At 42.4% G+C, this 55,112-nt stretch carries 53 protein-coding genes and 1 riboswitch (1 of these 54 running past the window's edge); of the genes, 13 read left to right on the top strand and 40 right to left on the bottom strand.

Annotation, left to right across the window (positions count from 1 at the left end):
* The 3 genes from chrA to ACGTNI_RS12835 form a co-directional block, all read right to left on the bottom strand.
* On the bottom strand, nucleotides 1-546 hold the 5' portion of the coding sequence (chrA, locus tag ACGTNI_RS12825; RefSeq protein ID WP_394463096.1) for a chromate efflux transporter. It extends 627 nt beyond the left edge of the window; 546 of the gene's 1,173 nt are visible here — the first part of the coding sequence; the start codon lies at nucleotides 544-546; the stop codon falls past the left edge of the window.
* A gap of 23 nt (nucleotides 547-569) precedes the next feature.
* Nucleotides 570-875 carry a PadR family transcriptional regulator gene (locus tag ACGTNI_RS12830; protein WP_394462986.1) on the bottom strand — a complete coding sequence of 102 codons (306 nt, stop codon included), beginning with the start codon at nucleotides 873-875 and terminating at the stop codon, nucleotides 570-572.
* Nucleotides 876-1,009: 134 nt separating this feature from the next.
* Nucleotides 1,010-2,212 carry an MFS transporter gene (locus tag ACGTNI_RS12835; protein WP_394462988.1) on the bottom strand — a complete coding sequence of 401 codons (1,203 nt, stop codon included), beginning with the start codon at nucleotides 2,210-2,212 and terminating at the stop codon, nucleotides 1,010-1,012.
* A 148-nt stretch (nucleotides 2,213-2,360) separates the two neighbouring features.
* On the opposite strand from ACGTNI_RS12835, the gene ACGTNI_RS12840 reads away from it, so the two are divergent.
* Nucleotides 2,361-2,744: a RidA family protein gene (locus ACGTNI_RS12840; protein WP_394462990.1), complete on the top strand. Its 384-nt coding sequence runs from the start codon at nucleotides 2,361-2,363 to the stop codon at nucleotides 2,742-2,744.
* A 134-nt stretch (nucleotides 2,745-2,878) separates the two neighbouring features.
* On the opposite strand, the gene ACGTNI_RS12845 is transcribed toward ACGTNI_RS12840, so the two are convergent.
* On the bottom strand, nucleotides 2,879-3,475 hold the full coding sequence (locus ACGTNI_RS12845) for a YpjP family protein (protein ID WP_394462992.1): 597 nt from the start codon (nucleotides 3,473-3,475) through the stop codon (nucleotides 2,879-2,881).
* A gap of 156 nt (nucleotides 3,476-3,631) precedes the next feature.
* The gene (locus ACGTNI_RS12850; protein WP_394462994.1) at nucleotides 3,632-4,021 is read right to left on the bottom strand and encodes a YuzC family spore coat inner layer protein; all 390 of its coding nucleotides are present in this window, start codon (nucleotides 4,019-4,021) and stop codon (nucleotides 3,632-3,634) included.
* 152 nt (nucleotides 4,022-4,173) lie between these two features.
* Here ACGTNI_RS12850 and ACGTNI_RS12855 point away from each other — a divergent pair, with 152 nt between their 5' ends.
* Together ACGTNI_RS12855 and ACGTNI_RS12860 are read left to right on the top strand one after the other, a co-directional pair.
* Nucleotides 4,174-4,662 carry a DUF2243 domain-containing protein gene (locus ACGTNI_RS12855; RefSeq protein WP_394462996.1) on the top strand — a complete coding sequence of 163 codons (489 nt, stop codon included), beginning with the start codon at nucleotides 4,174-4,176 and terminating at the stop codon, nucleotides 4,660-4,662.
* Nucleotides 4,655-5,431, top strand: a complete 777-nt coding sequence (locus ACGTNI_RS12860; RefSeq protein WP_394462998.1) for a cytochrome c oxidase assembly protein — start codon at nucleotides 4,655-4,657, stop codon at nucleotides 5,429-5,431. Before ACGTNI_RS12855 ends, ACGTNI_RS12860 begins: the two co-directional genes overlap by 8 nt.
* Nucleotides 5,432-5,481: 50 nt before the next feature.
* Here ACGTNI_RS12860 and ACGTNI_RS12865 read toward each other — a convergent pair whose 3' ends face one another.
* Complete coding sequence (locus ACGTNI_RS12865; RefSeq protein WP_394463000.1) at nucleotides 5,482-6,867, bottom strand: NADP-dependent glyceraldehyde-3-phosphate dehydrogenase; 1,386 nt, start codon at nucleotides 6,865-6,867, stop codon at nucleotides 5,482-5,484.
* Nucleotides 6,868-7,103: 236 nt separating this feature from the next.
* The gene (locus ACGTNI_RS12870; protein WP_394463002.1) at nucleotides 7,104-7,334 is read right to left on the bottom strand and encodes an excisionase family DNA-binding protein; all 231 of its coding nucleotides are present in this window, start codon (nucleotides 7,332-7,334) and stop codon (nucleotides 7,104-7,106) included.
* Between the two features lie 155 nt (nucleotides 7,335-7,489).
* Between ACGTNI_RS12870 and ACGTNI_RS12875 the strand changes: the two genes are divergently transcribed.
* Nucleotides 7,490-7,744: a hypothetical protein gene (locus ACGTNI_RS12875; RefSeq protein ID WP_394463004.1), complete on the top strand. Its 255-nt coding sequence runs from the start codon at nucleotides 7,490-7,492 to the stop codon at nucleotides 7,742-7,744.
* Nucleotides 7,745-7,766: 22 nt separating this feature from the next.
* On the opposite strand, the gene ACGTNI_RS12880 is transcribed toward ACGTNI_RS12875, so the two are convergent.
* The 4 genes from ACGTNI_RS12880 to ACGTNI_RS12895 all read right to left on the bottom strand — a co-directional run bounded on the left by ACGTNI_RS12880 (nucleotide 7,767) and on the right by ACGTNI_RS12895 (nucleotide 10,283).
* Nucleotides 7,767-8,267, bottom strand: a complete 501-nt coding sequence (locus ACGTNI_RS12880; protein WP_394463006.1) for a hypothetical protein — start codon at nucleotides 8,265-8,267, stop codon at nucleotides 7,767-7,769.
* Nucleotides 8,268-8,343: 76 nt separating this feature from the next.
* The gene (locus tag ACGTNI_RS12885) at nucleotides 8,344-8,643 is read right to left on the bottom strand and encodes a TIGR04104 family putative zinc finger protein (protein ID WP_394463008.1); all 300 of its coding nucleotides are present in this window, start codon (nucleotides 8,641-8,643) and stop codon (nucleotides 8,344-8,346) included.
* Between the two features lie 26 nt (nucleotides 8,644-8,669).
* On the bottom strand, nucleotides 8,670-9,203 hold the full coding sequence (locus ACGTNI_RS12890; protein WP_394463010.1) for a GNAT family N-acetyltransferase: 534 nt from the start codon (nucleotides 9,201-9,203) through the stop codon (nucleotides 8,670-8,672).
* A gap of 306 nt (nucleotides 9,204-9,509) precedes the next feature.
* The gene (locus tag ACGTNI_RS12895; protein WP_394463012.1) at nucleotides 9,510-10,283 is read right to left on the bottom strand and encodes a class I SAM-dependent methyltransferase; all 774 of its coding nucleotides are present in this window, start codon (nucleotides 10,281-10,283) and stop codon (nucleotides 9,510-9,512) included.
* A gap of 241 nt (nucleotides 10,284-10,524) precedes the next feature.
* Between ACGTNI_RS12895 and ACGTNI_RS12900 the strand changes: the two genes are divergently transcribed.
* Both ACGTNI_RS12900 and ACGTNI_RS12905 read left to right on the top strand, forming a co-directional pair.
* The gene (locus ACGTNI_RS12900; RefSeq protein ID WP_394463014.1) at nucleotides 10,525-11,355 is read left to right on the top strand and encodes an ABC transporter ATP-binding protein; all 831 of its coding nucleotides are present in this window, start codon (nucleotides 10,525-10,527) and stop codon (nucleotides 11,353-11,355) included.
* 51 nt (nucleotides 11,356-11,406) lie between these two features.
* On the top strand, nucleotides 11,407-12,138 hold the full coding sequence (locus ACGTNI_RS12905) for a MerR family transcriptional regulator (protein ID WP_394463016.1): 732 nt from the start codon (nucleotides 11,407-11,409) through the stop codon (nucleotides 12,136-12,138).
* Nucleotides 12,139-12,210: 72 nt separating this feature from the next.
* Here the strand turns inward: ACGTNI_RS12905 and purU are convergent, their stop codons facing one another.
* Together purU and ACGTNI_RS12915 are read right to left on the bottom strand one after the other, a co-directional pair.
* Nucleotides 12,211-13,113 carry a formyltetrahydrofolate deformylase gene (gene purU / locus ACGTNI_RS12910; RefSeq protein ID WP_394463018.1) on the bottom strand — a complete coding sequence of 301 codons (903 nt, stop codon included), beginning with the start codon at nucleotides 13,111-13,113 and terminating at the stop codon, nucleotides 12,211-12,213.
* Nucleotides 13,114-13,325: 212 nt separating this feature from the next.
* Nucleotides 13,326-13,799, bottom strand: coding sequence for a YkvA family protein (locus tag ACGTNI_RS12915; RefSeq protein WP_394463020.1), 474 nt, complete (start codon nucleotides 13,797-13,799; stop codon nucleotides 13,326-13,328).
* A gap of 172 nt (nucleotides 13,800-13,971) precedes the next feature.
* Nucleotides 13,972-14,083: riboswitch (SAM riboswitch) on the top strand.
* Nucleotides 14,084-14,170: 87 nt separating this feature from the next.
* Between ACGTNI_RS12915 and metC the strand changes: the two genes are divergently transcribed.
* Genes metC through metH form a run of 3 tightly spaced genes read left to right on the top strand, consistent with a single transcriptional unit; the run spans nucleotide 14,171 to nucleotide 20,648 of the window.
* Entirely contained in the window at nucleotides 14,171-15,352 is a 1,182-nt protein-coding gene (metC, locus tag ACGTNI_RS12920) for a cystathionine beta-lyase (protein WP_394463022.1), read from the top strand.
* Between the two features lie 3 nt (nucleotides 15,353-15,355).
* Nucleotides 15,356-17,215, top strand: a complete 1,860-nt coding sequence (locus tag ACGTNI_RS12925) for a bifunctional homocysteine S-methyltransferase/methylenetetrahydrofolate reductase (RefSeq protein WP_394463024.1) — start codon at nucleotides 15,356-15,358, stop codon at nucleotides 17,213-17,215.
* Nucleotides 17,196-20,648 carry a methionine synthase gene (gene metH / locus ACGTNI_RS12930; protein WP_394463027.1) on the top strand — a complete coding sequence of 1,151 codons (3,453 nt, stop codon included), beginning with the start codon at nucleotides 17,196-17,198 and terminating at the stop codon, nucleotides 20,646-20,648. The genes ACGTNI_RS12925 and metH overlap by 20 nt, the downstream gene beginning before the upstream one ends.
* 263 nt (nucleotides 20,649-20,911) lie before the next feature.
* Here metH and ACGTNI_RS12935 read toward each other — a convergent pair whose 3' ends face one another.
* From ACGTNI_RS12935 to ACGTNI_RS12980, 10 genes are all read right to left on the bottom strand, one after another.
* Entirely contained in the window at nucleotides 20,912-22,831 is a 1,920-nt protein-coding gene (locus ACGTNI_RS12935) for a glycoside hydrolase family 13 protein (protein ID WP_394463030.1), read from the bottom strand.
* Between the two features lie 24 nt (nucleotides 22,832-22,855).
* Entirely contained in the window at nucleotides 22,856-25,294 is a 2,439-nt protein-coding gene (locus ACGTNI_RS12940) for a glycogen/starch/alpha-glucan phosphorylase (protein ID WP_394463032.1), read from the bottom strand.
* Nucleotides 25,295-25,320: 26 nt separating this feature from the next.
* The gene (glgA, locus tag ACGTNI_RS12945) at nucleotides 25,321-26,751 is read right to left on the bottom strand and encodes a glycogen synthase GlgA (protein ID WP_394463034.1); all 1,431 of its coding nucleotides are present in this window, start codon (nucleotides 26,749-26,751) and stop codon (nucleotides 25,321-25,323) included.
* A gap of 74 nt (nucleotides 26,752-26,825) precedes the next feature.
* On the bottom strand, nucleotides 26,826-27,932 hold the full coding sequence (gene glgD / locus ACGTNI_RS12950) for a glucose-1-phosphate adenylyltransferase subunit GlgD (RefSeq protein WP_394463036.1): 1,107 nt from the start codon (nucleotides 27,930-27,932) through the stop codon (nucleotides 26,826-26,828).
* A gap of 14 nt (nucleotides 27,933-27,946) precedes the next feature.
* Nucleotides 27,947-29,113 (bottom strand): glucose-1-phosphate adenylyltransferase, encoded by a 1,167-nt coding sequence (locus ACGTNI_RS12955; protein ID WP_394463038.1) that lies wholly within the window; start codon nucleotides 29,111-29,113, stop codon nucleotides 27,947-27,949.
* A gap of 3 nt (nucleotides 29,114-29,116) precedes the next feature.
* Nucleotides 29,117-31,024 (bottom strand): 1,4-alpha-glucan branching protein GlgB, encoded by a 1,908-nt coding sequence (glgB, locus tag ACGTNI_RS12960; RefSeq protein ID WP_394463040.1) that lies wholly within the window; start codon nucleotides 31,022-31,024, stop codon nucleotides 29,117-29,119.
* Nucleotides 31,025-31,321: 297 nt separating this feature from the next.
* On the bottom strand, nucleotides 31,322-31,555 hold the full coding sequence (locus tag ACGTNI_RS12965; RefSeq protein WP_394463042.1) for a ferredoxin: 234 nt from the start codon (nucleotides 31,553-31,555) through the stop codon (nucleotides 31,322-31,324).
* Between the two features lie 38 nt (nucleotides 31,556-31,593).
* Nucleotides 31,594-32,622: an NAD(P)/FAD-dependent oxidoreductase gene (locus ACGTNI_RS12970; RefSeq protein WP_394463044.1), complete on the bottom strand. Its 1,029-nt coding sequence runs from the start codon at nucleotides 32,620-32,622 to the stop codon at nucleotides 31,594-31,596.
* Between the two features lie 46 nt (nucleotides 32,623-32,668).
* Nucleotides 32,669-33,142, bottom strand: a complete 474-nt coding sequence (locus tag ACGTNI_RS12975) for a RidA family protein (RefSeq protein ID WP_394463046.1) — start codon at nucleotides 33,140-33,142, stop codon at nucleotides 32,669-32,671.
* Between the two features lie 312 nt (nucleotides 33,143-33,454).
* Nucleotides 33,455-33,808 (bottom strand): 2Fe-2S iron-sulfur cluster-binding protein, encoded by a 354-nt coding sequence (locus tag ACGTNI_RS12980; protein ID WP_394463048.1) that lies wholly within the window; start codon nucleotides 33,806-33,808, stop codon nucleotides 33,455-33,457.
* Between the two features lie 180 nt (nucleotides 33,809-33,988).
* On the opposite strand from ACGTNI_RS12980, the gene ACGTNI_RS12985 reads away from it, so the two are divergent.
* A complete protein-coding gene (locus tag ACGTNI_RS12985; RefSeq protein ID WP_394463050.1) occupies nucleotides 33,989-34,795 on the top strand; it encodes an aspartate dehydrogenase in 807 nt (268 codons plus the stop codon).
* Between the two features lie 136 nt (nucleotides 34,796-34,931).
* On the opposite strand, the gene ACGTNI_RS12990 is transcribed toward ACGTNI_RS12985, so the two are convergent.
* The 9 genes from ACGTNI_RS12990 to ACGTNI_RS13030 all read right to left on the bottom strand — a co-directional run bounded on the left by ACGTNI_RS12990 (nucleotide 34,932) and on the right by ACGTNI_RS13030 (nucleotide 42,736).
* Complete coding sequence (locus ACGTNI_RS12990; protein ID WP_394463052.1) at nucleotides 34,932-35,615, bottom strand: GntR family transcriptional regulator; 684 nt, start codon at nucleotides 35,613-35,615, stop codon at nucleotides 34,932-34,934.
* 181 nt (nucleotides 35,616-35,796) lie between these two features.
* Nucleotides 35,797-36,327 carry a chromate transporter gene (locus ACGTNI_RS12995; RefSeq protein WP_394463054.1) on the bottom strand — a complete coding sequence of 177 codons (531 nt, stop codon included), beginning with the start codon at nucleotides 36,325-36,327 and terminating at the stop codon, nucleotides 35,797-35,799.
* On the bottom strand, nucleotides 36,324-36,914 hold the full coding sequence (locus tag ACGTNI_RS13000) for a chromate transporter (protein ID WP_394463056.1): 591 nt from the start codon (nucleotides 36,912-36,914) through the stop codon (nucleotides 36,324-36,326). The genes ACGTNI_RS12995 and ACGTNI_RS13000 overlap by 4 nt, the downstream gene beginning before the upstream one ends.
* 55 nt (nucleotides 36,915-36,969) lie before the next feature.
* On the bottom strand, nucleotides 36,970-37,449 hold the full coding sequence (locus ACGTNI_RS13005) for a GlcG/HbpS family heme-binding protein (protein ID WP_394463058.1): 480 nt from the start codon (nucleotides 37,447-37,449) through the stop codon (nucleotides 36,970-36,972).
* A gap of 29 nt (nucleotides 37,450-37,478) precedes the next feature.
* On the bottom strand, nucleotides 37,479-38,942 hold the full coding sequence (locus ACGTNI_RS13010) for an aldehyde dehydrogenase family protein (protein ID WP_394463060.1): 1,464 nt from the start codon (nucleotides 38,940-38,942) through the stop codon (nucleotides 37,479-37,481).
* A 106-nt stretch (nucleotides 38,943-39,048) separates the two neighbouring features.
* A complete protein-coding gene (locus tag ACGTNI_RS13015; RefSeq protein WP_394463062.1) occupies nucleotides 39,049-39,777 on the bottom strand; it encodes an iron-containing redox enzyme family protein in 729 nt (242 codons plus the stop codon).
* Nucleotides 39,778-40,039: 262 nt separating this feature from the next.
* On the bottom strand, nucleotides 40,040-41,503 hold the full coding sequence (locus ACGTNI_RS13020) for a hypothetical protein (RefSeq protein ID WP_394463064.1): 1,464 nt from the start codon (nucleotides 41,501-41,503) through the stop codon (nucleotides 40,040-40,042).
* Nucleotides 41,504-41,571: 68 nt separating this feature from the next.
* Complete coding sequence (locus tag ACGTNI_RS13025; RefSeq protein WP_394463066.1) at nucleotides 41,572-42,342, bottom strand: creatininase family protein; 771 nt, start codon at nucleotides 42,340-42,342, stop codon at nucleotides 41,572-41,574.
* A 55-nt stretch (nucleotides 42,343-42,397) separates the two neighbouring features.
* The gene (locus tag ACGTNI_RS13030) at nucleotides 42,398-42,736 is read right to left on the bottom strand and encodes a 2Fe-2S iron-sulfur cluster-binding protein (RefSeq protein ID WP_394463068.1); all 339 of its coding nucleotides are present in this window, start codon (nucleotides 42,734-42,736) and stop codon (nucleotides 42,398-42,400) included.
* Nucleotides 42,737-43,063: 327 nt separating this feature from the next.
* On the opposite strand from ACGTNI_RS13030, the gene ACGTNI_RS13035 reads away from it, so the two are divergent.
* Nucleotides 43,064-43,399 (top strand): hypothetical protein, encoded by a 336-nt coding sequence (locus ACGTNI_RS13035; RefSeq protein WP_394463070.1) that lies wholly within the window; start codon nucleotides 43,064-43,066, stop codon nucleotides 43,397-43,399.
* Between the two features lie 171 nt (nucleotides 43,400-43,570).
* Here ACGTNI_RS13035 and ACGTNI_RS13040 read toward each other — a convergent pair whose 3' ends face one another.
* The 5 genes from ACGTNI_RS13040 to ACGTNI_RS13060 all read right to left on the bottom strand — a co-directional run bounded on the left by ACGTNI_RS13040 (nucleotide 43,571) and on the right by ACGTNI_RS13060 (nucleotide 50,158).
* Entirely contained in the window at nucleotides 43,571-44,962 is a 1,392-nt protein-coding gene (locus ACGTNI_RS13040) for a hypothetical protein (protein ID WP_394463072.1), read from the bottom strand.
* 602 nt (nucleotides 44,963-45,564) lie between these two features.
* Nucleotides 45,565-46,494 carry a CBASS cGAMP-activated phospholipase gene (locus ACGTNI_RS13045; RefSeq protein ID WP_394463074.1) on the bottom strand — a complete coding sequence of 310 codons (930 nt, stop codon included), beginning with the start codon at nucleotides 46,492-46,494 and terminating at the stop codon, nucleotides 45,565-45,567.
* Complete coding sequence (locus ACGTNI_RS13050) at nucleotides 46,494-47,576, bottom strand: Ger(x)C family spore germination protein (RefSeq protein ID WP_394463076.1); 1,083 nt, start codon at nucleotides 47,574-47,576, stop codon at nucleotides 46,494-46,496. The genes ACGTNI_RS13045 and ACGTNI_RS13050 overlap by 1 nt, the downstream gene beginning before the upstream one ends.
* Nucleotides 47,566-48,672, bottom strand: coding sequence for a GerAB/ArcD/ProY family transporter (locus tag ACGTNI_RS13055; RefSeq protein ID WP_394463078.1), 1,107 nt, complete (start codon nucleotides 48,670-48,672; stop codon nucleotides 47,566-47,568). Before ACGTNI_RS13055 ends, ACGTNI_RS13050 begins: the two co-directional genes overlap by 11 nt.
* Nucleotides 48,665-50,158 carry a spore germination protein gene (locus ACGTNI_RS13060; RefSeq protein ID WP_394463080.1) on the bottom strand — a complete coding sequence of 498 codons (1,494 nt, stop codon included), beginning with the start codon at nucleotides 50,156-50,158 and terminating at the stop codon, nucleotides 48,665-48,667. Before ACGTNI_RS13060 ends, ACGTNI_RS13055 begins: the two co-directional genes overlap by 8 nt.
* Nucleotides 50,159-50,283: 125 nt before the next feature.
* Between ACGTNI_RS13060 and ACGTNI_RS13065 the strand changes: the two genes are divergently transcribed.
* Nucleotides 50,284-50,454: a hypothetical protein gene (locus tag ACGTNI_RS13065; RefSeq protein WP_394463082.1), complete on the top strand. Its 171-nt coding sequence runs from the start codon at nucleotides 50,284-50,286 to the stop codon at nucleotides 50,452-50,454.
* A gap of 48 nt (nucleotides 50,455-50,502) precedes the next feature.
* Here the strand turns inward: ACGTNI_RS13065 and ACGTNI_RS13070 are convergent, their stop codons facing one another.
* Entirely contained in the window at nucleotides 50,503-51,429 is a 927-nt protein-coding gene (locus tag ACGTNI_RS13070) for a DMT family transporter (RefSeq protein ID WP_394463084.1), read from the bottom strand.
* Between the two features lie 257 nt (nucleotides 51,430-51,686).
* Nucleotides 51,687-53,036, bottom strand: coding sequence for an MDR family MFS transporter (locus tag ACGTNI_RS13075; RefSeq protein ID WP_394463098.1), 1,350 nt, complete (start codon nucleotides 53,034-53,036; stop codon nucleotides 51,687-51,689).
* A gap of 248 nt (nucleotides 53,037-53,284) precedes the next feature.
* Between ACGTNI_RS13075 and ACGTNI_RS13080 the strand changes: the two genes are divergently transcribed.
* On the top strand, nucleotides 53,285-54,895 hold the full coding sequence (locus tag ACGTNI_RS13080) for a BCCT family transporter (RefSeq protein ID WP_394463086.1): 1,611 nt from the start codon (nucleotides 53,285-53,287) through the stop codon (nucleotides 54,893-54,895).
* Here the strand turns inward: ACGTNI_RS13080 and ACGTNI_RS13085 are convergent.
* Nucleotides 54,865-55,112 (bottom strand): hypothetical protein (locus ACGTNI_RS13085; RefSeq protein WP_394463088.1); only part of this gene is annotated, 248 nt, incomplete at its 5' end. The genes ACGTNI_RS13080 and ACGTNI_RS13085 overlap by 31 nt on opposite strands.

The raw sequence follows: 55,112 nt of genomic DNA on the forward strand, positions 1-55,112 counted from the left end.
CTGCACTTTAGGTTCTGCTTTGTCTTTGAACAGCCTAACCCCGAGTAATCCAGCTGCTACGATTATTAAGATCTGCATCCATGCGGATGGATATAATAACATGACCGCCGCTGCCACAAGGGCGATTGCTATTCGGGTTTTATCTGGAGTCAGCTTTTTCCCTAATCCGATCAACGCATGAAGCACTACTGCTGCTGCCACCACTTTCAAACTGTGAATGAAACCGGCATCTCCCAGTGCAAATGTCTGATACATCATGGCAAAAATAATTAATACTATAATTGAAGGCACCGTGAAACCAAACCAGGAGACGACGCCCCCTAAAATGCCTCCCCGTAACATGCCGATGGCGATACCTACTTGTGAGCTTGCCGGCCCCGGCAGAAACTGACACAAGGCAATGATGTCGGCATATGTTTTATCGTCGAGCCATTTCCTGCGGTCGATATATTCATCCTTGAAGTAAGCCAGATGGGCTACTGGCCCCCCAAAGGAAGTGAGGCCAAGTTTAGTTGAAACTGCTAAGATTTCCAGAAGTCTTTTCATCATCCTTTGTCTCCCTCCTAATATCACTTGATTTCTTTAAACAATTCATACGCCTTTGCACGGGCCTCTTCGAGAATAGTTTCTCCATGTGTAGTGATTCGGTAATATTTTCTAATTTTACCCTTCACATTTTTCTCTTCTTTATCTAACAGACCATCGACTTCCATATGATGAAGAATCGGATACAACGTCCCTGGACTGATATCATAACCATGCTCCCGAAGTTCTTCCAGTATCCATGAGCCGTAAATGGCTTCTTCTTTGGCATGATGCAGGATATGAATATGAATGAATCCTAAAAATAATTTCCTCAAAACTTTATTATCCATTTGGTTATCCCTCCCAATATCGTATTTCAATAACGAAATTCGATATCAATTATATATAGTAGGAGCTATCTGGTCAATACAAAAATGCTCAGGCTTACTACCTGAGCATTTAAACTAGATGTTATATTAAAAATTCAAACGGTACGTAAGTAGGTCTGCCTCCCCCACAACACTCCTGGGATCAGCAGCACGGCCAGCGCTATAACTCCGATCCAGCCAATTGCTCCCCAGAGAAATCCAGTCAATGTTCCGCCTGTTGCCACCCCGATATAATAGCTTACGAGATAAATACTGGAGGCGCCGCCCTTGTGATGGGTTGCGGTCTGATTGACAGATGCTGCTACCATGGAATGAACCACGAAGAAGCCGAGACACATTAGACCGACTCCTAGATAAATAAGCGCTACTACCGGCATCGCAGTTAAGAGAATCCCTGTCAGCATAACGAAAACGCTCGTTATTACTATCTTACCCATCCCGAACGAAAGCGAGAGTTTACTGGCAACCGGTGAGCTGACGAGTCCTAGCCCATATGCGAAATAAGCAAATGTAATGGTACCGATCGACAAGTAGAACGGTGCGTCACTTAAGTAGAAAGGAAGATATGTCCAGACACCAGTGAAAGTCAACTGGATGACAATCCCCATATAGAATGCGGGAATCAGATTTTTATTTTTCAAATGGATGAACATGCCCGCCAGGTCATCCTTGATAGGAAGTTCACTCGTATGAAAATTCCGCGATGCTGGAAGCATTATTAGAAACGCTATAAAAAATAACGCCTCTAACACGAACAGCAGCCATAAAGACATCTGCCAGGAAGCATATTCCGATATATAACCCACGAATACTCTGCCGAACATGCCGCCGACAGCGTTGCTCGCGATATAAAAGGAAATCCCGATTCGTACGCTGCGCTGTTCAAATTCTTCTCCGATATAGGCAATTGCAGCAGCCGGCAATCCAGCAACAAAAAACCCCTGAATGAACCGTAACACCAAAAGCAGCACGAAAGACTCGAGGAAAGGCATGATGAATAATGGGATGATCGATAGAAACATCGTGATTTTCATCAATTTCACCCTGCCCCAGCGATCCGACATCAAACCGAACACAAGCAGCCCGATAATTAAGGAAACGATTGTCAGAGAGATTAATAGACTGGATGCTGTCGGCGAGACATCAAATTCCCTGGTGAATATCGGCAGGATTGGCTGCAGCATATAAATGTTCGAAAATGTCATAATTGAGGCTGCCGCAAGTGCGATGAGCGCCATCCAAAACGGTTTATCTTTTGAAGTGTAGCCATTATTATATGTACGTTTTTCTTCTGTCACACCATCACTTCCTAACACACTATTGTATATGAAAATATCATTTCGTTCTTCCTGCTACAAGAGTTTAAAGGACCAAAGTCAATCGATTCCGAATTTTCATTACTCGTGTTAGGATAGAAATAATCATACATAGAAGGAGTGACAATTCATGTTCAAACCAATCGCTACAGATAAAGCCCCCGCCGCTATCGGCCCATACTCGCAGGCAGTCGATGTCGGGGAGGTCATCTATATTTCAGGTCAGATCCCACTCGACCCATCTACGCAGGAATTCGTCTCAGATAATGTGAAAGAGCAGGCGGAGCAGGTAATGAAAAATCTAGGAGGCATCCTGGAAGAAACAGGACTCGATTACAGTCATATCGCAAAAGCGAACATCTACCTGGATTCGATGGATGATTTTGCAATTGTAAATGACGTATATGCCAGCTTTTTGAGTGAGCCTTATCCTGCCCGTGCAGCAGTGGAAGTAAGCAAACTGCCTAAAGGCGCGAAGGTAGAAATTGAAGCGATTGCCGTGAAAGAAAAATAATGAAGCCGAGCCTATGAGCTCGGCTTTTCATTTGCTTATTCGTTGGTATTAGGCGATAAATACTTTTATTAAACGATTTATATAGAAATCATATCCTCGGGTTAATAAAAAAACACCCTCTAAAAAGAAGGTGTTCAGGCCATCCATTTTGGCGGTGTATTTTTATCCCAATAAAGCTCACCAATCTCATGATGTTTCTCAAATCCGTCCTTACTTAAATGATAGTGAAAATTAAACCAGTATCCTTCACCTGGACGTTTTTCCCGGCGTACATCAAATCTGGCAATCTCTTCTTTGGTCCGGTAATCAGAAAGATGGAAAATCTTCTCTCCATATCCTGCCGCCGGCTGCTCTGATATTTCATAATATGGTACTTCCTCTTCTGCTTCTTCTAAAAGGCTTGTTATCACTTCTTCAATTCCAGGCAGGATAACTGCAGCAAATTCATCTTCCACTTTAGTTGCGATTTTAGGTCCAAGCTTTGTAACCGCCTGCTCCTTGGCACGCTCAGTCAAAACATCGATCAAGTAATCATTTGACGTTGGCTCAAGGGATATTTCTTCCTCAGGAATGACTGCTTCAGTCGATATGTAGGTATCTTCTTTTTCTTTCGGAGATGCTACCTCTTTTTTCGCAGGAGTCTCCGCATCCGCATATGTCGGCGGTATATATAAACCAAGGGTAAGAATTGCAACTAATACGACAGAGACTTTTCTAAGCCAGAGCTTCATATGAATTACTCCCTTATATGTACTCTATTAAATTCTACCATGTTACAAATGCTTGTCCATATGTTATACGAGTTTCCTGGAGAAAAGTTTCAAATTTTTCTAATAGATTTTATCAAGCTTAGAGGAACCAGCCGTACAACCTGGCCCCTCTCTGAGTCAAACCCTCCACCTGAGTGCAATCGTCAAATGACAGCACTCAATTCCTTCTACTGCAGAGGAAAGCTGCAGATTGATACCATCGGGATTCACTTTCGTTTCAACACCGGAATGGATGCCCGTCGATTTCAAAAGAGCATCGACTTTTTCCATATCATTAACCTGGGCAGCCTCCATCACGTCATGAGCGAATGTTTCGGATTCCGCAAGACGATGCAGGACAAGGCTGGCCTCATCCAGTAATTTTTCCATAGCTGCAGCAGAATCAGAAAACATAGTGGAATCCACTGGTGGATAGGCCGGTTCCTCCGGATATCTTCTCGGAATATAAGGAAAATAACCATAACCCGCCTGATAGTATGGGGCATATGGATAATAGATCGGATACATTTTACTGTCTCCTCCCCCTTCAACTTCAATCTCCTAACAGCATATGCACACTACAGATATCCGGAAGTTGTCATGCATTCTCTCGGGGAATTGTTTCATCTTTTCATTATTAGGATATAAACCATTACAAATATCTTTAGAAGGAGGATTGTATGGCTAACGGTGCTCGAAATCCATATTATGCTCGCAATCTATGGTCAGGTTTTTTATTTGGACTTGGGCTGGTCGCTTTCTTTGACGAAGCTGTTTTCCACCAGCTCCTGAATTGGCACCATTTTTATGATAAATCAACTACCCAAATGGGGCTTGTATCGGATGGTTTTTTTCATGCATTCAGCTGGTTTGCAACGATTGGCGGGCTATTCATGTATGCCGATCTCCGTCGCCGGCAGGCGCTATGGAAAACAAGGTGGTTGGGAGGTGTATTGCTAGGAATGGGCGTCTTCCAATTGTATGATGGGACTGTCCAGCACAAACTTATGCAGCTCCACCAAATCCGTTACAATGTTAACATTCTGCCTTATGACCTGGTGTGGAATATTACAGCGGTACTTATGGTCATTGCCGGTTCTATTATTTTGTTAAAGACCCGGCGGAAGGCAGGTACGGGAGGAGTGACTAACCCACTTTCCAATGAATAATACAATTGCAGCTTTCCTATTAGGTGTTCCCTTTGTATTGTTGCTGGGACTTTACATGCTGGCAGTTTTTCTTTCCAACCGCCGCCACAGACGTTGGCCATTTTATCGAAGCATTCTATGGGGGATTGGAACGTCTTTTGCCATCCTCTCTGTGGCAGGACCTCTAGCAGAGCGTGCACATGTTGACTTCACCGCACACATGCTTGGTCACCTTTTTTTAGGAATGCTGGCACCTTTATTAATGGCCCTGGCCGCTCCCATGACTTTACTACTGAGAACGTTGCCAGTAAAAACCGCTCGGCGACTGACAAAATTGCTCCGCAGCAAGCCGCTCCGTATTCTTAGCGACCCTATAACAGCAACGATACTAAACATCGGCGGTCTATGGTTGTTATACACGACGGATTTATATATGCTGATGCATCACAGCTTGCTATTATATGTCTTCATACACATTCATGTGTTTTTAGCAGGATATTTATTTACCATTTCGATGCTCTATTTCGATCCGACTCCGCACCGGCACAGCTACCTTTACCGAGGGATAGTGCTGGTTATTGCTCTCGCAGTCCATGGGATATTATCAAAGTATATTTATGCCAATCCCCCTGCAGGAGTAGCAGCTGACCAGGCGCAGGCAGGCGGAAAGCTAATGTATTACGGTGGTGATATGATCGATGTCGTCATCATTTTCCTGCTTTGCCTCCATTGGTATCAGGCGGCGCGACCGCGGAAAAGAGCTGGACAGGTTACATGGCAGAATCGTTAAACAAAGTAAAAAACGCCAGCCGTGAGGTTACCACGGTTGGCGTTTTCACTTTACATATTGAGCACAAATAACTTATCGCGGGTCATGGATTCAATGCTCCGACGGATGCCCTGTGCACCTAGTCCGGAGTTTTTGGCTCCGATGAACGGGAAATGATCCGGGCCACGCTCGGTTTTTGCATTTAACTGAACAGAACCAACATGCAGCTTTCTTCCGATTTCCATTGCTTTTTGGACATCGGCTGTGAAAATACTCGCCTGCAAGCCATATTGAGATTCATTGGCAAGGGTTACGAAATCTTTTTCATCCGTGATTCGGATGATCGGAAGTACTGGCCCGAATGGCTCTTCCCAGGCAATGTCCATATCGGAAGTAACATCATCAATTAGTGTCGGGTGAATCAATTTGCCTTCCCGCTTGTTACCTGTTACTAATGTCGCACCTTTTTCAAGGGCGTCATCAATCAAGCCCTGGACAAAGTCCGCTGCCTTGTCATCAATCAGCGGAGTGACAGCCGCGTCGTCTTCCGGGTTTCCCACGGTCAGTCCCTCCACTTTCTGTTTAACTTTCTCAGAAAGCTGATCGGCGACAGCATCAGCAACCAGAACGCGCTTGATGGCTGTACAGCGCTGACCGGAGTAGGAATAAGCACCGCTGACGATTTGGTCGGCAGCCAGATCAAGATCAGCGTCCTCCAACACGATTGCTGGATCTTTACCACCTAATTCGAGAACCACTGGAATCATTTTTGCTTTTTCAGAGATAGATTGACCGACCTCTGTGCTTCCTGTAAAGCTGATCATGCTTATTTCTGGATGAGTGACAATAAAGTCTCCAATTTCAGAGCCCTTCCCTGTGACCAGTTGGACAATGCCTTCAGGAATTTCCGTTTCGAGTAAAGCATCAATCATAAGACGGCCACTTAACGCACCTTGGGATGCTGGTTTGAAGACCACTGCATTTCCAGAAATCAATGCTGGGGCAATTTTTGATGCGGCTAAGTTAACTGGGTAGTTAAAAGGGGATATGGCTAAAACTACACCAAGAGGCTCGCGGTCCGCCATCGCTATTTTATTAGAGCTCCCACCTCGGAATGAATCTCCACGGAGCATGTCGCCATGGATACGGCAGCCTTCCTCGGCAGTATAGCGAATCAAATCGGCCGTACGCTTGACTTCTTTCATGGCAGAAGCTTTGTTTTTGCCAACTTCCTTGTAAATCATTGTACCGATTTTTTCTTGTTGTTCGAGTAAACGATCGGCCCATTTATGTAAAATGTCCGCTCGTTTATATACCTCTGTCTCGGCCCAGGCCTTTTGAGCACCGCTGGCCTCATTTATTGCCTGATCTACTTCTTCTTGAGACATTAAGGAAAATGAACCGATTGCTTCTTCTTCTGCTACAGAATAAACTACTTTTTCTTTTTCGACTGTCATGCTGATAATGTACCACTCCTTTAAATTTGATTATTCTGATTATTAAGGATGTAAGATTATTTCTCAAACGGCAATAAAGCGGTAACATTTCTGCTATAACCTCTTCTACGTTAAATAGCATGGCGTATGCTTGCTTATCCTTAGTTTTTCACGTTAATGTGATAAAGTTCCAATTTAAAGCGAGAATTGGGAGTGGTTCATGGCAAGTAAAAAGCAGAGCACAGTGGCTCTGCTTTTCAGTCTTCATCTTTAATATCCGGATCAGGTGGAAGCGGGTCGCTCAAATATTCCTGAAGCGTAGCACGGTACTTCTCCACTTGCTCAAAATAATTTGAAAACTGGTCCTTATTAATCAATACCTGCTGTCCGTCATCAATCGTTTTTATTTTGTTTTCCAGTACCATTTTGTGAATATAAGATACTGGGATATCCAGGTATTCAGCAGTTTCCTGTATCGTCAAATACATCTGACCACCTGCCCTGCTTAAATTTTTATTCCAATCTATCCAATATTGTTTCGAAAATAAGCAACCACTTCATCCTATTATATCACTTTATCATTTTGGTATAATTATTTTATAGAAACATGCGTATGTAGCAAACCATAGAGAGTGGTGAAAAAATGACAGACGATCGCAAAAAAGCTAAGTGGGAAAAAACAAGACAAGCGGGTAAAGGAAAATACATAGCACTTTATGGATTACTTGGATTCGGGGGCGTATTTGTACTTGTTTCTCTTCTGTTCCAGGCATTTCGGGAAGACAGCATTACATTCGATTATGTCGTACAGCGGATTGTCATCGGTCTGATTGCCGGAGCTTTATACGGCTGGGTCAGCTGGCGTTCCAACGAAAAAAGATACCACGACCTCACATGATGTGTTAGAGCGGAGCTGCATATTACTGTGCTCCGCTTTTTATAGTGGAAACCATGATTCCCTCAAGAACTTCCTCATCATATGCGAATTCTATATTCTGATTCCGCCGTTTATCAAAGTAACCAATAACGGTAGCTCCTGTATCTGACCGTTCATAATAATTTTTTCCATAGGTTTCAATAACGTCTTCTTTTGTGTCACCTATGGTTACATTTCGGGCAGTAGCATAGCGCTCGTGAGTAAGTATGTAGCCACTTATACTCCCCTCTTCCAACTGGAATTCTATATTCTCATAAATAAAGTGGCGGCTTGGTGGATTATCTACCGTCTCTACTTCCTTAGGAGTACCGAAAGTTTCCAGCAGTTTTTGTTCCGGGAACCCTAATGAAATCTCTTGGATATTTTCTTCAGATAAATTACTGCTATTTGTTTTATCATAAAAGTCCATTTTATTATTGTGAGCGCAACCAGCAAGCAACAGACCTATAGTGAGAAACAAAGCCAACGAAAATGTGACTTTCACTTGTTTTCCTCCTGACCGATGAAGCTCTTTCTACTTATACAGCTTCACTTAAATTCAACGGTTTATATAAATATAATTACCACAATGATTCTTCTTTGCTGCTAAGCTCGTAATAAAATGGGGATAGTCCCATGACAATAAAGAATACGATCAACCCAAATAAAATATAAAACAACATGGAGAAATCAAATAATGATACGACAAACATCGGTATTATGACAGATAACACCATAATGCCTCCCCGCTTCCGTGTCTTCGCAGATGCATACTGTTTTTCTCCACAGTAAGGACATGGTGCACTACTGCTCAGCATCAACTTACTGAAAACCGTCTCTTTCCATGTCCATTTCTTCTTACAATGATCACAAACCGGCATGCTGATAACCCCCATATCCAGATTTTCTAGTTAATGCGAGCCGACCACTCGTCTTCAAGCAGGCTCATCTCCCACAGGCTCCAATATTCATCTCCGACTTTCCTGTAATCACGAAGCAGTCCCTCTTTCTTAAAACCTGCCTTTTGATAACATGATATAGCTGCGGAATTGAAGTCAAAAACACCTAAACTCACACGGTGCAGTTCTAAATCTTCAAATGCGATTTTTACAATTCTTTCAATCATTTGTCTGCAAATCCCCTGACCTTGATAACTCTGATCTCCCACCAGCACTCTGCCGATTCTTGCAGAATGATTCTCTCTATCAATACGCACAAGCGAAATATGCCCAATCATGGCACCTGTCTCTGTATGGACGACTTTGTAAATTAGTTTATCTGTCTGATCATCATTGGCTCCTCTAAGATATTCGCTCAATTGACTTTTATCTAATGGGTAGTTGAAAGAAGGACCAGCCCACTGCATCAGAAATTTTTCAGAATCTACCCATCGGATTAGCTGGTCAAAATCATCCTGGGTGAAATATTGAAGTTCAATCATTGCTATCGGCCTCTCTGTCATATAATTCTATGTTCTCTTTTAAATCCCTTTCTTTTTGACTATCCCGCCATTTCACAATGGCATATATCTGCTCAATATCTTCTTTTTTAAAGCTTCATCGCTAAACTTTCTGCTTCCTTCTATTGTACCTATTTGGTGGTTAATGCTGTCCATATCGCCACCCGATACGGAATGGCATGGAATTTTCCATGCACTTCCTCTTCGACAAACCCACCATATTACCGACTTAATCAATTATTTCCCGCGCAATAATTTTCAAATTCGACCCGATACCCTCTTTTGTTATTACATTTTGACGGCTTTTGTAGCAATAAACGTTTTGATATAGTGATCGATTATCCGTTTACCACCAAAATCATCCTCATAAAAACCAGTGATTGCATAGCCAGCATCAATTTGGCCTTGGATTTGCTCTTCCAATGTATGCCCAAATTCGATCGTCAGATTATTATCCAAGTGACGTTGTAATTCTTCTTCCGAAATTGCCGATAAACCGGAGAATGGGAGCGAGTGTTTCACATCGAGGATGCCTTTCTCTTCCTGCTCATCATCAAAAAGGTACAACAAGGGGTTTGTAAAGCCTGATATCAGCGTACCACCTGTCTTTAAAACCCTGGAAGTCTCTTTCCACACAGGCAAAATATCTTCCACAAAAACATTCGAAACCGGATGCACGATAATATCAAATAAATCATTCTTAAAAAAATGCAAGTCAGACATATCGCCTTGTATCGCCTCTAGATATAGACCGTCCCGCTCGGCCACAAGCCTATCCTGTTCTAATTGCATATCGGATATATCGACCACCGATACATCGGCTCCAGCCGCAGCCAGCACAGGTGCCTGCTGTCCTCCCCCGGAAGCTAAACAAAGAATTTTCACTCCTGTTAAAGAAGATGGAAACCAGGAGCGTGGTACCGGCCTTTCTGTAGTAACTGTTATTCCCCACTCCCCCGCTTTCGCTTTTTCAATAATTTCACTGCTCACAGGTTTTGTGTAGACGACTCCCTCTTCCACTTTTTTATCCCATGCTTTTTGATTATGTTTTACTAGTTTCATATTCGACTTCTCCCTTTACATCTATTCTGAATTTATGTAATTTCCAGGTTATTTACGAGCTACGTATATTGGAGTTATTCGGATAATCCCCTCTCTTTACCTATCTTCCTTTTCTTCACTTAATACTTTAGCATATATCGCATCTTATATTTCCATTAATATCCTTGTCGCTTAAGAAAAAGGATTTTACTACCTTATCGAGAATGTTTTACTTTAACGCACACATCTAGGAGGTACAGGGATGAATGAAAAAATTATTTCGCTAAAAGGAATTGAATGGAAACAAAAGGAAAAGACAATTTTAACGACTGTTTCCTGGGATATAGAAAAAGGTGAGCATTGGGCATTGTTGGGGTTGAATGGTTCCGGTAAAACCTCACTTCTCAATATGATTACCGGTTACCAATGGCCGACAAACGGAGAAGTTAACGTATTAGGCTGTCGTTTTGGTGAAACAAATATATTGGAACTGCGTAAATCCATCGGCTGGGTGAGCACGTCCTTGGAAGAACGCTTCAAACATCATGGCGGAGAAACTGCCATAGAAGTAGTTTTGAGTGGAAAACATGCTACCATTGGTATTTATGATGAAATCACACCGACTGATAGGAAAAGGGCTAAACGCCTTTTAGAACAATTCCGAATCGAGAACCTTTCCGGGCAAAAATTTTCTTCCCTCTCCCAGGGTGAAAAACGAAAAACCATGATCGCACGGGCATTGATGGCATCGCCCGAACTATTAATTCTGGACGAACCTTGCAGTGGATTGGATATTTTATCAAGGGAAGAGCTGCTTCAGACTATCGATCAAATGAATCGGGCTGTTGATGGTCCCACTTTAATATACGTTACTCATCATATCGAAGAAGTCATTCCGTCGATCTCCCATGCTTTACTGCTTCATGCTGGCAGTATAGTAGCTAGTGGAGAAAAATATAGCACGTTAACCAGGGATTATTTGCAACAAACCTTTGAACTTCCCTTAGCTGTTGAATGGGATAATGACCGCCCCTGGACGCGTGTTAAATCAGATAATATAAACCTCCCTCTTGATTTTTATAAAAGGTATTGACCCTCACGTTACGTGATAGCTTATAGTGAATCTGAAGGGAGGGATCCAAACATGAAAGTAAAAGAAGTCGCCGACCTGGTTGGTATCAGCGTGCGTACGCTACATCATTACGATGAAATTGGATTACTTAAACCAGATATAACTACAGATGCCGGCTACCGGGTTTATTCTGATGACAACCTCGAAAAGCTGCAGCAGATCCTGTTTTTTAAAGAAGTAGGTTTCCCGCTGAAATGCATCAAAGCTATCCTCGAGGACCCTTCCTTCAACCGTGAGGAGGCACTGGAAATGCACCGGAAAATGCTGGTGGAAAAACGACGACGCCTCGATCAGGTGATTAATACGGTTGAAAAAACGTTACGACATTGGAAAGGAGACATTGACATGACTACGGAAGATAAATTCAAAGGATTTGACTTCAGTCGCAATCCTTATGAACAAGAGGCAAGAGAACGCTGGGGTGATAAGGCAGTAGATGACGCTAACAAAAAGACCAAAGGAATGAGTGAGGCAAAACAGGAGGAAGTCAATGACCTGTACCGGAAATTGGCGACAATCCGGCACAAGGACCCAGCCTCCAAGGAAGCACAAGAAGCTATTGCTAAATGGTATTTGCTCTTAAATGAGATTGGCAGCTATTCTTTAGAGGCTTTCAAGGGTTTGGGCCAAATGTATATCGCCGACGAACGTTTCACAAAAAATATCGATCAGTTCGGTGATGGCCTGGCTCAATTTATGGCAGATGCCATGGCTGTTTATGCCGATAACCGACAACCAAATTAAAGCAACTTCTATATACTGGAGGACCCGGGATGTTTTTTCTAACACCCCGGGTCCTCCAGTTTTTTACATATGTCAATTGAATACGATTGTTTTATTTTGATGCACGAGAATGCGATCTTCTAAATCCCATTTCACACCGCGAGCAAGCACACTGCGTTCTACTTTTCGTCCGATTTTCTTCAAGTCTTCTGCATTATCGCGATGGTCGACACGCATGATGTCCTGCTCAATAATCGGCCCTTCATCCAGATCATTAGTGACATAATGGGAGGTGGCACCGATCAGTTTTACCCCTCGCTCATAGGCACGGCCATAAGGATTCGCTCCAATGAATGCTGGCAGGAACGAATGGTGGATATTGATGATCTGGGATGGATAAGCAGCTACGAAGTCAGGAGTCAGGATTTGCATATAACGGGCCAGGACGATTTGATCGATATTGTAATCTTCCAGCAGCTCGAGTTGCTTCTTCTCTGCTTCCTTACGGATATCTTTATTGGCTGGAATATGATGAAACGGGATACCGAATGATTCTACCAAGTCCCTGGCATCCTCATGGTTGCTGACAACAACCGCAATATCGGTTACTAAGTCACCGCTCTGCCATTCCCATAACAGTTCACGCAGGCAATGCAATTGTTTGGATACAAAAATTGCGGTTCTCTTCAGCTGATAAACAAATTTCATATCCCACTGCATGTTAAAGTTTTCAGCTACCGCTTGAAATTTGCTCTTCATCTCTTCTTCTTTTCCCTGCAGTCCAGGACAATCAAATTCAATCCGTAAGAAAAATGTTCCTTCATAGGCATCCGTTGTATACTGGCTGGACTCCATGATATTGGCTCCATTTTGGAAAAGGAAATTAGAAACGGCTGCTACGATCCCAGGCTGGTCGGGGCAGCAAATCAGCAGTCGTCCTTTATCTTTAGTTGCTTCTTGAAATTTTCGTAGATGTTGGTGTGTTGTTTCAGCCATAATAATCTCCTTTACATGTATTACTAATAGTTTAGTCTTTATCTTATCGCTCTATCCTATAACAAAATAGGTGCTGACAGCAAATCAAAATCCCCTCGCCTCTGGAGGGGATTGAATTCTGCATTATTTTAAAGAGGGCAGCCTGAATTTTATTTGCTACTTCCCTGATATATTTGCGAGGTTATAATTATATTAGCGCTTTGCCCTGTAAATTATTGTGCCTGTGAATGATTTTCGTCATCATTATCAGATTGATTAAACAATAGGTTATCATCGATACCGGCTTTACTGAAGTTTTCGCCGAAATACTTGGCCATGCTGGCATGGGCCTGTGCTTTGATCGACGCATCGATGTGGGAAACAACACTGTATATGGCATAGATGATAGCAAGGCTGTCATCCGCAAAACCCACGACCGGAATGAAGTCAGGAATGACATCGGCTGGGAATATCAGGTAACCAAGTGCACCCGCAATCGTAAGCTTGTCTTTCTTCGGAGTGTTTGGGCTCTTGAATGTGTAATACAAAAGGAAGCTGTAGTAAGCGATCTTAGAACCGAGCAATAATGCATAGCGGCCCATCTTGGCAAAAAACTTACGCTCGGAAAAATATTTACGCCCGGTTTCCACTGCTTTGCCGGGATTGAAGTTCTTTAGTTTTTTATTATAATTCTTTTCTTCACTCATCATCTAATTCTCCTTTTCGATAGAAGTGCTTCTCTTATTTTACCTTCCCCGATTACACCGTTGTCAATCATTCTCTTCTACTAGAAAATTCGAAAAATTCACTTCTTACCCTTGTAAAATTCACCGCTTTAGTGTAAGTTAGTGAGAACCAATTAAATACTTACTCGATGATTTCTTATCTAGAGAGGCAGAGGGACTGGCCCGTCGAAGCCTCAGCAACCACTGGTATGACCAGAAAGGTGCTAATTCCAGCAAGTTGTGTGATGCAGCTTGGAAGATAAGGAGAGGAACTTATTCATTCAAAAGTCTTCTTCTTATGGGAAGGCTTTTTTTATATTTACCTATGATTTTTCAACGAGGAGGAATTGTACATGACCGATCATTCGTATTCTTTTCAAACACGCGTTCTTCACGGTAATCATAAGTTCGACCCGACCACAGGTGCGGTGAGCGTGCCGATTCAGCAGGCGTCAACTTTTCATCAAGCAGACTTTGATAATCCAGGAAAATATGACTACAGCCGCTCCGGCAACCCGACAAGAGAAGCCCTGGAAGAGGAAATCGCCAGACTGGAAGGCGGCGATAAAGGGCTTGCTTTCGCATCCGGTATGGCTGCCATTTCCACCTCGTTCATGATGTTGTCAAAAAACGATCACGTAGTCATTACGGAAGATGTCTACGGTGGGACATTCCGACTGGTCCACGAGGTCCTGCACCGGTTCGGAATCGAGCATACTTTCGTCGATATGACGGATTTGCATGCGGTAGCGACAGCCATTCAGCCGAATACCAAAATCGTCTACATCGAAACACCAGCTAATCCGCTCTTAAACATAACCGACATCAGTGCTGTCGCTAAACTAGCAAAAGCGCACGGCTGCTACACATTCGTGGATAATACATTCATGACTCCAGCCCTGCAGCGGCCATTGGAACTGGGCGCCGACCTGGTCCTGCACAGTGCTACTAAATTCATTGCAGGTCATAGTGATGTTGTGGCTGGCCTTGCCGTTACAAACCATCCGGAGATTGCCGAACAGCTCCCGTATTTACAGAATGCTTTTGGATCGATTCTTGGTCCGCATGACTCCTGGCTCGTTTTACGTGGACTGAAGACACTGGACTGCCGGTTGAAACAGTCGACTGAATCAGCCATCAAAATCACACAGTATCTAGCCGAGCATCCATTGGTGGAAGAAGTATATCACCCAAGCCTAACCACTCATCCTGGTTTTTCGACCCACAACTATCAGGCAGACGGTCCCGGTGCTGTCCTTTCGTTTCGGTTGAAAGATGCAGCTGCTGTCCGTGAATTCTCTAAACATGTGGAAATTCCCGTATTTGCAGTGAGCCTGGGAGCTGTCGAGTCGATTCTTTCATACCCGGCGAAGATGTCACATGCTTCCATGCCTGAACAGGAAAGGCTGAAACGCGGTATTACCGATGGTCTGCTCCGTCTATCTGTCGGCCTGGAAAAAGCCGAAGATATCATAAAAGACTTTGACCAGGCATTGCAACAAACCACCAAGCAAGAAGTCGAACTAGGAGGATAACGAATGAAATTAGATCAAGCACTACAGGAAAAGACATTAATCGGAGACGGCGCGATGGGGACCCTGCTCTATTCTTACGGGGTGGATCGCTGTTTTGAAGAACTGAACCTGTCCCATGCGAAAGAAGTACGAAATGTGCATAAAGCCTATGTTCGTGCCGGTGCTGATGTTATTCAGACCAATACGTACGGAGCCAATTATATTAAATTATCCCGCTACGGGCTGGAAGATCACGTAAAAGCGATCAATACTGCAGCCGTACACCTGGCAAAGGAAGCCGCCGGTAAAGATGCCTATGTCGTAGGCACCATCGGAGGCATTCGGGATATTCAAAAAGAAATACCAACAATGGACGAATTGAAACGCAGTTTCCGCGAGCAGCTATATTGCCTGCTGATGGAAGATATAGACGGATTGATTTTTGAAACCTTCTATGACCTGGAAGAACTGACAACCGTTTTAGAGATTGCCCGGCAGGAAACTGATCTTCCATTAATTGCGGAAGTATCGATGCATGAACCCGGCGTTATGCAAAATGGTACACCGCTTGCAGATGCGCTTCACCTTTTGGAACAAAAAGGTGCTGATGTTGTCGGCGTCAACTGCCGTCTTGGTCCTTATCATATGATTCAAGCACTCGAAGATGTTCCACTACCGGAAAAAGCAGTGCTTTCTGCATATCCGAATGCCAGTCTGCCAGATTACGAGGATGGAAGATTAATTTATCCCAATGACCCAAATTATTTTCAAAAAAGCGCGCTGGACTTATACCGGCAGGGAGCACGTCTGATCGGCGGTTGCTGCGGGACTACTCCCGAGCATATTGCTGCGGTCGCTAAAGAAGTAAAAGGCAGAAAGCCGATTACCGAGAAAGTAGTATCTATTAAACAGCCACCTGTGCCTAAGCAGGTAGATGACAGTAATCGTGAGGAACACCTTCATGAAATCGCAAAGAAACAGCGTTCCATCATTGTCGAACTGGACCCTCCGAAAAAACTGAATACAGAAAAATATCTGCGCGGGGCAAAGGCTTTAAGAGATGCTGGAGTCGATTCGGTAACACTAGCAGACAACTCTCTCGCCTCTCCCCGAATCAGCAATACAGCGATGGCAACAATCATCAAGCAGGAATATGAGATCAATCCGCTTGTCCATATCGCCTGTCGTGATCGGAATTTGATCGGGCTGCAATCGCACCTGATGGGACTGCATACACTTGGTATCCGCGAGGTCCTTGCCGTGACCGGTGACCCTACGAAAATTGGCGACTTTCCCGGGGCCACCTCCGTATATGATTTATCGTCATTCGACCTGATTCACTACATCAAGCAGCTCAATGAAGGCATCTCCTTCTCTGGTAAATCACTAGGAGAAAAAACTGATTTTTCTGTTGCTGCTGCATTCAACCCGAATGTGCGTAATTTGAACCGGGCAGTCGGCCGCTTAGAGAAAAAGATTTCTTATGGGGCTGATTACTTCATCAGTCAGCCGGTTTACTGCGAAAAGCAGATCGTGGAAGTCTATGAAGCTACGAAGCATCTCGATACACCGGTTTATATCGGTATTATGCCGCTGACCAGCTCACGAAACGCGGAATTTCTGCATCATGAGGTTCCAGGCATCAAGCTTTCACCTGAAATACGGGAGAGCATGGAACAACACAGCCATGACAAAGAACGTTCCCAGGAAGAAGGAATTGCCATCGCCAAATCATTGATTGATGCGGCGCTTGATTTGTTTAATGGCATCTATTTAATCACCCCTTTTCTACGTTATGAAATGACGGTAGAATTGACGGAATACATCAAACAACAAACCGCAAAGCAGGAAAGGAAGATTTCCAATGGCATCAACATCATTTAAGGAACACCTTGCCAGTAGAATACTAATATTGGATGGTGCAATGGGAACGATGCTTCAACAGGCAGACCTGACACCGGAAGATTTTGGCGGAGAAGCCTACGACGGATGCAACGAATATTTGAACATTACCGCCCCCCATGTACTGGAACGGATTCACACCGAATATTTGGAAGCTGGCGCCGATATTATCGAGACTAATACTTTCGGAGCGACCAGCCTTGTCCTGGATGAATATGACCTTGGCCACTTAGCTGAGGAAATCAATATCAAAGCAGCACAAATTGCTAAAGAAGCAGCTGAATCTTTTAACAGTACAGACAAACCGCGATATGTAGCTGGAGCGATGGGACCGACAACTAAGACGTTATCTGTTACAGGCGGTACAACATTCGATGCCTTGGCAGAAGCCTACGAAGAACAGGCTCGCGGCCTGATTACCGGCGGTGTCGACTTGCTGCTTTTAGAAACGTCCCAGGATATGCTGAATGTTAAAGCAGCTTACCTTGGCATTACAAAAGCTTTTGAAACCACGGGCACTGAACTGCCGCTCATCATTTCGGGGACAATTGAGCCGATGGGTACGACACTTGCCGGCCAAAGCATCGAAGCTTTTTATATTTCCCTGGAACATATGAACCCTGCCGTCGTTGGTTTGAACTGTGCCACCGGACCGGAATTCATGCGTGACCATCTCCGCTCCCTGTCTGATCTGGCGACAACGGCAACGAGCTGCTATCCCAATGCAGGCCTTCCCGATGAAGAAGGAAACTATCATGAAACACCACAATCACTCGCAGCGAAAATTGCCGGTTTTGCTGAAAAAGGCTGGCTGAATCTTGTCGGGGGATGCTGTGGTACGACACCGGACCACATTAAAGCGATTGCGGAAGCTGTAGAAGGTCTGGAACCACGGACCTCCCCGGACTCCCACCCCCATTCTGTTTCCGGAATCGAGCCATTCCTATATGATGACAAAAATGACCGGCCGATTCTTGTCGGAGAACGGACCAATGTCATCGGCTCCCGTAAGTTCAAGCGTCTGATTGCCGAGGAAAAGTTTGAGGAAGCATCGGAAATTGCGCGAGCCCAGGTAAAAAAAGGCGCCCAGGTCATTGATATCTGTCTTGCCGATCCTGACCGTGATGAAACGCAGGATATGGAAGCTTTCATGAAGCAAGTCGTCAACAAAGTGAAGGTGCCCCTGGTCATTGACTCAACGGATGTAGAGGTTATCGAGAAGGCGCTAAAATATTCCCAGGGAAAAGCGATAATCAATTCAATAAACCTTGAAGACGGAGAGGAACGCTTCCAAGAAGTACTGCCTGTCGTGAAAAAATACGGAGCGGCCGTTGTTGTCGGCACCATTGATGAAGAAGGGATGGCCGTCACTGCGGAACGAAAGCTCCAGGTAGCCAAACGCTCTTACGATATCCTCGTTGGCGAATACGGGCTTGATCCATCCGATATCATCTTTGATCCACTTGTCTTCCCTGTCGGTACTGGTGATGAGCAGTATATCGGTTCTGCCGAGGCTACTATTGAAGGGATTCGTTTGATCAAAGAAGATTTGTCGGAGTGTCAGACGGTACTAGGTGTCAGCAATGTATCATTCGGCCTGCCACCAGTAGGACGTGAGGTGCTTAATGCCGTCTACCTCTACCACTGCACCAAGGCGGGACTGGATTACGCGATCGTTAATACGGAGAAGTTAGAGAGATATGCTTCGATTCCAGAAGAAGAAATTGAACAGGCCAATCAATTGCTGTTTAATACAAATGACAAAACACTGGCAGAGTTCACTGCCTTTTACCGTGGGAAGAAAAAAGAGACGAAAGTGCCAACCGAGACAATGACACTTGCCGAGCGGCTTGCGCATTATGTTGTGGAAGGTACGAAAGAAGGACTGCTACCTGACTTAGAACAGGCACTTGAAGAATACGCTACACCACTAGAGGTGATCAATGGACCGCTTATGGACGGTATGGCTGAAGTAGGCCGCCTGTTCAACGATAACCAGCTGATCGTTGCAGAAGTCCTGCAGAGTGCCGAAGTGATGAAGGCATCCGTCGCTTTTCTGGAACCCCACATGGAAGTAGCGGATACCTCTAATAAAAAAGGGAAAGTCCTGCTCGCCACCGTCAAAGGTGACGTTCATGATATTGGAAAGAACCTTGTTGAGATCATTTTAAGTAATAATGGCTTTGAAGTGGTCGACCTTGGCATTAAAGTCACTCCTTCAGAGCTAATCAATCAAATCAATGAAGAAAACCCTGATTTTGTCGGTTTGTCCGGCCTGCTCGTCAAATCCGCACAGCAGATGGTGCTGACAGCACAGGATCTGACCCAGCAAAAGATTTCCATTCCCATCCTTGTTGGCGGAGCTGCTTTATCCCGTAAATTCACATTGACGAAAATTCTCCCGCAATACGAAGGGCCGGTTTTCTACGCGAAGGATGCAATGGATGGTTTAGCATTATCGAATCGCCTCAGTAATGAGGAAGAGAGAGAAGCAATGGTAGGTGAGCTTCATCAAAAACAGCAGGCAGCTTTAGCTAAAAACTCGGATCGGGAACAATCTCAGGGAGCTACTGCTGTGGCTGTCAAACCGAAGTCTTCGGTATCAACTGAGGTACCTGTCTACCAGCCACAGGATTACAAACATCATGTGCTCCGGGATTATTCGGTCGACCATATAGAGCCGTACATTAATATGCAGATGCTGATCGGTCACCACCTTGGACTGAAAGGCAAGTTTTCCAGATTGATAGCTGAGAAGAATGAAAAAGCCGTCCACTTGAAGGGAGTCGTTGACGATTTGTTGACGAAAGCTAAAAAAGAAAGCTGGATTGAACCATCTGCTCTCTATCAATTTTTCCCTGCTCAATCGGATGGGGACGATGTCATCATCTATGATCCTGCTGATGAAAAGACGGAAATCGAGCGGTTCACATTCCCGCGCCAGCCACGGGAACCATTCCTTTGTCTGGCAGACTATCTCCGTCCGGTATCCAGTGGAGAGATGGATTATGTCGGGTTCTTCGCCGTCACTGCCGGAAAAGGAATTCGCGACCGTGCAGAGGCATTAAAGGAACAAGGAGAATACCTGGAAAGCCATGCCTTGCAGGCACTGGCACTCGAAACCGCAGAAGGCCTGGCCGAACATGTCCACCAGCTGATGCGTGATAAATGGGGCTTCCCGGATCCAACTGATTTTACAATGCAGCAGCGGTTCTCGGCCAAATATCAAGGACAGCGCTATTCCTTCGGATACCCGGCCTGTCCCGATTTAGAGGACCAGGAAAAATTGTTTCAGCTGATTAAGCCGGAACAAATCGGCGTCGAGCTGACCGATGGGTTCATGATGGAGCCGGAAGCCTCCGTCACCGCCATCGTATTCGCTCATCCCGATGCCAGATATTTCAACGTCTATTAACTACGAAAGGCAGCGATTTTTTCGCTGCCTTTTCTGTATTTATTGTCGCTTATCCCGCTGTATTTTCTCTTATATCATTTTATCTGTCTCTTTTATTTTCAAAAGTGTCACTCTTATTCTCGAAATTGTCACTCTTGCGTTCCATATTGTCGCTTATATGCACTAGCCTTTCTCACATACTGTAAGTTTGTCTCATAAAGGGCCCTTTTCTACCCAAAAAAAGACCACCCTTAGCTCGCCATCAGAGCAAGGGTGACCTTTGATTAATGCATATGACGGAGCAGCATGCTTTCCGATGGCCCGAGTGTTATCGTGAGCTCGCCGTCTTTTGCTTTAAATACACGCTTTTTATTCTCCATATGCTGCCACTTCCCTTTTCTCACCATCAATGTCACTTCCCGGCTTTCATGAATATGACGGTTGAACAGATAAATCATATGTTCATCACTGGCACTCCCGCCAAAATTGTCAACGCCATTTTCAATCCATCGTTCAAAAGAATACACATCATGATGAAGGGAATGAGATTTCCAGCAGCCTGTTCGTAATGCCGAATGTTCCCGGCGCCACTTCCCAATCATTTTATACCATTCTACCAGGCTATCATCTTCTCTTCCCCACGGATAAGGCTTCCGATTATCAGGATCGCTCCCCCCGGTCAAGCCTGCTTCGTCACCGTAGTAAAGCGATGGTACTCCCGGGAAAGTATAGAGCCACAAACTAAGGGCTTTCACCTGGGCATCAACGATTACAGCTTTGTCGTCAGCTAGCATATCTCCCGGCAAAAACTGATCGAGCATCGTCTTGATCCGTTCAACATCATGGCTGGATAACATATTCATCAAGGCATAAAAGTAGTGCTTTGGATAATGTTCGCTCAAAGTCAACAACCGGCGTTCCACGTCATGGGCATCAGCATCGCCACTCATGAACTCCAGCATAAGTCCCCTCAGCGGATAGTTCATGACCGAATCCAATACACCGCCAAGGAAATACTCCCTGCGTTTGCCATGGCCGATTTTCGTCGTGGCATCTTCCCACACTTCTCCCAGCAACACGCTGGATTCATCTTCTTTTTTCAGCTGCTGGTAGATTTGCTTAATCAAATCGTCGGTCAATTCATCAGCGACATCGAGACGCCAGTGCTTCAGGCCGTGTCTTTGCCAGAACTTCAGGACACTTTCCTCATCATGAATCAAAAAGTTCTGGTAGCTTTCATCGTCTTTATTTACGGTGGGAAGTGTCCCGACACCCCACCAGGACTCGTATTCATCAGGGTGGTTATGAAAGAGATACCAGGAATAGTAAGGCGATTCTTTCGATTGATAGGCTCCTACCGAATCATATTGGCCGCGTTGGTTGAAATAGATGCTGTTGCTGCCGGTATGGTTGAAGACACCGTCGAGCATAATTTCAATCCCATATTCACCAGCCTTCTGAACAAGTTCTGCCAAATCTTCATTGCTCCCAAGCAGCTGGTCGACCGTATGATAGTCGCCGGTATCATAGCGGTGGTTACTTTCCGCTTCAAATACAGGATTCAGATAAATCACCGTGACACCGAGTGATGCTATATAGTCGAGCCTTTCGATTATTCCCTGGATATTCCCCGCAAAAAAATCCCATCGGACGACCGCGCCATTTTCATCACGGATATAAATCGGATCATTTTCCCAGTGGCTGTGCATCAGGCTTGTCTTCGGAGCCTTGGCAAGCTCGCGTTCACCAGCCGCATAGAAGCGGTCAGGGAAAATCTGATAGATGGTCCCATGCTTCCACCATTCCGGAGTTTCATAGTCAGGGTTATAGACGGTAATCTGCCAAGACGGGGGAACATGATCATACACAACCCCATCACCGCTTTCTTCGATATTCCGACGTCCGTAAAAAAAAGTGCCATCTTCCAGCTTGAATTCAAAGTAGTACCAGACCAGCTGTGGTTCCTCTGGCATAGTGATGGTAGTTTCATAGCCGGAGTATTGATGCTGCTCACTATAGATATCCATTTCCTGCGTTTGTTCTTTGTCCGTTTTATCCAAAATATAATGAAGGATGACGCTTGAAATGCGGTAGCGGTTATGGATATCAATGGTAAGGGTCACATTGGAGCCTTTTGGTGCTGCACCGAAAGGCTCGCGGTATTGTGATTTGAAGCTGTTATGATAAACGTCGTTTGATTTCATCGTACGTCCTCCTCCATTCATTGATCACTTAAGCGTATTTACTGGTGCAATCCTCCAGATATCCGAGGCATATTCCTGAATCGTCCGGTCACTGGAGAATTTCCCGGCATGTGCAATATTGATCAGGCTCTTTCTGTTCCATGCCTGTTTCTGCTGGTAATCGAAGCTAACCCGCTGCTGGGCAGCTGCATAAGCTGCGAAATCTTTCAGTACAAAAAATTCATCGTTATGATGTACGAGAGAGTCATAGATTTCCTGAAATTCTGTATCCCCTTTTGAAAAAGGACTGTAATGAATCAGCTGATCGACAGTGAGTCGAACCTCTTCGTTTGTGTCGTACACCTGCCTCGAGGAATAGCCGCCGGACCGGTAAAACTCCAAAACTTCCTCCGAGCTTAAGCCGAACGTGTAAATATTGTCATCCCCGACAAGTTCATGGATTTCCACATTGGCCCCATCCATCGTTCCAAGTGTCAACGCCCCGTTCATCATCAGCTTCATGTTTCCGGTACCAGAAGCTTCCTTACTGGCAGTTGAAATCTGTTCACTCACATTGGCTGCCGGGATGATCCGTTCCGCAAGGGAAACCGAATAATTTTCCAGAAAAACAACTTTAAGCTTGTCGCTTACTACCGGGTCATTATTCACCACGTCAGCAATCGTATTGATCAGCTTGATGATTTTTTTGGCATAATGATAGCCCTGTGCTGCTTTGGCTCCGAAAAAGAAGGTTCTTGGGGCCATTTCCAGCGAAGGATCTGTTTTGATTTTGTTATACAGATGCATGATATGCAGCGCATTCAAGAGCTGACGCTTATATCCATGGAGACGCTTGATATGGACATCAAAAATCGATTGCGGATCAAGGGAAATTCCTTTCGTGTCGTAAACCCAGGAAGCCAGCTTTTCTTTGTTCGCTTGCTTGATATTGTCCAAGCTATTCAATACACCTGCATCCTCCTGATAAGCCAGCAGGTCCGTCAGGCGCCCAGGTTCATTGATCCAATTTTCACCAATTGTTTCTGTAAGAAGTCCGGCAAGCGGCTTATTGGCATGCATCAGCCAGCGTCTGTGGGTAATACCGTTCGTCTTGTTGTTGAACCGCTCAGGAAATGTATTATAAAAAATTTTCATTTCCCGCTTTTTCAAAATCTCGGTGTGAAGCCTTGCCACCCCATTGATGCTATGGCTGCCGACAATCGACAGGTGAGCCATTTTCACCTGCCCATCGGCAATGATAGCCAGTTCAGCGATCCGGTCGAATTCTCCCGGATACTGTTCCCATAACGATTGGCAGAACCGCTCGTTGATTTCTTCTATAATCATAAAAATTCGTGGCAGCAGTTGCCGTACCATATCCACAGGCCAGGACTCCAACGCTTCACTCAGGGTCGTATGATTGGTGTAGGAAACCGAGGCTTGAATGATGTCCCAGGCTTCTTTCCATCCCAGCTGCTTTTCATCCATCAAAACCCGCATCAGTTCAGGAATCACCATCGCAGGATGGGTGTCATTAATATGGAGAGCGACTTTTTCAGGAAAGGCGGACCAGGGCAGTTCGAGCTGTTCAAAAGCACGCACGGCACTCTGAACCCCTGCCGATACTAAAAAGTATTCCTGTTTCAGTCGCAGCTGCTTCCCTTCTTCATGGGAATCATCGGGGTATAAAAATTCCGAAATCGCTTCAAGGGAGCGCTTGTGGCCGAGGAAATTCCCGAACTCATTCAGCCTTGATGCTTTTTTGATCGTATCATCCAGGTTCGCTTCTACAGACCAGAGGCGCAGCGTATTGACGGTATCACTGTTATAGCCGACAACCGGGACATCATAGGGAACCGCCTGGACCTGCTCATAATCATGGTGGTCGAAATGCAGGTTGCCATCTTCATCCTTGCTCGAAGACACATGACCGCCGAAACGGACTTCCACTGCTTCTTCCGGGCGACGGACTTCCCATACAAATTCACGTGATAGCCATAAGTCAGGAAATTCGACTTGATTGCCATCGATGAACTGCTGGTCGAACATACCGTATTTATACCGGATACCATAGCCATGACCAGCCAGCCCCAAGGAGGCAAGGGAATCCAGGAAGCAGGCAGCAAGTCGGCCCAGCCCCCCGTTACCCAGGCCTGCGTCACTCTCTTCTTCCTCTAGTTCACCCAGGTCGAATCCTAAATCTTTCAAACCTTCTGCCACAACATCGACTATTTGCATATTCAGGAGATTATTCCCCATCAATCTGCCGATCAGAAACTCCATGGAAAAATAGTAGACTTGCTTTTCCTTCTCTTGTTCATAGCGCTGGTTCGTCTCCAGCCATTTTGTTCCGATTCTTTCACGCAACAGCGAACCAAGAGCTCTATATGCATCCACCTCTGTAGCGGTTTCAACTGTTTTGCCTAGCTTAGCCTCGAGCTTCTGGGAAAATGCCTGTTTGAATTCCTCTTTGTCGCTGAACATTACGGTTTCCTCCAATTCATACAGCCCTATTCCATTGCCTGCGCGTACACCTCACGATAGCGGCGTGCAGAATACTTCCACGGGAATTGACTTTTTGTGATATTTTTTATGAGCGGTTTCCAGAGCTCTTTATCCTGGTAAAATTCAAGTGCTCGACGGATAGTGAACAGCATGTCATGGGCATTATAATTCGCAAATGTGAAGCCGTTCCCTTCCCCTGTTTGTTCATTGTACGGCTGAACCGTATCAGCAAGACCACCTGTTTCTCTGACAATTGGAGCAGCCAGATAACGGAGGGCGATCAATTGTCCGATGCCGCATGGTTCAAACCGGGACGGCATCAGGAACATGTCGCTTGCCGCGTATACTTGGCGGGAGAAGGATTCACTGAATAAGATATTCGCGGACAGCTTCGTTGGATACTTTGATTGTGCCCATTGAAACATTTGTTCATAATCGTATTCTCCGGTGCCTAGCACGACCAGCTGAATATCCTCCGTATCCAGGAGTTCATCGATAATCCGGGCGATCAAATCGAATCCTTTTTGCTCAACAAGCCTGGAAACGATGCTGATCATCGGAACATCACTCCGCACCGGCAGGCCTAGTTCTCTTTGCAGCCATAATTTATTATGGCACTTTTTCGTCAGTGAACTTCGGTAAGGGAAAGCGAGCGCCTCATCCTTCATCGGATCATAATCTTTAATATTGATGCCATTAACGATGCCGATCATTCGGTCGGATTTGCTCCGTAATACTCCATCTAGGTTTTCCCCATAATAAGGCGTTTGAATCTCTTTTGCATAAGTTTCACTGACAGTCGTAATACGGTCAGCAAAATTCAATGCCCCCTTCATGAAGTTGATGTCTCCGAAAAACTCGAGTCCTTCCGGCGTCATCAGGCGCTCGTCCAGCTCCATCAAGTCATATAAAACCGACTCTGAAAATATCCCCTGGTATTTCAGGTTATGAATCGTAAAGACTGTTTTCATACTTTCAAAGATTGGATCATCCTTGTAATGTGTGTGGAGAAAGACTGGAATCAGACCGCTCTGCCAGTCATGGCAATGGATGACATCAGGTGTCCAGTCGAGCGCTTTAATCATTTCCATTACGGCACGGTTAAAAAAAACGAACCGTTCCGCTTCATCCCCATATCCATACAAATTCGAACGCTTGAAATAATATTCATTATCAATGAAATAGACGGTTACGCCATTCTGTTCGATGTATTCCACCCCGGCATACTGATTGCGCCAGCCAAGGGTAACGTTCAATTCGAGCAATGGTTTCATTTGTGCTTTCCATTCCTCACTGATCTCCTGATATTTCGGAAGGACAATACGAACATCATCCCCCTGTTCCTTCAGTGCCTGCGGAAGTGAACCCAGTACATCTGCAAGTCCGCCTGTTTTGATGAATGGGGTGCATTCGGATCCTACCATCAATATTTCCATTCTGTTCACTCCTTTTACCTGTTCATTTCATCACATGTAGAAATTGTAAAAAGATTGCCGTGATAGGCAATCTCCTACATGGACACACGTTTTGCTACGACATAAGGCTTCTCAGGGACTCCAATCAACGTCCGGCTATTAGAAATACGACAGTCCTTATCCAGGATGACATTTTCTAATACTGCATTGCTGTCGATTTCACAACGCTGCATAATGATCGAGTTTTTGATTACTGCCCCTTTGCCCACTTTCACTCCACGGAACAAAATGCTGTCTTCCACCTGTCCGTCAATGACACAACCATTGGCGACCAAGGTATTCGTAACGTTCGAATCCTGGGAATACTTTGTCGGAGGCTCATTTTTCACCTTTGTAAATATAGGTGCTTCCTCTTTGAATAAATCATCATGGTTAGCCCCATTCAGCAGGCTCGCACTATGCCGGTAATAGCTTTCTACCGAATTGATAAGCGCGTGCGCCCCCTTATATTCATAAGCATGCATATGGATTTGAGGCAGCCTCGCTTTAATGCCATCAAGGAAAAAGTGGGAACAACCGTGAGCTATGCAGTCTTCAATCATCCCATATAAATAATTCTTTTCCAGAATATACATATCCATATAGACATTGTTGCTCCGTTGGTTATTATGGATATCGGTAACCCGGCCACTTTCGTCAATCGTAAGTTTATGGGCGCGCTTATGTTCGGGGTACAGCTCCTCCACCTTTTTATAGACGACCGTCACATCAGCACCGGATGCTTTATGTTCCTCCAGCACATCACGAAAGTTTATGTTGCAAATATTCTGTGTCCCGGAGACGACGACATAGTCGGCAAACGTACGGGTGATAAAATCAATATTATTATGGAAATGCTGCAGATCCCCTTTTGATATATCCGTCGGGTCATTCCAGTCTGGAGGAAGAATGAACAATCCCCCACGTTTACGATCCAGATCCCAGGCTTTCCCTTGCTCCAAATGATCCATAAGCGAACGGTATTTCCGTCTGGCGAAAACAGCAATCGACTCGATTCGGGAATTACTCATATTGGATATGGTAAAGTCGATCATTCGGTAACGTCCGGCAAATGGGACAGCGGCACTGCACCGAAAATAAGTGAGTTCATCCAATACATCTTGTTCATGGTCTAGATTTATGATTCCTGCTATACGATCCATCGACTACCATCCTCCTATTTTATAATTTGCTCCAAATAACTTTTTGCTAACACACTGTCTTCATCTGCAACTAACGTAATATCGCTTTTAGGTGATGCGTCCCCGATGACTGCCCCATCCTCGATCACACTCCCAGCCGCGATAATGGCACGGTTGATGGTCACATTTTTTCCTATTTTAGCTTCCGGCATGATAACCGAATCCTGGATAATGGACCCTTCCTGGACATGCACCCCATAGAAGATAACAGAGTGGTCAATCGTTCCGTGAATCCGGCAGCCTTCATTAATCAGAGCATTATGAACGGTCGCTTCATGCGAGATATACTGCGGAGGCTGGTTCGGACTTTTCGAGTAAATGCGCCAGGAGTAATCATTCAAATCAAGTTCCTGTTTCTCTTTCAGTAAATCCATGTTGGCTTCCCATAAGCTTGCCACCGTCCCCACGTCTTTCCAGTAGCCATCAAATGTGTAAGCCATCATCTTTTTGTAGTCGCCGAGCATCGCGGGGATGATATCTTTTCCGAAGTCATTGGAAGAATTTTCATTATTGGCATCATCGATTAAATAGCGCTTTAAGATGTCCCACCGGAAAATATAGACACCCATGGAAGCCAAATTACTCTTCGGGTGTTCTGGTTTTTCTTCGAATTCCGTGATTACACCTGAGTCATTGGTATTCATCAGACCGAACCGGCTCGCTTCCTCCCATGGTACCTCTATGACTGAAATCGTAGCATCCGCGCCGCTCCCCTTATGATAGTCAAGCATATCGCTGTAATCCATTTTATAAATATGGTCTCCCGATAAAACAAGGACATGTTCAGGGTCATACTGGGTGAGGAATTTGATATTTCGATAGATAGCATTAGCTGTTCCCGTATACCAGCCTCCCCCTTCTTCGGACTGAACATATGGCGGCAGAACAGAAACACCGCCGTATTTGCGATCGAGATCCCAGTCACTGCCAATTCCGATATAGTTATTCAAAATCAATGGTTCATATTGGGTGAGGACTCCTACCGTATCAATCCCCGAATTGGTACAGTTACTCAATGGAAAATCAATGATTCTGTATTTCCCTCCAAAATAGACAGCAGGCTTTGCAATCTGCTTGGTGAGTGATTTCAGTCTCGTTCCCTGGCCTCCGGCTAATAGCATCGCTACACATTCTTTTTTCATGATTTAGTCCCCCTTCGGTCCATTGATTCGTTTCCAAAAAGTTACCGCAAGCGGCGGTATCGTCATTTTAATATGATGATTCTGCCCCTGCCATGGCTCTGGGACAGATGCAGCCTTTAATCCGTTTCTCTGGCCGGATCCGCCAAAATGTTCTGCGTCGCTATTGAATATCTCCTCATAATGCCCGGGCTGCGGTACTCCGACTTTATAGTCGTGATAAACTACTGGTGTAAAATTACAGACAACCAGAAGCTGGTCTTTCGGTGTCCTACTGCAACGTATAAAAGATATGATGCTCTGCTCGAAATTATGAGGGTCTATCCATGAGAAGCCATCTTCATTATGATCCAGTTCCCATAAGGCAGGCATGTCCTTATAAAATTGATGCAGCTGTTTGACATAGTCGAGTACCGATGCATGGGAATCATAGTCCAACAGCTCCCAGTCAAGGTCCCCCAAGTCCTTCCACTCATCGAATTGACCAAATTCCGATCCCATGAATAACAACTTTTTACCCGGATGGGCGTACATAAAAGCCAAAAACGCCCGTAAGTTGGCAAACTTCTGCCAGTAATCCCCCGGCATCTTATTCAACAATGATTTCTTGCCATGAACAACTTCATCATGAGAAATCGGGAGGACGAAATTCTCGGAAAAAGCATAGAACAACGAAAACGTAATGAGATTATGATTATATTTACGGTGCACCGGATCCATTTCCATATAACGGAGCATATCGTTCATCCAGCCCATGTTCCATTTATAATTGAAACCAAGCCCGCCAATGTAAGTCGGAGCGCTGACAAGCGGATAAGACGTGGATTCTTCCGCCATCATCAATACATTCGGTACTTCTTCAAAAATAGCCTCATTCATTTTTTTAATGAATGCGATGGCTTCAAGATTTTCCCTGCCTCCATGCTCATTCGTTTCCCATTCGTCCTCTTCCTTGCCAAAATCAAGATAAAGCATGCTGGCTACGGCATCCACTCGTAAGCCGTCCAGGTGAAACTCCTTCAGCCAGTAAATCGCATTGGAAATGAGAAAGCTCTGTACTTCATTGCGGCCAAAGTCAAACGTCAGCGTCCCCCATTGTGGCTTCTCCGCTTTCAAAAGATTCTCATATTCATAGAGTGCCTCTCCATCAAATCGGCGAAGACCATGGGCATCTTTACAAAAATGGCCTGGCACCCAATCCAGAATGACACCAATGCCATGCTGATGACACTGATCAACAAAATAACGGAAGTCATCCGGTGTGCCGTATCGGGAGGTCACAGCATAATACCCCGTAGTCTGATAACCCCAGGAGCGGTCAAACGGATGCTCAGTGATCGGAAGCAGTTCGATATGGGTGTATCCCAGCTCTTTGACATAGGGTATAACTTCCTCTGCATAATCGCGGTAATTATAATAGACTTCAGGCTCAATGTTTTTCCACGATCCCAAATGGAGCTCATAGATGGAAATGGGAGATTCATAGAAATTCATCTCTTCGCGGCGCTTCATCCATAGATCGTCATTCCATTGATAATTGTCAAGCGGATAGATGACCGAAGCTGTATTCGGCCGCAATTCACTGGAGAATCCATAAGGATCTGCTTTCAGCTGCAGATGTCCGTGGGGAGTGAGGATTTCATATTTATAAATTTCCCCTTGTTCAAGGTGAGGGATGAACGTATGCCAGATCCCGTTCTCATTCAATTTCTTCATCGGGTGTTCCCTGCCATCCCATTCATTAAAGTCGCCGACAACACTGACCTGCTGTGCATTCGGCGCCCAGACCATGAATCGGATGCCTGGAGTACCATTTTGTGTATCTTGGTGTGCCCCGAGAAGTTCGTAGCTGTATCGGAGGTTTCCTTGGTGGAATAAATAAACGTCATGTTCTAAAGCGGTAAAATCTAACAATCTACCACTCCCCTTCTAGTTGATTTAAAGCCCGTTCAAGTGAACTTGTATTACTAGCATAAAATGTTCTTATCTTGATTACAATTGTTTTTATGCTAATTTTCTGAAATGTTTTGTCGCATTTTGTCTTGATAACGGTTACATATATAATAGCTTTAAATGCACACTTTTAAACCTCTGGTGGAGGGATAATTTGGAAGGGATTTATATAGATTAAAAAAGATGACTTCGATATAGTAACGAAATCATCTATATAAATAAGTCAATTGAATTCAGTTACTGACTCATTCTTATCTTTTATACCTTTATTAAAGGTTCATTGTATATTTTGATCGACTCTGTCGGACAATCTTCTGATGCATCTTCTACATCTTCTATTAAGTCATCAGGTATTTTTTTGCAGCCATTATTGTCATCCAGCTTCACATACGCAATACCCTCTTCATCATAATCATAGATTTCAGGGGAAATTGCCCCGCATGACCCACAACCGATACAAGTTTCCTGGTCGACTATTGTAAATTTCGCCATTACTTCACTACTCCTTTATCATTATATATTTTGGCAATTTAAGCTTTTACCAAAGCACTTTTCTTCTCTTTATCACCCATGACACTGGTACTGTGGAGAGGCTGCATACGAGCATTGGGATCTATATATGTTTTTGCATTACTTACGGCCACAGGAGCTTCACCAAACCCAGTTGCAATTAGCTTTATTTTCCCTTCGTAAGTTGCTATATCTCCAACTGCATATATCCCTTGTTCACTTGTTTCCATTTTTGAATTGACGACAATAGAGTTCTTTTCAATTGTGAGATTCCAGTCTTTGATTGGGCCAAGCGATGAGACATACCCGTAATTTACGAGCAAGGCATCAACATCTATTTCATCCAACCCTTGATCTTTAACATTTTCTATAATCAGTTTATTAATCTTATTTTCATTACCGGTAACATCTTTTACAACATAAGGTGTCCTTACCTTGGCTTTGGAATTCATCAGATGATCCACACTATGTTCATGAGCCCGGAACTTATCCCTTCTATGAATCAAGGTAACTTCTTTGGCTATAGGTTCAAGCATATTAGCCCAGTCGACAGCTGAATCGCCTCCGCCACATACAACAACTCTCTGTCCAGAAAATCGATTGAGATCTTTAACAAAGTAAAAAAGGTTTTTATTTTCATATTGACGTGCATTTTGAAGTTTTAATAATCTCGGTTGGAATGCTCCAGCTCCTGCAGTTACTATAATAGTTTTTGTGTAATGCTTTTCACCTGTATTGGTAGTTAATAAAAATGAATTATCTTCGAGACGCTCTACACTTTGAACAGATTCTCCTAAGGAGATAGTTGGCTCAAACTGCATTGCCTGCTCTGTTAAGTTATCTACTAATTCCTGGGCTCGAATCTTAGGGAACCCAGCGACATCATAAATGTATTTCTCAGGATATAAGGCTGAAAGCTGACCACCTAATTGAGGCATGCTTTCAATTATCTTTACCTTCATCTGCCTTAATCCACCATAAAAAGCGGTAAATAATCCACTTGGACCTCCTCCTATGATAGTTATATCAAAGCATTCATCTTGCTTCATGTTAGCAACCTCTTTTCTGTAATGTAATTCTACCGTGTCGCTTTATTCACTTAATTGAAAGAAGGAGATCAGTTTCAACTGCCGCATTTCCAGGCAATGAACTGACTCCTACCGCACACCTTGCATGCTTTCCATTTTCACCAAACAAGTGGACTAACAGGTCAGACGACCCATTCACAACATCTGGTATATTTGAGTAACCGTCTATGCAATTAACATATCCAGTCAATTTGATAATACGGTCCACCCGATTAAATCCCCCGAACATGTCCTTTATGATAGCTAAATGATTTAAGGTAGATATTTTGGATGCTTCATATCCTTCTTTAATGGAAAAATCTTTTCCTAATTTTCCTTTATAGGGCAAATCACCGTTCCACTTACAAGTGATTCCACTGATATATAATAAATTGTTTACTTCAACTGCTTTCACATAGTGTCCGGTTGGGTTGGATAAATTAGGTAAATGCAGCCCATAAGCATGCAGCCTATCTTCGATTTCCAATTTTTCAAATGGCACCGTCTCGCTTCCCTTCTTGAACTTCCCTTAGATTAATCAAAACTAACTCTATTAAACACTTTGTTTACTAGAATACTGATTTGCCATTTTAAATTTACATGGCATATGGGCATAGTACACGTTCAGGGTTGCTTTATGATTACAAAAAGAACACGTGACACCTTCTGGAGCTTTACGGATATGAGGCACGTCCAATAATCGAATAGCTTTTTTTACATGCTTGGTGCAAGTCCACATATTTTCCACCCCTTTTGTTAATGAGTTTTATGAAAACCCTTTCATTTTGTGCCGGCTTTCACCCTGACTCTATCTTCAATCTCTCGCAGCTACTTTTTCCTTTTTAATTTTATCCGGCTTTCTCTTTTTCACTGTTTTTGTCACTTCTTCATCCCATGAAACGGTAACATCCCCTTCAGTCACAAACGATTGACAGCCTAGTCGATAACCTTTGTCGAGCCAGTCATCACCTAGTTTTCTTCTTTCTTGTATTTTAACTTTATCTAAAAATTCAGCACCTTCTTCTATTTTGCATACACAAGTCCCACAGATCCCTCCACCACATTTATTGGGAAGTTCCCCATCATATCTTAACGACATTCTAAGAATATTAGAATTTTCCGGTACCTCAATAACTTTTCCACTGGTAGCATAATTGATTTTTGGCATCTATAAATCCTCCCTATTGATGTTATTGGTATACAATATACCATATTAAAAATATTCTGACAACATTAAAAATTAAAATAGCACTATATTTGGCGCCAATATTGAATTCCGAGTATTGTTTCTATATAATTGTTGGTATACCATATTGGGATTTTATTATCGGGAAGGTGAAAATAACATATGCTAAAAGTAGGTTTGATTGGGTATGGATCCATTGGCAAGGACGTAACGAAGTATATAAAAGATGGAAAAGTAGAAGGTGTAACTGTTTCTTTAATCCTGTTAAGGAATAAAGAAACCTATAATAACCTTCCTGCTAACGATATTCTTCATACAGATAATGAAGAGGAATTTTTTAATTCTGACCTAGATATAATCGTAGAATGTGCTGGACATCAGGCAGTATATCAATACGCTGTTCGATCGCTTTCCTCAGGAAGCCATTTCATTACGGTTTCTGTCGGAGCATTCGCTGATGAAGAGCTGCTAAATAGCGTACGAGAGGCAGCCCTGAAGCATAATCGTAAGCTTATCCTTCCTTCTGCCGCAATAGGAGGACTCGATAGAATTGCTGCATCAACTTTTCAACAGATCGAGGAAGTTAAATTAATAACAAGGAAGCCGCCTGAAGCATGGCGTGGCACAATTGCTGAAGATAAAGTCGACTTAGACAACATTGTAGAAGAGCATATCATTTACGAAGGGACTGCAAGGGAAGCGGCTAAACTATTCCCACAAAGCACCAATGTCTCTGCTGCCATAAGCCTGGCGGGAATAGGATTTGAAAAAACCAAGGTACAGGTTTTAGTGGATCCTAAAGTAACTAGTAATACACACAAAATTGTGGCCAAAGGATTTTTTGGGGAAGTTGAACTCACCATACAGAACACCCCTTCAGCGAATAATCCGAAATCTGGTTATATCGTTGCTATGAGCATCTGTAAAGCGTTAAGTGACTTCACTTCTCCCGTTGTCATTGGTGTATGAATATGTGGCATTAGAAAAGCTTGGCTTATCACCAAGTCCTTATGGCGAAAACCTAAGTTTTTCTTATACTTTTACCTTTTAAGAAAGTTAAACTTTCTTAAAGTATAAAAATGCAGGGTCTCCTGGACCCTGCATTTTAATCGACAATCGTCTTCTTTTTTTCTTTTTGCTTTTCGACAAAATTGATATATGCTTTTTTGGAGTTTTCAATATGGATTTTGGTTAAATACTCTGCCATTTCAGCTTCTTTATTTCTTAATGCTTTCATCATTTGTATATGCTCTCTCAAGGATTCCTTTCTCCGGCCAGGTGTTTCATACCCCATGTTTGCTGACATTTGAATGTAATCCGTCAAGCCAGTTAATATATCATATAGCTTTGGACTTTTAGATGCTTTATATAAAAGCATATTCATCTCGATATGTTCATTATCAAAACTTTCTTCGTCTTGACCTTCCAGTTTTTCCAACTGAGCGATTTTAGCATCCATTTCTTTTTGTGTGGATTCATCCATTCGTTGTGCAGCAAGCCTGGCTGCAAGCACTTCAAGCGAAGATAAAATTGTAAATACTTCGATCACTTCTTCTTCTGAGATATTGGTAACGATTACCCCTTTCCGAGGCACTGTTTTTACGAACCCCTGCGACTCCAACCGGAATAACGCTTCACGAATCGGTGTCCGGCTTATATTGAGCTTAGTGGCAAGCTCCCTTTCAATCAATCGATCTCCTGGTTTATATTCCCCTTCCAAGATTAAATCTTTTAAGTAACGATAAGCACGTTCACGTATGGATAATAGTTCGTCCTCTGCCCATTTCATACCATTTTCACCTACTTTCACCCTTTACTACCTAAGCAGTGTATTCCTAGAGTTAATTTTTTCTACCTATTAATTCTATTTTATCAGATTAGTCATGTATTTATTAGGATTTTGTATACAAAATGTAATTATAAAGACGGTCAAGAATTTCTTGACCGCCTTTATCACAATCTTTGTTATTTTATGAAAGAAACATTCCTCCATAAAACAAGGAACCAATTATGACAAGAGCTGGATGTACTTTAAGTTTGTTCATAGACAGTAATCCTGCTGCTGTCAATATCGTAAGGTGCATCAATCCACTGTCTTCTAAAGCAGTCAGAAAAAAGTTATATGCCAATACACCAAGTAGAATGGCAATGACTGGCTGAACAGTTTTTGTCATTAACTTGACCTGGGGAGATTCTTTGAAAACATTGACAAACTTAAACAAGAGTATTACCGCAATTGCCGAGGGTAGTATTGTCGCAGCTAAAGCTAAGAAGGAACCCAGGCCTCCTCCCACTTGATATCCAATGAACCCTGCCATTTTGGTCGCGATCGGGCCTGGTAACACGTTAGCAATAGCGAATAGATCACCAAATTCGTTAAGGGTCATCCATTCGTACCTATCAACGACCTCATTCTGGATAAGCGGAATAGTGGACGGGCCACCGCCATACCCCAACAAATTCGAAATAAAGAATGCCCAAAAAATATCCCAGTATATCATATACTTTTTTCCTTTCTCTGAGGAGTGACATCCTGCCGTACTCTGTCCCGTTTAAAAGTAGCAAACACAAACCCGCCCACTAAACAAACTCCAATCATGATCCCTGGATGTATATGCAAAACTTCCAAAACTACTATTGAACATCCTCCCAGCACCAACACTGGAGAAACACCAAGACCTTTACGTGCTTTATCCGCAAACTTATACGCCATCCCCATTAACATGATTCCAATAATGGGTGTTACCCCTTGCACCATACCACTGACTATCGGGGAAGACCTATAACTATAGAGAAATCCTAACATGGCTAGCATACCGATTAAGGAAGGTAAAATATGGGCTAGGATAGCTACCACTGCTCCCATTTTCCCTTTCACCTGATAACCGATGTAAGCGGCCATTTTCGTAGCTATCGGACCCGGAAGCGTATTAGCTAGCGCTAAAGTTTGGACAAACTCACCTTCTGTCATCCATTTATATTTCTTGACAGCTTCATATTCAATCAAGGGTATGGTGGAAGGACCCCCACCATACCCTGTAACGCCTGTCCTTGCGAAGCCGATCGTAAGGTCCATAAATTGTTTCATGGTAATCTCCTTCTTTCTTAATTAACGTTATCAAGAGGACCTTTTGAAACGACCGTTATTTCTTTATGTCAGCTTCTGTAACCACTTCATGATTTTTAGAGATGAGATGTTCTTGAAGGGCATTCAAGGCGGCCGTACCTACGGATGTATCCTGCTCACCGTTTCCTCCGCTGACTCCAATCCCTCCAATTACTTCACCATCTACAACAATGGGAAATCCTCCTACGAAAACGGCAAATTTTCCAGGAAGCATGTGCTGAATGCCAAATGCTTCATTACCTGGAAGAACTGGTCCATTTGGCTCTTTGTTAAATAAATGTGTAGATCGCTTATGTCCAGCCGCTGTATAAGCCTTTGCGATTGAAATCTCAGCTCCTGTGATTCGAGCTCCATTCATTCGTTCAAGAGCTATCAGGTTTCCACCGTCATCTACGACAGCAATTGTTTCTAATACATTAATTTCTTCAGACTTCTTTTTTGCCGCTTCAATAATTAATTTTGCCTCTTCTAACTCCAATTTCATTACCTTTTTCATTGACTAGTCATCTCCTTATCCCTAAATAATCAAGATCCTACGTACACTGTTTTAATTTGTGTGAAAAACTCAAGACCGGCTCTTCCTGATTCACGGAATGTTGAAGTACTGGATTTTTTAACCCCACCAAATGGAGCGTTGATTAAATTTCCAGTAGTCGTCCGATTAACTTTCACCGTTCCTGCTTGAATTTCTTTTGTAAATAGTTGGGCGGTCTTCAAATTATTAGTAACAATCGACGCAGAAAGACCGTAGTCTACTCCATTAGCCACCGAAATTGCTTCTTCATATGATTCTACCTCCATAACAGCAATGACAGGACCGAAAATTTCCTCCTGGGCAATTCTCATGTTCGGTGTAACATTGGAAAAGATGGTAGGCTCCATATAATAACCAGAATGATGTTCGCCTTCAGTCAGCTGTTCCCCGCCATAAACTAAGTAAGCTCCTTCTTCTTTTCCAATTGCAATGTAATTTAATACGTTTTGAAGCTGTTTCTCACTGGCAAGGGGACAGAGTGTCACACCTTCTTTAAATCCGTCACCAACTTTTAAAGAACTAGTTTTTTCCACTAATGCTTGAAGGAATTTCTCTTTAACTTCCTTCATTACGATTGCTCTGCTTGTTCCTGTACAAGCTTGCCCAGTCAAAGAAAAGCCGCCATTAATAGTTAATTGAGCAGCTTGATTTATATCTGCATCATCCATTACGATAATTGGATTTTTCCCTCCCAGTTCCATCTGAGTACGAGTATCCAATGATACATTTTTGTGAATCCGCTCTCCAGCTCCAGTGGAACCAGTAAACGTTACCGCTTTAACAGCTGGATGATCCACCAGACTATCTCCAATATCCCGGGAATTGCCCGTTATAAAATTAAGCACTCCACTTGGAAGACCTGCATGATAAAGGGCTTCCACTAGTCGATATGCAATTAATGGTGTCTCCGAAGATGGTTTAAAAACAACCGTATTACCTGTAATTAATGCAGGGGCGATTTTTCTTGCTGGAATAGAGATCGGGAAATTCCAAGGCGTTATTACCGTCACAACACCGAGTGGTTCTAGCTCTGATGTCACCTTCATATCAGGGTCGTCCTGCGGGAATGTTTCCCCTGTATGACTTTGCCCTTCCACTGCATAATAGCGAAGCGTTTGAGCAGATCTCATTACTTCTTTTTTTGATGCTCCAATCGCTTTCCCTTCTTCACGTGTTAGTTCTTCAGCAAATTGTTCAACGTTACTTTCAAGATAATCGGCTGCTTTATTTAATATTGCCGCTCTTTTCGATGGAGGCGTGTTCGCCCAGCTCTGGAAAGCCTGATTCGCAGCTTCTATAGCTCTTTTTACATCTTCCACTTGAGAGGCCTGGAAAACTGCCACTACTTCTTCCTTATTAGCAGGATTAATACTGTTTAAAGTTTCCTCATTTCCAGAAGATACCCAATCACCATCGATTAAATTTTTAATAATTTCAGCTTTAGCTGTTAACATTTGCATCCACCTTTCCCCATTTGTAGTCTATGAAGACAAAGTGGCAGTTTCCTAGGAAACTGCCACTTTATTCATTTATTGATAGTTCCCTGTTAATTCTTTTGAATTAGGCTTTTACTAGAGATCCTAAGTCTTGCTCCAGGTATTCTCTCCACAGGCCATCCATGTACATGCGGCGCATTTCAGCTCCAGTGCGGACAACCTCTAAACATTGTTGTTGCAGTTCAGGAGTATTGGCATGTTCTAGTACAATCTTGTAACCCCTCTCCCCGTGAATTTCATCAGATACAATGTGAAGGTCAAAGAATTCAATTTCTTCATCATTGAACCCATATTTTTCACGAAGAACTGGCGTTTGTTTCCGGTAAATATCTGGAACTTGAGATTCTAACCCTACAACCAGTGCTGCTGTTGCTACTACAAAGTTTTCACGAGCTGCTACAGAATAACACCAGCTTTGCAGCCCTAGTGTGGTAGCTGCCATATTTTTAGGGTTTCTAACTCGTTCACCTGTTGTTCCACAAGCTTCAGCAAAGCGGATTAAGAGGTCTGTATGACGGTCGGCAGCAATCTCTTCCTCATACATGTTTTGTAGAGTAAAGTCCTTTGCATCTTCAAATTCTGGGCCTTCAGGAGTATTGTGATAAATGTAAGCAAGATAGTTAGCAAATGGTCCAACATAGTGGTAGTGGTTCTCAGCCCATCTAGCAAAATGTTTTCTTTCAAGTTTCCCTTCCGCCCATGCTACTGTAAAAGGTGCCTTTTGACTGTGATTCCCTTTGATCGCCTCTTCCAGTTCTTTACGAAACTCGTCTTTAGATAATAGTTTTGCCATTAGTAAACTCCTCCTTGAACTTATTCATGCAGGTTTAACTGCATCCTTGTATTTTGTACATTGTATTTTGTATACCAAAAACTTTAGGAAAATAAACTATATCTCGTGTAAGCCTTTTCAATTAACTTTATTTAAAGACATAGTTTACTAAATATAATATTAGTTTTGGTATACCATGGGTTTAATAGTAACTCACATAAATTTGTTTGTAAACATTATTATCTGAATTTTTTAAACTTTTTTATCTGACCTACTTTATTAATTACATGAAATACACCGCAAATGCTGTTGAAATAAATAGGCCGGAAACAACAGGAATGAAATTCTTTCTAGCGAGATCGAGAACAGAAACCCCACAAAACCCTGCTATAGCTACTAAAGAAGACCAGGCGATCAATGTGCCGCCACCAGTCCAAATCGACCCCATTTGGCCGATAGCTGCAAGTGTGCTGGGGTCCACACCGGTGCTATTGGCCATCGCACCTGACAAGGAACCTACTAAAGGGAGCCCTGAGAAACCAGAGCCATCAAGGCCGGTAATGATACCAACAATCAATATCCCAAAAGCTGTCAGCAATGTACTTTCAGGAATAAATGTCTGGGAGGCTTGTACAAGGTCAAATAAGAAAGCTGGGGTTTTCGAATCTTCCCCTAAGGATAGAATCGGACCTGTGAAATCAGAGCTTCCTAAGAAAAAGAAACCAGCTATTGGTATGACCGGTCCCATTGCCCGGAAAGCAAATACAAACCCCTCACTGAAATGGTCACCGATTTTATCAAGCGCATTGACTCTGCGAAATGCTACAGAAGCTAATATAAGTAATAATGCTGCAACACCACCGATGAAGGCTGCGCCATCTCCGCCTTCAAATCCACCGCTCCCCTTATTACCAAGTTTGGTAGAAAACATGAACAACATTACTGATAACAAAGCAAGAGGTACAAGAACGGCAAAAATTTTCCCCCATTTTTCACGCCTTCCTTCAAAAGTAGCATTCTCAGTTGTAGCTGCTATTTCTGATTCAGGAGAATTTGAACTAGTCATTAATTGATACTTTTGAAGGGATAGATTCGATTCTTCGCTGTTTGGCTTAAGAATCGATTTCCGAATAGTAAGATAGGCTACTACCACTGCAATTCCACCTGTAATAAGTGAAATAATTAATGCTTTGTCAGCAACTAGGGTTGTGTTAATACCAGCTGCTGTTGCACTCATCATGGGAGCGACCTGTATGATATAGTCCGAAGACAACGCCATTCCTTGCCCTGCAATTGCGACTATGACAGCTGCACCCATAGCTGGAAGCCCTGCTCGAATTGCTGCCGGAACTAACAAAGCACAGATCAATGGTACTGCTGGTGTTGGCCAGAAAAATAAAGATATGGTGTAGGTAACCCCCATGAGCACCAAGAAAGCAATATGGCCGTTAACCATCACTTTCTGTATTGGAGCTATCATTTTTTCATCTGCCCCGATATCCCTTAAAGAGTTTAACAGAGCAACCATAAGGGTAATAATTAAGAAAATGCTGAACAATTCACGCGCAGCCACAAGATTAGCATTGAAAACTGCTTGAAAACCACCGACAAATGATCCTGTGTAAATCCATGCAACTAAAAAAGTACCTACAATCGTTGGTAATATAACACCTCTACGAAACAGCATAGTTACGATAACTAAGAAAGTGACACCAGCATATACCCAATGAGCTGCAGATAATTCCATCGCATTCACCCTTTCGTTTAATTGGCTGGCCAATCGTACAAAACAGACTTTTTATTTATCTTTTTAATTTAATATACAGAACCTACCTTACAGTCTAGAATTTCTTCTAAGGAAGATTTTATATTCTCTATCGCTTCCCATACAATTTTTTCTCCTATTTCCTTTGAAGCTTTTGTTGCATCTCCAATATTGCCATTATTCGTCATTTCTTCATATCGATAAAATCCCTGAATTGCTCTACCTGGTCTCAATTGTTTATATCGCCCCCTTTCATTGAGATCCCCTTTAGTCAATTTCTCAGGACGAATCAATGATGGAGCCAGATATAAGGCTTCGGAAACTTCCCTTTCACAACTATGTCCAAAAATAGAAGAAGTAATATTCTCAGATACTGCTTTTTTTGCAGATCCAGTAGTCTTGGCATAATACACTTCAACGTCTTCTTCTGTTGATAAAACAGTACTGGCTACATTTAATGTTGATTGATTTCCACCATGCCCATTTAAAAACAAAAATCTAGTAATACCATGGTGTTTAAGTGATGTGACAATATCTTTCAAAATAGCAATTAGGGTATCTGGCTTTAAAGCAATAGTGCCTGGAAAGTTAAGATGGTGCTGCGAAATCCCCATATTAACTGTTGGAGTAACGATAATATGGGGATACATTTCTTCTGCTAAGAGATTTGCCATCTTAGTGGCAAGGATAGCATCACAACTTTCTACCATATGAGGGCCATGTTGTTCGTGAGCTCCTATGGGAATAACAGCTAACTTTACAGTTCCCAAAGCATCTCTTACTTCTTCCCAAGTCATGTCATTCAACAGATATGCGGTCATATCAAATCACCTCCCACACTCTGGTATATTGTATACCTTGTTAAATTGAAAAAATTTACTTACGATTTCCACTTTCCGTCAATACTTTTTTCTTCCGTTTGATATTAATATTTTCCTGGGAGATTTCTAAAGTATCTTTAACGGTTAGCTGACATGTGAGTCGATAACCTTCTTCCAACTTTCCTCCAAGCATCTTTTCTTCTTTCCAGTTTGGTGGAGCCAGTTGTTCTCCGCCTTCAATCACCCGGCATGTACACCTGGTACACTTACCCATTCCACAGCCATATTTAAGCTTTGGAAACTGTTTAATTCCAGCAAGTACAACTAAATTAGCATTGTCTTTCACTTCTTGCTGAATAATCTCTCCATCGACATGCAATGTTACTTTCGGCATAAAACCACCTCCTTTGCAGTGATTTATGTCACAATTTTAAGAATATTTTTATTATAGCTACAAACTCCCTTTTATGTAAACCCTTACATTTCGAAAAAAATTTTTTATAAGCTTCTGGTATACCGTTATCAAGCTTTTGAAGAGATTTTTAAAATAATAAATAAAAAATTCTGAAAATAATTCCTTGATTAAACTTTTTTCTTGATATAAACTAATAACCAAACGTTTTTGGTATACAAAATACTACATTCTTAACATTTGGGAGGGGAACCACGCTAGAAGGATAATGAACAGTAAGGATTCTATTAAATTAAGGAGTGGATATGGATGGGAAAATATATTGTATTAACGAATAAGGATACTTTTCAAACCGTATTGGATAATGAGGGACTTGAAACTGTAGAATCATATCAATTTTTCTTTTTTGACAAGCTAAAGGCAACTTACACCATTGTCAAAGTGTTGGACGAAAACACTAAGATCCAATTATATGAAAAATATGAAGAGAAAGAATATGTCAATTATATTAGAGTGAAGTTTTTCGAAGCATTTGAAACTATTGAGGACGCTAGAGAGGAACTATATGAAATTGTAAAAGCTTCTGGAAATAGTGAGGATTCAAAGTTCTCCAAGCTCATCAAATCAGATAAAGCGACAGTTTAACTCTATTCACAAGCTATTACCTTCCCACCTCAAAATTATTATTGCATAGCCTTGCCAATTCTGGTAAGGTTTTTTCTTTTTGTAAGAAAGAATTCTCAGGATTTCTGACGCGGTCAAACCTCACATATATTATTGCTTTACCAATTAAAACAAGCGGCACAACATATGCCGCTAAAAAAAGAATTGTAAAAGGATTAAATAAAGCATGCTAACAGCTAAAAATGAAAAAGTATAGGAAATATTCCAATTCGAAACTTTATAGGATGTAGTTTTAACTATACTGGACATTAGGCCAATGGTAGCATTATACGGCCCCATTAAAAATGCAGCTACAGCCCCTGCAAGCATGGAAACTGTTAAGATATAAGGAGATATTCCTAGTCTTCCAGGGTCCAAAGCTTCTGCTAATAAAGCAAGTCCTACCGCAGGGTGCAACCCTGTAAATGCGAGGGCAAGAGGAATGAAAGGAAGTAAGATAAGGAAAACTTCAATGCCTATCATATCTTTAACAGAGCTGACCCACGAATTTAATAATAGATCGGTACCGGAAAATTGTATAGCTGAAATAAAGAAGCCCGCTGACAGAAAAATAAAAAACTGCGCCTTCATTTTTAACAAATGCGTTTGGAAATGCTCATTTAAGCTTGATGCAAAAGCTTTTCCTTTTCTTATTAACAAAGACCATCCTAAAGCGAATGGAATAACAATTAATGCTACAAGAATAATAAAGGAAAAATGAAGTTGTGTTTCAAGAAGGGATACAAGTAGATTAAAAATTATAATAGCAATTAGTATATGATATATTTTACTGCTCCTACGCTCTTGCCTATCCCCTTCTTTAGTAGCAGCTATTTCAATGCTTACCTCACATTTTGTATGAGGTGACCGATGTGCTGCAGCCCGTTTGCCTAAGTACCAATCAAGGAACAACCCGGCAATACTTAAAGGTAATACATAAGGCAGCATTGATGCCCAACTGACCCCGGTCATTTCTATAACAATCCCCACAATGGGAGTCACTGGAGCCCACATTAACGGCATAGCAAATCCATGGGTAATAGCTCTGCTCATAAACCTTTCTTTATCATGCAGTTCACTATGGGAAAATATATTTGCTGCTGGTCTTATCGAGTAATAGGTCATTGGTAGCGTGGCTAAATTCATGAAAATACTGAAAAAATAAGAAACACCAGAGGTCATAGAATATAATTGACTAGAGGTTTTTACTTTTCTTTTAATGAAACTCTGAATCCCTGTGGAATATTCTCCAAGCTTAATTGGTATTGCAAGAATAGGTACCATTGCAAATAAGGTAAGCAGGTTCATCATTGGCCCGAAAGAAGATAGAATTTCATTCCAAACAGCCCCACTCTGCAATAGCATTAATAGTCCCACTATTAAAAAGGTTCCCCCAATGCTTTTAACAAAATGAGGTACGTGGAAAAAGGTCATTGCAATAATCAAAAAGCAGATAGAAGACAACATAAAACTGATATCAACTTGTGGAAATGTAACCGTGATTACATATAGGATAATAGAAAAACCGATCAAATATTTTATCATAGCCTCACCATTTGCTTTAGGTTATTTTTAATTATCTCTTATTCTATACTATTAAAAGCAGAAAATCTATCAAATGGTATACATTATACTAGAATTACTCGTTAAGTTTTGATTATAAAGACAAATTGAATGTTATAAATGGCAACTATCCCCACAACTATAAATCCTTATTTAACCCTATAATAACGGAGGAGATAGTTAATTATACTTCTTTCAAGGTGCTCGTTTTGGTATACCAAAATGATAATTTTATGAACATTTTGTGATTTTTAAGCTTATTATTCGGTATTTGGTATACATTTTTTATTGACTTCTCTTTTTCTCCAAGCTATAATATGGGTGTAAACATCATTAAAACTACCTACCTACAGGAGGAATCCCATTATGTTTGAATTTTTCTTTGGTTCAAAACATGCTATGTCAAAAGCCGATCGCAAACTTGCCAGACTTAAAAGTATGTTAAAGTTTTAATTCCATTCAATACCCTTAATCAAAACAGACTTTTCACTTTATCCGCTGCTTACTTAATTAAGTGGCGGATTTTTTTGCCTTATCTATCATTAAACGTCTGCCCCCCATAAGTCTCTTTTCTTCTAATGAATTTACTTTTCCAAAAAATCAAAAATTTTATTGCGATAGCAATTAAAAACCTGATTCCCTAGTTCAATCAGTTCTTTTGTATATTTGACATCATCAAAAGGGACCTCTCCACCAAGTTTTTCATTAATGCGAAGGTAATTACCCTTCAAAAGAAGCTGGCTGTGATAAGAGACAGATTCAGACGACAAATTCAATGCCATATCCAACAACTTAGGCGTAACTTTCATATCAGGCAAGCGGAATGGCATCCACTTTTTTATCCCCCAAAATTTATCGTGATCGATGGTAAAGTCGATATTCTGATCTCCAGTACCTAGCGAGAGAATATGGATATCCTGCAAGTTAACATCAAAATAGTGCACTGCCTCGGTGATACAGACAAGAGAAGGGTTGTTCGCCCATAAACCACCATCTATGGACATATAATCATTCCTGACATTGTTCGGTGGAAAATAGATAGGTGCCGAGCATGACGACAATACCGCGTCCCATAATGGAATAGAAAGGTCATCATTTTTTGGATCAACAGCGTGGGAACGATGAATATAAGGTTTACCATGAGTAACATCCACTGCTGGAATCAATAACGGTATTTCTATGTCCCCGAGTGTCCGATTCCCAAACGCCTTTTTAAGAAGCTTCCTCAAGTAATGATCACTATAAACACTTTTAAATAAACCGATTTTAGCCTGCCTGATGAAAATTTTCTTCCCGTAATCTTGATAGTATTGCAGAAGATAATCCATATCCTTCTTCAGGGAAGCTGAAGCAGCAATAATAGAACCGGTACTGGTCCCAGCTATCAAATCAAACTTTTCAGCAACTGAACACCCCAACTCTTTTTCCATGGCTCTCAAAACCGCAATCGGCATAACACCCCGGATGCCACCACCATCAATACATAATATTTTCATTTGTTCACCAACGCTCATTAGGCTGATATTCCCGTTTCAACAATCTGCACTTCCACATTAACCTCTACTGGAACATTAGGATACTGCTGTTCCCACGCCTCTTTATCAAAATGGCCTTTTCGATTTTTTAATACTTTTCCAAGTCCTAAAGGATCCACTTCCTTCTCTTGGAATTGCTTAATCATTCTTTTTCCTTTTTCCTCATGATAGTGCTCGAATGCTTTTTCCAGTTGGTCTGTTAGTTTATAGGTGTCTTTGGCGGTCAAATCTGATATTTCACTGACCATCCCTTTCATTTTGATATTTACTGAGAATTTAGGGTTGTTTCTATCTCCATAAAGTCTATATTTTACTTTAGAGCCGATATTGTCCATTACTACCGTCTTCCCACCGATCTCTATTCCTTGTGTGCCATCATTAAAATTCTCTATCAGCAGTTTGTAAGTGAAAACATCTGAATAAGGCACTTCATGAACCAGAGCATCCTCCTTAAACACCCCTATACCGTCCATTTTCATTTCGTTCTCTTCCAACTTCAATAATGGAAGAAAACCATCTATTCCATCCCCGTAATAAGCGTATAAGAATTTATGCAAGTTGGTCTTAGGAAAATTATTTCTTTCATTTTGTTCCACTATCCCGGTAAGGAAGCGGGCCGTCGTTTCATTTTCACTGTATTTAGTTTCGATCATCTCTTTTGCGCTACCTTTTACAATTCCAAGATAGACATCCCTTCCAATGTGTGGATCACGGGCTAGTACATCAATAATTTCAGATATTCCTTCAGTGACAAGCCTTTCATCGTATAATGCAAGACTTAACTTACCCAGTCTTATCGGTCTGGGTGACTTACTCTCGAGACCAGAAGAAATTTCTTTCATTGACTTAGCTGTGAAAGACAGGAATTGTTCAGAAGGAATTTCTTCTTTACTCCTACCGAAATGTCGTACAGATATGGTGCCTTGAACAAGGTCATTATCAACGTAATCATAGCCTACTATATTAACCAACGCGACATTTTCTACACTTTCATGGGGTAGACAGCCTGTCAGAAAAATGGAGAATGCAATTATTATTAGAAATATTTTTTTAGCTTTCATTAGCAATTCTCACCTTTTTCATTATCCAAGTTAGAACAAACAACACAGGGATATACATCAAAAAGTAAAACCCAATCTGGTTTGTGAAGGTATTAAGCCCGTCAATCAAATTGCGATCATCGATTCTGATGGTTGCTATGAAGACGATAACCATATACAAAATAAGGATGTACTTTTGTTTAATGTTGAACATACGTTTAGGAATTCTGCTGGCTGCCCAAAGCCCCAGGCATATATTCGGTAAGACTACGTAAGCCCATAAAGCTATCCCCATATATTCGAATCGTTGCATGAAAGGGAAATCTACAATTTTCCATAATGAAATGGTACCCCATGTTACAAACTGCAATTGCTCTTCGCTATAATAAATGAAAGCCACCAAAGCACTGGCTAAATAAATCATGGTTGTGTAAAAAGAAGCAAAATGTGCCCACTTTTTAGAAGAAGAAGCATTCTTTATAAATGGATAAAAAACCAATAACAATTCAAACCCTAAAAAACTGAGTGTACTCGTTTTTGCGGACACTAAAATCTCATTAATGGAATGGTCGACCAGAGGATAAACATTATCAACCTGTCCGTTCTGAATGGGAAAGAATTTGAACAATAATAACGGTAGTCCCAGAATTACACTTAGCAGGCACATTCCGACTACTATACGCAGGCCACCGGTTATAAAATAATAGGCAAGCAGCAAATAAGCTAACGCAAACATCCATACACTCATTTGAGGGAATACCCAAACTTGAATTATTTCTGTAAATGTTCTCAATACCGTAAGGCTTAATAGAAGAAAATAAAAGCTGAAACCAATATTCAGCAATCCACCCAGAATTTTTCCATACACAGACGTATGAATAGAAACCAAATCTCCGCCATTAGCCTCTAGTATCCAATAAATCATAAATAGCAAGAGATGAATGGCGACACCAGCAATTAGTATCGATATCCATGCATCATAACCTGCATCCATTGCTATATACTTTTCAAACCCCAGTATTCCTACCCCGACTTGCATAGAGTGTACAAGGAAAAATACCATGGTAGATGTAACTAATAAATGTTCAGGTACTGGAATTTTGTTGGTATTATTCATCGATATCCCTCTTCTCGCTAGCCCGTTTTTGATTGAACCGTTCAGAATCTATTGGCCGCGTTTGGATTGGCCTTTGCGATTGTTTATTAAACGGGAGACGAATGAAGGCATCCTTCAGATCCCGGAATCTAAGTGGGTAGATGGGTGCAAAGAATGGCCTTCCGATCGATCTCAATTTAAGCAAATGGGCAATAAAGAACGCCATTACCAGAGATACACCAACTAACCCCCATAATTGAGCCCCAATCATAAATGGAAAGCGGACAAGCCGTATCGTATTACCTATCTGATAGACGGGTGTTGTAAATGAAGCGAGTGCTGCAAGTGCAACGATAATCAATAATACGTTACTGGTTAGACCAGCTTCTACAGCTGCCGTTCCAATAACGATACCACCAACGATACCAATGGTCTGACCGACCTTCATCGGCAGCCTGGCCCCTGCTTCCCGCAATAATTCAATCGTCAGTTCCAATATAATTACTTCAAGAATTGGCGGAAATGGTATATCCGCACGCGAGGAAACTATTGTCGCCAATAAATCTTGTGGAATCATTTCATGATGATAAGTTAATATAGCTATATATAACGGTGTACTAAGAACAGAGAAGATGACAGCAAATAATCGAATAAGCCGAAAAGCCGATGCCAAGTGCCAGGGCAGAAAATAATCATCAGATGCAGAGAAGAACTCGACAATCGTAGTGGGGCATGTCAAACCATGCGGCGAGCCATCGACTAATATTGCGATCTTCCCTTCAACAAGTGAACCAGTAACCCGGTCTGGCCTTTCCGTGTCCAGGAGTTGCGGAAAAGGAGAATTAGAATTATCAGCAATTATTTGTGTAATATATGAGCTATCATTAATCTGATCATATTCAATATCTTCTAGACGCTGCTCAACTGTATTAACATTTTCTTCATTAGCAACCCCTTCCACATATAGAATAGCGACACGGGTTTTTGTCAGTTTACCAATATTAACTTCCTTAACTATTAATTGTGGTAATGTCAAACGTTTTCGAACAAGATTGATGTTTGTATCAAGGGATTCGACAAATGCTTCTTTTGGACCTACAACACTGAACTCCACTTCAGGGATGCTGACATCACGATTTTCAGCTACTACTGCTGGAATAGTCAGAACTTTCTTATCAGATTTCTTCATTTGTATGATAATGTGACCTTGCATGAATCGATGCCTGATAATATTAACATCGTCAGTAACTGCTAAGCCTTCAACTGGGATATTGTTTTTCATGGCTTCTAATGAATGCAAGGCATTTCGCTTTAATGTGGGTAAAATCAATCTGTTTATTGTTTTTGGTTCTATCATTGTCTCAAAATAAGACACAACGCAATTGGTTGGTTCTTCCAGTTCATAACTCATGAAGTCTTTCGACTGACTTAGTTTGTTCATCAAGTCCTTAAGCGTTTCATTATGATTTGGTTGTTGATCTCCGCTACCTTTTTTCCATTTCCACATCAGAATGCTCCTTATGATTAAAGAGAGTAAGTTCTATTTTGATCTCTCTTTAGTACTGTGCAATGCAGAATAATTTATACCAGCACGGGAAAGATAATCTACACCTGGAAATCGGAGGGAAAAACATGATACTCGCCTATGTAATTCCTTTATTGATGGTTACAGCTTTCTTTATTGCAGTGCTTTTATTAATGGATTGGCTTGCAAAATTAATACTATATTCTTTTATTATTATTCTTTTATTTCTTCCTTTCTTTCTCCTTTATAAAGCAGAAGCAGAAGACGAAAAGAGATAAAAAAACGATTCATCCTCTGTTGAAGATGAATCGTTTTTTAATGCATATTTAACTGGCCATCCGCTTTTTCTTTTTTTTTTTTTTTTTACGAATCGATTGCTCTAATGCCCCTGTACCTAGTATAACTCCTGTCACAATGAACAAGAATCCGTACAGCTGCTCCACCATAATTCTTTCCCCTAAAAACAGGTAGGAACCCGTCAGTGAGAAGAATGGAGTAAGGTTGATGAAAATAGCTGTTTCTCCAGCGCCGATCTGGTGGATTGCTTTATTATAGACCATATGTCCAAGTCCGGTTGCCAATATCGCCGAGGCTAAAAACACAATCCAGGCAAGAGGAGTGCCTGTCGTCAATGTAGCAAGCCCATCAGGCTCCAGCTGAGCACTTACGACGAACAGGAAAAAAGCCCCCGCAATTTGCATCCAACCCGTCATCAGGCGGGCATCCATCGTTTCTGTCGCCCGTTTGATGGCAATGAAACTGACAGCCTGGGTTACGACGGCAAGAAAAATGTAAAGATCACCACGCGAAATACTCCCTACACTTCCTTCTCCGTTCATCACAATGAATGAAACGCCAATCAGACCAGACACAATGCCGATCATCCTCAGGACCGTCAGCCTATCGCCTAAAAATAATATTGCAGCTAACGCCGTCATCAGCGGAACCAAACCCAGGATAAGACCGGCATTAGAAGCATTGGTAGCTGTGAGACCTACCGATAAAAAGAAATGGTGGCCTAAAATCCCGGTCAATGCGCCAATCGTAATATAAATAAGCTGAGGTCTGGTAACTTTTCGGAATTCCTTTTTGATTCCTAAAATAAGCATGACAACAATACCTGCCAGCAGAATCCGAAAAGCAGTGATAGTCACAGGCGCAAAGTTTTCCACCAGAACTTTAATCGCGATGACATTGAATCCCCAGATCATCATGACGAAAAAAAGCAGCGTGTATGTAAGTGGTTTAGACATATGCTCTCATCTCTTTCTAATTCATAAATAAATTTCTTATAAATAAATAAGTTTAAACCTATACGCCACTCTATTCAATTAAAGTGCCTGTATATAGTATGCAAACAAAGTTAACTTCTCAAATTTCCCCCCATACGCCATGTATACTTACCAGGAAAGCTCATATTTTCACGTTGATAGCGGCCCCCTGAGCTCTACAACTTTCATAAAGGTAAAGGCGGAAAACTTCTGGAAGAAGGTTTCCGCCTCTATAAAGCTCAGGCAACGCCTGGCCGTGAATTTTTGATAAAAAATGACATACCAAGCCCGGCAATCGCTATGATCCCCGCAACAATAAATGAAACGTTCACCCCATGAATAAGTCCGGTAATCCCTTCTGCGGGATCAGCCTGGGTGGTCATTACAGATACCAGCAAGGCTGTGCCGACCGCTCCGGCTACCTGCCGCATCGTATTATTCATCGCTGAACCGTGCGGCATAAGTTGGTTCGGCAGTTGGTTCAGTCCTGCCGTTGTGACTGGCATCATGATCATGGAAATACTGAACATACGAGCTGCATTAACGGTTGCCAGATAAACAAATGTCGTTTCCATGGTTATGTTCGAAAACATAAAGGTAGTGATTACCAGAATCGACAAGCCGATGATAGCCAGCCACCGCGCGCCAAACCGATCAAAAAGCCGGCCTGTGACCGGGTTCATCAGTCCCATGAGCACCGCTCCAGGAAGGAGCATTAATCCTGATTCTAATGCCGTAAACCCTAACATATCCTGCATCAGAATCGGAAGGATGACCGCGCCCCCAATCATCGCAATAAATGATACCATCCCGATTGCCGTAGTGAGAGTGAAGGTAGTGTTTTTAAAAATCCGGAATTCCAAAATCGGCTGCTCAAGTTTCAATTGTCTCAATATGAATAATACGAGTGTAACGGCACCAACAAGTAAAGACCCCAGCACTTCTGTATAGAGCCATCCACCACTGCCTGCCACACTAAACCCATATAATATGCCGCCAAAGCCGACAGTCGATAGAATGATCGACAAGATATCGACCTTCGGGAATGTCTGCTTCGTTACATTTTTCAAAATAAAATAAGCGACAATGATATCTATGATTGCGATAGGCAAGATAACATAAAATAAACTTCGCCAATGGTGGTGGTCAACGAGGTACCCCGACAATGTCGGACCAATGGCAGGCGCAAATGCAATCACGAGACCAAACATCCCCATAGCCGACCCACGTTTTTCAACGGGAAAGACTAAGAACAGAATCGTCTGCATCAATGGCATGATAATCCCTGCCCCCGCTGCCTGCAGGACTCTTCCTGATAATAATATACCGAAGTTCGGAGCAATGGCACATACTAATGTGCCTATCGCGAAGGTACCGACAGCTGTCAAAAATAGCCCCCGGGTTGTAAAACGTTCAATCAAAAAAGCAGTGATAGGAATCATGATTCCGTTTACCAGCATAAAAATCGTCTGCAGCCACTGGGCGGTATTCGCGTCCAGGTTCAAATCCTGCATAATATGTGGAATAGCTGTTGCTAATAGTGTCTGATTCAAAATGGCGACAAATGCGCCGGATAACAATACGATCATTAATGGAACTTTATTGATTGGTTCTTCCTTTGTCTGTTCCACAATATACCTTCTTTCCTAATTTAAGTAACTCAAAAATATTAACTCAAATTATCTTGAAAATCAATGTTTAGTTACCCGAAATAATAGATATTTGTTTTTAAAAGCATAATAATGTTAAATTACTTAAAAATGACTAGCTTACTTACTACACTCACCGGGTACATAAAAAAAGGAGTGTAAAATCATAGTAGTAAAGGAGATGGACTATGGGGAATAAAAAGAAAAAGTACAAATTTATGAACAGCATTTTCTGGGTCTCATTCACCATTATTTTTCTTTTCGCTTTATGGGGTGCGGTTGCTCCTCAGATACTGGCTTCCCAGGCTGAAGTCATTTACGGGTTTATTGCCAATACGTTTGGCTGGTTTTATTTATTGTTCGTGCTTTTTATCATTATTTTCAACTTTTATTTAGCATTCAGTAAATATGGGAGAATCAAACTTGGTGGAGAAAACACCAAACCCAAATACCCTTTGTTTACCTGGATCGCCATGTTATTCAGTACCGGTTTTGGTGTCAGTATCGTCTTCTGGGGTGTTGCTGAACCGATGACCCACTTCGGAACACCGCCTCCCTTCGACCCCAGTATCGAAGCTGGAACAGCAGAGGCTGCAAGAGAAGCAATGTGGAATGCATTTTTCAATAACGGCATACACCAGTGGGCCTCCTTCACTTTTGTCGGACTGGCACTCTCGTACTTTATTTACCGCCAGGATGAACGAAGCCTGATCAGTGATACCATGAACCCGGTAATTGGCGATAAAGGGAAAAAGCCGCTCCGGAATACGATCGACATCATAGCAGTCATTGCTACAGTTATGGGTGTAGCAACTACACTTGGATTAAGTGTACTGCAGATCAACGGAGGTCTTGGCTATGTTTTTAACGTTCCTTCTGGTACCACGACACAGCTCATCATCGTAGGGGCTATGTTCGTCTTCTTCATGGTATCGACTATATCGGGTCTTGATAAAGGGATTAAATACTTAAGTAACGCTAACTTAGGACTGGCTCTTGTGCTTATGGTTGCCGTCTTATTCATCGGTCCTACCGGCTTTATTCTAGATACGATTACCATGGGCGTTGGTGACTACCTGCAGAATTTCTTCCAGGCTAGCTTAAGACTTGATCAGTATACACAAGGAACATGGGTGCAGGATTGGCCGGTCTATTACTGGGCCTGGACCATTGCCTGGGCTCCGTTTGTCGGAATGTTTGTTGCCCGTATCTCGAAAGGACGCACGGTCAGGGAATTTGTACTAGGGGTTATGGTTGCACCTCCAGCTATCGGTCTAATTTGGATTGGGATCTTCGGTGGGACGGCGATCAACTTCGACCTCTTTCATGGTACGGATATTGCCGGGGCCGTTGCTCAAGATGAAACAACCGCATTGTTTGCGATGTTAGAAAACGTACCATTAGGTACCATATTATCGGTACTATCTATCGGCCTGCTGTTTACCTTCCTGGTAACATCCGCCGACTCAGCAACTTTCGTACTTGGTATGATGACATCGAATGGGGATACAAACCCTTCGGTTGTTGTAAAAGTAGTGTGGGGCTCTCTTATCGCCTCACTTGCGATCATTTTGATTATCAGCGCTGGGTTGGAAGGACTGCAAACCGCTTCCCTGATCGGGGCACTGCCGTTTTCAATCGTCCTGTTCGTAGCCGCTATCTCCCTCTTGAAATCGATACGGGAAGATTATAAAGATGCTCGCAGAAAAGCAGAGAAACAAGCAGAAGAAAAACGCCACCAGCGGGTTATCGATCACATTGAAGAGAACTATGAATTTAATAATGATGATAACAAATAACCTAAAAACAAGCTTCCTTTAGAAGGGAAGCTCGTTCTTTTAATGGCTGGCAGTCCATGTAAAGCATCCTGAAGTATAGCTGAACATACAAAAAGAGGCTGGGACAAAACCCAGTAAATTAAACGGAAAGTGGTCGGCATCAAAATGATGCCGACCACTTTTTTATGGTTTTCTTTTATTTTCAATAAAGAAAATAAGGACAACCTCTGATAAAATT

Source organism: Thalassobacillus sp. B23F22_16 (genome assembly GCF_043496955.1).
In the GTDB taxonomy this organism is placed as follows: Bacteria; Bacillota; Bacilli; order Bacillales; family Halobacillaceae; genus Thalassobacillus; species Thalassobacillus devorans_A.

Excerpts from the sequence above, each read along its gene's own strand:
- ACGTNI_RS12830 (WP_394462986.1), bottom strand. The coding sequence starts at position 875 with ATGGATAATAAAGTTTTGAGGAAATTATTTTTAGGATTCATTCATATT.
- ACGTNI_RS12840 (WP_394462990.1), top strand. The coding sequence starts at position 2,361 with ATGTTCAAACCAATCGCTACAGATAAAGCCCCCGCCGCTATCGGCCCA.
- ACGTNI_RS12845 (WP_394462992.1), bottom strand. The coding sequence starts at position 3,475 with ATGAAGCTCTGGCTTAGAAAAGTCTCTGTCGTATTAGTTGCAATTCTT.
- ACGTNI_RS12850 (WP_394462994.1), bottom strand. The coding sequence starts at position 4,021 with ATGTATCCGATCTATTATCCATATGCCCCATACTATCAGGCGGGTTAT.
- ACGTNI_RS12855 (WP_394462996.1), top strand. The coding sequence starts at position 4,174 with ATGGCTAACGGTGCTCGAAATCCATATTATGCTCGCAATCTATGGTCA.
- ACGTNI_RS12860 (WP_394462998.1), top strand. The coding sequence starts at position 4,655 with ATGAATAATACAATTGCAGCTTTCCTATTAGGTGTTCCCTTTGTATTG.
- ACGTNI_RS12865 (WP_394463000.1), bottom strand. The coding sequence starts at position 6,867 with ATGACAGTCGAAAAAGAAAAAGTAGTTTATTCTGTAGCAGAAGAAGAA.
- ACGTNI_RS12870 (WP_394463002.1), bottom strand. The coding sequence starts at position 7,334 with ATGTATTTGACGATACAGGAAACTGCTGAATACCTGGATATCCCAGTA.
- ACGTNI_RS12875 (WP_394463004.1), top strand. The coding sequence starts at position 7,490 with ATGACAGACGATCGCAAAAAAGCTAAGTGGGAAAAAACAAGACAAGCG.
- ACGTNI_RS12885 (WP_394463008.1), bottom strand. The coding sequence starts at position 8,643 with ATGCCGGTTTGTGATCATTGTAAGAAGAAATGGACATGGAAAGAGACG.
- ACGTNI_RS12890 (WP_394463010.1), bottom strand. The coding sequence starts at position 9,203 with ATGATTGAACTTCAATATTTCACCCAGGATGATTTTGACCAGCTAATC.
- ACGTNI_RS12895 (WP_394463012.1), bottom strand. The coding sequence starts at position 10,283 with ATGAAACTAGTAAAACATAATCAAAAAGCATGGGATAAAAAAGTGGAA.
- ACGTNI_RS12900 (WP_394463014.1), top strand. The coding sequence starts at position 10,525 with ATGAATGAAAAAATTATTTCGCTAAAAGGAATTGAATGGAAACAAAAG.
- ACGTNI_RS12905 (WP_394463016.1), top strand. The coding sequence starts at position 11,407 with ATGAAAGTAAAAGAAGTCGCCGACCTGGTTGGTATCAGCGTGCGTACG.
- purU (WP_394463018.1), bottom strand. The coding sequence starts at position 13,113 with ATGGCTGAAACAACACACCAACATCTACGAAAATTTCAAGAAGCAACT.
- ACGTNI_RS12915 (WP_394463020.1), bottom strand. The coding sequence starts at position 13,799 with ATGAGTGAAGAAAAGAATTATAATAAAAAACTAAAGAACTTCAATCCC.
- metC (WP_394463022.1), top strand. The coding sequence starts at position 14,171 with ATGACCGATCATTCGTATTCTTTTCAAACACGCGTTCTTCACGGTAAT.
- ACGTNI_RS12925 (WP_394463024.1), top strand. The coding sequence starts at position 15,356 with ATGAAATTAGATCAAGCACTACAGGAAAAGACATTAATCGGAGACGGC.
- metH (WP_394463027.1), top strand. The coding sequence starts at position 17,196 with ATGGCATCAACATCATTTAAGGAACACCTTGCCAGTAGAATACTAATA.
- ACGTNI_RS12935 (WP_394463030.1), bottom strand. The coding sequence starts at position 22,831 with ATGAAATCAAACGACGTTTATCATAACAGCTTCAAATCACAATACCGC.
- ACGTNI_RS12940 (WP_394463032.1), bottom strand. The coding sequence starts at position 25,294 with ATGTTCAGCGACAAAGAGGAATTCAAACAGGCATTTTCCCAGAAGCTC.
- glgA (WP_394463034.1), bottom strand. The coding sequence starts at position 26,751 with ATGGAAATATTGATGGTAGGATCCGAATGCACCCCATTCATCAAAACA.
- glgD (WP_394463036.1), bottom strand. The coding sequence starts at position 27,932 with ATGGATCGTATAGCAGGAATCATAAATCTAGACCATGAACAAGATGTA.
- ACGTNI_RS12955 (WP_394463038.1), bottom strand. The coding sequence starts at position 29,113 with ATGAAAAAAGAATGTGTAGCGATGCTATTAGCCGGAGGCCAGGGAACG.
- ACGTNI_RS12965 (WP_394463042.1), bottom strand. The coding sequence starts at position 31,555 with ATGGCGAAATTTACAATAGTCGACCAGGAAACTTGTATCGGTTGTGGG.
- ACGTNI_RS12970 (WP_394463044.1), bottom strand. The coding sequence starts at position 32,622 with ATGAAGCAAGATGAATGCTTTGATATAACTATCATAGGAGGAGGTCCA.
- ACGTNI_RS12980 (WP_394463048.1), bottom strand. The coding sequence starts at position 33,808 with ATGCCAAAAATCAATTATGCTACCAGTGGAAAAGTTATTGAGGTACCG.
- ACGTNI_RS12985 (WP_394463050.1), top strand. The coding sequence starts at position 33,989 with ATGCTAAAAGTAGGTTTGATTGGGTATGGATCCATTGGCAAGGACGTA.
- ACGTNI_RS12990 (WP_394463052.1), bottom strand. The coding sequence starts at position 35,615 with ATGAAATGGGCAGAGGACGAACTATTATCCATACGTGAACGTGCTTAT.
- ACGTNI_RS12995 (WP_394463054.1), bottom strand. The coding sequence starts at position 36,327 with ATGATATACTGGGATATTTTTTGGGCATTCTTTATTTCGAATTTGTTG.
- ACGTNI_RS13000 (WP_394463056.1), bottom strand. The coding sequence starts at position 36,914 with ATGAAACAATTTATGGACCTTACGATCGGCTTCGCAAGGACAGGCGTT.
- ACGTNI_RS13005 (WP_394463058.1), bottom strand. The coding sequence starts at position 37,449 with ATGAAAAAGGTAATGAAATTGGAGTTAGAAGAGGCAAAATTAATTATT.
- ACGTNI_RS13010 (WP_394463060.1), bottom strand. The coding sequence starts at position 38,942 with ATGTTAACAGCTAAAGCTGAAATTATTAAAAATTTAATCGATGGTGAT.
- ACGTNI_RS13015 (WP_394463062.1), bottom strand. The coding sequence starts at position 39,777 with ATGGCAAAACTATTATCTAAAGACGAGTTTCGTAAAGAACTGGAAGAG.
- ACGTNI_RS13020 (WP_394463064.1), bottom strand. The coding sequence starts at position 41,503 with ATGGAATTATCTGCAGCTCATTGGGTATATGCTGGTGTCACTTTCTTA.
- ACGTNI_RS13025 (WP_394463066.1), bottom strand. The coding sequence starts at position 42,342 with ATGACCGCATATCTGTTGAATGACATGACTTGGGAAGAAGTAAGAGAT.
- ACGTNI_RS13030 (WP_394463068.1), bottom strand. The coding sequence starts at position 42,736 with ATGCCGAAAGTAACATTGCATGTCGATGGAGAGATTATTCAGCAAGAA.
- ACGTNI_RS13035 (WP_394463070.1), top strand. The coding sequence starts at position 43,064 with ATGGGAAAATATATTGTATTAACGAATAAGGATACTTTTCAAACCGTA.
- ACGTNI_RS13040 (WP_394463072.1), bottom strand. The coding sequence starts at position 44,962 with ATGATAAAATATTTGATCGGTTTTTCTATTATCCTATATGTAATCACG.
- ACGTNI_RS13045 (WP_394463074.1), bottom strand. The coding sequence starts at position 46,494 with ATGAGCGTTGGTGAACAAATGAAAATATTATGTATTGATGGTGGTGGC.
- ACGTNI_RS13050 (WP_394463076.1), bottom strand. The coding sequence starts at position 47,576 with ATGAAAGCTAAAAAAATATTTCTAATAATAATTGCATTCTCCATTTTT.
- ACGTNI_RS13055 (WP_394463078.1), bottom strand. The coding sequence starts at position 48,672 with ATGAATAATACCAACAAAATTCCAGTACCTGAACATTTATTAGTTACA.
- ACGTNI_RS13060 (WP_394463080.1), bottom strand. The coding sequence starts at position 50,158 with ATGTGGAAATGGAAAAAAGGTAGCGGAGATCAACAACCAAATCATAAT.
- ACGTNI_RS13065 (WP_394463082.1), top strand. The coding sequence starts at position 50,284 with ATGATACTCGCCTATGTAATTCCTTTATTGATGGTTACAGCTTTCTTT.
- ACGTNI_RS13070 (WP_394463084.1), bottom strand. The coding sequence starts at position 51,429 with ATGTCTAAACCACTTACATACACGCTGCTTTTTTTCGTCATGATGATC.
- ACGTNI_RS13075 (WP_394463098.1), bottom strand. The coding sequence starts at position 53,036 with ATGATCGTATTGTTATCCGGCGCATTTGTCGCCATTTTGAATCAGACA.
- ACGTNI_RS13080 (WP_394463086.1), top strand. The coding sequence starts at position 53,285 with ATGGGGAATAAAAAGAAAAAGTACAAATTTATGAACAGCATTTTCTGG.